This window comes from Amorphus suaedae, from assembly GCF_053629675.1.
The window spans coordinates 1417848-1475160 of record NZ_JBRJIT010000001.1 but is presented as its reverse complement, the minus strand read 5'-3'; the positions used below and the strand labels follow the sequence as shown (position 1 = coordinate 1475160).

The following is a 57313-nucleotide window of genomic DNA, read 5'->3' as shown; positions in this document are numbered from 1 at the left end:
CGCGGCGTCGGCTTCCTCGCGGCTCCGATCAGCGGCAATCCGCACGTGGTGGCCGAGGGCAACTCGATCCTGATGGCCTCCGGCCCGAAGGACGTCTTCGAGGTGGTCCAGCCCTATCTGAATACCATCAGCAAGACGGCGGTCTGGGTGGGCGAGGCCGAGCAGGCCCGCGTCGTGAAGATCTGTCACAACCTCTATCTCGGCCTGATCGTGCAGTCGCTGTCGGAGGTGACGGTGCTTGCCGAGAAGTCCGGCGTGCCGCGCGCGGCCTTCCTGGAGTTCCTGAACTCGACGGTGCTCGGCTCCGACTGGGTGCGCAAGCGCACACCCGACATGCTGTCGCTGGACTGGACGCCGACCTTCACCACCGAGCTCCTGCGCAAGGACTTCAACCTCGGCCTCGACATCGCGCTGAAGGAAGAGGTGGGGATGCCGCTGGCCGCCAGCGTCATGCAGCTGATCCAGGCGGCGATCGGGCGCGGACACCGCGACGACGATTTCCTGTCGCTGTTCCAGGTGCAGGCGGAATCCGCCGGGATGAAACTCTCCCCCGAATGATCGGCTCCCGGGGCCCGCAAGGCGCGGGGCCGGTCCGGTTCATATCCGGACGCCGGCGGGCGTCCGCAGAATTCAGAGTGCCGGTGCCGGGGGCTGAAGACCCCGCGCGCAAGACGGGCGCCGGCCCGATCCAGTCAGTGCAGGAGGAAACCACCCATGTCGCTCCAGAAGTTCGTCCCGACGCCCGAGTTCGAGGACTACAAGGAGGCCTTCAAGGACTTCTTCAGGATGACGCGCCGCGACGACGGCGTGATCCTGGTCGAGGCGCACACCCTCGGCGGGCCGATCCAGCTCAGCGTGCAGAACCATCGCGCGCTCGGTCAGATGCTGAAGGTCGTCGGCTCCGACCCGAAGAACGAGATCATGATCCTCACCGGTTCGGGCGAGGAGTTCATGATGGACTCCGATCCCGAGGGCTTCGCGCTCGAGGAAGAGGACATGGAGTACTGGGCGTACGAGTACGCCTTCAAGGACGGGCGCATCAACGTCAGCTCGCTCATCAACGATCTGGAGATCCCGACCATCGGCATCTTCAACGGCCCCGGCTTCCACTCCGAGATCGTGCTGATGTGCGACATCACCATCGCGGCCGAGGACGCGACAGTGTTCGACCTCCACTACGACATCGGGTCGGTGCCCGCCGACGGCATCCACAACTGCTTCCAGGAATTGCTGGGCGTGAAGCGGGCCGCCTACGCGCTGCTGACGGGCGAGGCCATCACCGCCGAGAAGGCGCTGGAATGGGGCATGGTCAACGAGATCATGCCGCGCGACCAGCTGATCGACCGCGCCTACAAGATCGCCGACCACATCATGACCCAGCCGCGCACCACCCGCCGGCTGACCGCGCAGATCGTCCGCCGGCCCTGGAAGCAGCGCATCGTCAACGATCTCGACCTGGGCTTCGGCACCCAGATGTTCGGCCACGTGGTCAAGAAGAAGGCGATCCATACCCGCCAGGGCATCTCGTCGGTGGTCGACTACGTGCGCAAGGGCAAGAAGAACAACTTCGACTGATCGCACGGCCGCGGCGTGCGCCGCGGCCCTTTTTCGGGCCGGAGCGATGGCCGCTCCGGCCCGCGGGCCCGCCCGGTCACGATTGACCGCGAACGGCACGCGCCACATAGTGGCTAAGCCAATAATTCCGGATGCTGAACCGGATCGCTCAAAGAAAAAGCCAAACGACCACCCAGGGAGGACTGCCCATGTTGATCAACAGACGAACCGCCATGATGGGGATGATCTCGGCCACGGCGCTGCCGATGCTGGGGACGCGCAAGCTCCTGGCGGCCGACACCATCCCGCTGACGATTTCTTCCAGCCACCCGCTGACGATCCCGTGGGTGAAGCCGCTCAAGACCATCGTCGTGGACCGGTCCAACGAACTTCTGAAGGAGATGGGGTCCAGCAACCGCATCGAGTGGACCGAGGCGTTCGGCGGCACCCTCTACAACTTCAACGACACGCTCGAGGCGGTGTCGACCCAGCTCACCGACATGGGCTGGATCGGGTCGCTGTTCGAGCCGTCGGCGCTGCCGCTGCAGAACATCATGTACTCGACGCCGTTCACCACCCAGACGGTGGCCCAGGCGATCAACACCATGAACCGGCTGAACGCCGAGCAGCCGGCGATGAAGGCGGAGTGGGCGCGCAACAACGTCTCCTTCTTCGGGTCGTGCGTGTCCGACGGGTACAGCCTGTTCACCAAGAAGCCGATCGAGAAGCTGTCCGATCTGGAGGGCATGAAGATCCTCGGCGGCACCGTGCTGGCGCCCTGGGTCGAGGCGCTCGGCGCGACGCTGATCGCGACCGGCATCCCGCAGATGTACAGCCAGATGCAGACCGGCGTCGGCGACGGCGTGCTGCTGATCGCCACGGGTGCCTATCCGCTGCGCCTGCACGAGGTCGCTCCGCACGTCACGCGGGTCGAGACCGGCCCGCTCACCTTCGGCGGCTTCGGCGTCAACTCCGACACCTACAAGGGTCTGCCGGAGGACGTGCAGCAGGTGCTCGCCGAACTCGGCGCCGGCTACTCGACCGAAAACGCCCGCCTGATCGTCGAGCGCGAGAAGGAGGTGTTCGAGCTGTTCGAGAAGGAGGGCGCGACGGTTCGCGTCATGCCCGACGAGCAGAAGAAGGAGTGGGTCGAGCGCATGCCGGATCTCGGCGCCGAATGGGTCAAGGCGGTCGAAGGCCCCGACGTGCCAGCCCGCGAGATCATGCGCGCCTTCATGGAGACGGTCGTGGCCGAAGGCGGCGATCCGCTCCGCGACTGGTCGGCCAATCTCTGACGCTTCCGACAATGATGCGCCCCGGCCGGTGTCGGCCGGGGCGAGACCTTGGCGCGATCCGGTCCGTGGCGGTCGCCGCGCCGGTCCGGACCTCCATGCCTGCAGACGCCTTGCGAGACGGAGAAGACCATGAGTGACGAACCGACGGCGGGCAGGGGGCGCAACGACCTCCCGATCGGGTCCGGGCGGGATCCGGCGCGGCTTGCCGATGCGATCCGGCTGCGGGCCCTGCGCATGATCGCGCCGCAGGGGTTCGGCTATCTCGGCCAGGCGCTGTCGTCGGCCGAGCTGGTCGCCGGTCTCTACGTGTCCGCCTACCGCCCGGAGATCGACGACGTGGTCTGCTCGCCGGGGCACTATATCGTCGCCTTCTACGCGGCGGAGGCCGAGGTGGGGCGCCTCGATCCCGAGCGCCTCAGCACCTACGGCCAGAACGATTCCGACCTCGAGGCGATCGGCACCGAGCGGTCGCCGGGCGTGGATCTCACCGGCGGATCGCTGGGGATGGGGCTGTCCGGCGCGATCGGCCTGGCGCTGGCCAACCGGCTGAAGGGCGCGCCCGGCTACACCTTCGCCTTCATCAGCGACGGCGAGCTGCAGGAAGGGCAGGTCTGGGAAGCGGCGATGTTCGCGGCCCACAACGGTCTCAGCCGTCTCGTCGTGCTGCTCGACGCCAACAATTCGCAGGTCGACGGTCCGGTCGACAGCATCACCACCCTCGACCCGATCGCTGACAAGTGGCGGGCGTTCGGCTGGGCCGCCCACGACATCGACGGCCACGACGTGGACGCGGTGGACGGGGCCCTGCGCGCGAGCCTTGAGAGCGACAGGCCGACCGTCATCATCGGCCGGACCTCGACGCGGACGGGCCTCGCCTGCCTGCCCGACGATGCCGACGGACATTTCATCAAGCTTCCGCCGGAGCTCGCCAAGGCGGCTGCCGAAGAGCTGGAGAGCCGCCTTGCGTGATGCCCCCTATCCGACCGAGCTGAAGCCCTACGGCCGCGCCCTGCTGGCGCTGGCGGAGAAGCGCCCCGACATTCTCTGCATCACCGGCGACCTGACCCGCCAGTGCGAGATCGACCTGTTTCAGGAGGCGCTGCCCGAACGGTTCATCCACGCCGGCATGGCGGAGGCGAACATGATGAGCATGGCGGGCGGGCTCGCGCGCCGCGGCTTCATCCCGTTCGTGCACACGTTCGGTGTGTTCGCGACGCGGCGGCCTTACGACCAGATCGTCAACGCGATCGCCTATCCGAAGCTGCCGGTCCGCATCGTCGGCTTCATGCCGGGGGTGAGCACGCCCGGCGGCCCCAGCCATCAGGCGATCGAGGACATCGCCATCATGCGGTCCATCCCGGGCATGACCATCGTCGATGTCGCCGATGCGCGGGAGATCGGCGTCGCGGTCGAAGAGATCGTCGATCTGCCCGGGCCGGTCTATCTCCGCCTGAAGCGCGGCGAGGTGCCTCTGCTCTTCGACGACGACCATAAGTTCCGGTTCGGCAAGGCCGAGGTGATCAGCGGGACGGGCGACGTCGCCATCATCACCTCGGGTATGATGCTGGCCTCCGCCATTCAGGCGGCCGACGCGCTGCGCGATGCGGGCATCTCGGCCGCCCTCGTGCACGTACCGGTCATCAAGCCGCTTGATGTCGACACGCTCCGCGAGGTGATCGGCCAGGCCAAGGCGGTGGTGACGGTGGAGAACCACAACGTGGTGGGAGGCCTCGGCACCGCCGTGGCAGAGCTGATCGCGGAAGAGGGGCTCGGCGTGCGGCTGGCCCGCGTCGGGCTGCAGGACACCTATGCCGAAGGCTCCCTCAACGCGCCGCACCTGTTCCTGAAGTACGGTCTGTCGAGCCAGCACGTGGTGGACGCCGCATGGGCGCTGGCGGGGAAGGCCGGCGTGGCGCCATCGCGGGATGCGCCGCGCGTCGTGTCGGTGCCGGTCCAGGCCGGGGAATACGCGCCGGTCTGACCCGCCACGGCGAGTGGTGGGAAGCAGGGTCCCGCCACTCGTCATCGCACCCTAGTCGTGGTCGATGATGCGCTCGAGCACCGGATAGCGCTGGAAGGTCTGGGTGATCCGCGCGGCCGCCTGGCGCAGCGGCAGCAACCGTTCCTCGACCAGGAAGTCGGCGCTCACCGTGCCGGAGTAGGCGGAGGTGTTGAGCGCGGCGACCGTATGGCCGTCGCGGCCGCGGATCGGCACCGACAGGGCCGTGATGCCGTAGTCGAGCTGGTCGACCGTCACGGCATACTGCTGCTCGCGGACGCGCGCGATGACGGCCCTCAGTTCGTCCTTGTCGGTGATGGTGCGCGGCGTGAGCGAGATGGGCTCCATGCGCGCCAGGAAGTCCTCGAACTCCGCCTCGGGAAGGCCGGCGAGGATCACCTGGCCGAGCGAGGTCGCCTGGGCCGGATAGCGTGCGCCGACCACGGCCGAGGGCCGGCGGGCCCGCTGCTCGGAGTAGTGGGCGATGTAGAGCACCTCCAGCCCGACCAGGGCGGCGACCGACGAGGCGTCGCCGAACTTGCCCACGAAGTGGCGCAGCTCGGGCTGCAGCACCTCGTCGATCCGCGCCGAGAAATAGAGGGCGGAGCCGAGGTTCATCACCTTCGGCCGGAGATAGAAGCGCTTCTCCGTCTGGCCGACATAGCCAAGCGTCTTCAGCGTGATCAGGCTCCGACGGACCGCGGCGGGGGTCAGGTCCACCCGCCGCGAGATCTCCGAGAGGCTCATCTCGGCATGGTCCGCGTCGAAGCACTCCAGGATCGCCAGACCTTTCGCGAGGGCTTCGACGAATTCCGCCGGTCTGTCCTCGTGGTCGGGCGTCGTGGGCATGGAGGGCTTCCTTAGGCCGGGGCGAGAACGAAGTCGTAGGTCACCTGCGCGTCGGGCTTGCGCTCGAGCTTCAGATCGGAGTGGGCGCTCGCGTCGAAGGGCTTGAGCTCCGCGATCAGCGACTTGCGTACGCCGAAGACGGCATCGTTGTCGATGTACTCGGTGTTGGCGAAGAACACCTCGGTGGTGATGCCGCGCATGCCCTCGGCCGAGACGATGTAGTGCAGGTGGGCGGCGCGCCATGCATGGCGCTTGCCGGCGCGCAGCAGCTCGCCGACCGGGCCGTCATAAGGAACCGTGTACGGCTTGGGAAGGACGGTCGTGTACCAGTACCGCCCGTTCTCGTCGGCCTTGAACACGGCCCGGAGGTCGTACTTGTCCTGGCCCACCTCCTGGATCGGATAGGTGCCGGACCCGTCCGCCTGCCAGGTGTCGATGGTGGCGCCGGGCAGCGGGTGGCCGAGGGTGTCGCGAACGATGCCGCTGCACAGCACCGACACGCCCGGGCGTGGCCCGGCGAGGTCGGCGCCCAGCTCCATCCGCGGTGCCTTCTCCAGGTAGAAGGGGCCGAGATTGCTGCCTTCGGTCGCGCCGCCGCGGGTGTTGATCATGTCGACGATCGCCGACAACCCGAGAACGTCCGAGAGCAGGATGAATTCGTGGCGCTCCGGAGTGGAAATCTGCCCACAGTCGTAGAGGAACGTCAGCATCCGCATCCATTCATCGTGGGTGAGGTTCGTCTCGCGCACGTAAGAATGGATGTGGTCGATGAGTTTCTGCAGCAGCAGCTCGAACCGGGAATCGGGCTCCGTGGCGAAGCTTTTCTTCACCGCCTCGGTGATCGTGAACTGATTGACGTCTGCCATGTGACCTTCCCTGGATTTGCCTCTGCGGTTCTCTGCGCAGGCGTTGGTTACGCTTGACGGAACGGTAATCGCAGCCCTATCCTGCGGCAAGAGGAAAAGTTTTCGGTATGCGAAAGGTTCATCCAGAATGCGGATAGGCAAGCAGGACAATGCGTTTACGGCCATCGCCACTTCGGACGAACACAGCATCACCGTGCGCGGAAACGACCTGTGCCGAGACCTCATCGGCAAGATGGATTTCACCTCCTACTTCTGGCTGCTCGTCATCGGCGAGCGCCCGACGGACGTGCAGCGCCGCATCACCGACGCCTGCCTGATCGCGATCGCCGAGCATGGTCTCGTGCCGAGCGTGCAGGCGGCCCGCATGACGCTTGCCGCCGGTCCCGACGCCTGGCAGGGCGCGATCTCGGCCGGACTTCTCGGGATGGGGTCCGTGGTGGCCGGAAGCTCCGAAACCGCCGGCCAGTATCTGGTGGATCTCGTTGAGGAAGTTGCCAGCAGCGGACGCGATGCTGACACGGTCGCCCGCGAAAGCCTGGAGGGGCTCAAGGCGAGGCGGGCGAAGGTGCCTGGCCTCGGCCATCCCCAGCACAGCGCCGGCGATCCGCGCGCCATGGTGCTCCTGGAGATCGCCGAGCAGGAGGGCATCGTCGGCACTCACATCGAGATGCTGCAGACGCTGGGGCGCCACGCCCCCCAGATCATCAACCGCCCGCTGCCGATCAACGTGTCCGGCGCGATCCCCGCGCTCATGCTGGATGCCGGCTGGCCCGCCAAGGCGATGAAGGGCATTCCGCTGCTCGCCCGGACCGCCGGCCTGGTCGCCCATCTCTTCGAAGAGAGCCAGCGTTCCATCGGCTTCATCATGTCGAACCACGCCGACGAAGCGATCACCTATGACGGCGAGCCGTCCGCGCCGGGTTCGAAGCAGGGCTGAAGGGCGGTCACATGACGAAGATCCTCAAGGATTTCCGGGTCGTCGAACTCGGCACCTACATCACCGGGCCGGCCGCCGGCATGCATCTGGCCGACCTCGGCGCCGACGTGATCAAGGTCGAGCGGCCGGGCACCGGCGATCCGTTCCGCTCGTTCAAGGGCGGGCTCTATTCGCCGCACTACCAGACTTACAACCGCAACAAGCGCTCGATCGCCCTCAACACCCGCGATCCCGCCGACCTGAAGGTATTCCACGAACTGGTGGCGACCGCGGACGTGTTCATCCAGAACTTCCGGCCGGGCGTGGCCGAGAAGGTGGGGGCGGGCGAGGCGGACCTGCGCAAGGTCAACCCGACGCTCGTCTATTGCGCCATCACCGGCTTCGGCGCCTCCGGTCCCTACCGCGACCGCCCGGTCTTCGACACGGTGGCCCAGGCCGCGAGCGGCTATCTGCGCCTGCTGACGCCGCCGAACCGGCCGCGCGTCATCGGTCCCGCCATCGCCGATGCGGTCACCGGCCAGTACGCGGCGCTGGGGATCTGCGCGGCGCTGCTGGAGCGCACCAAGACCGGCAAGGGTCGCCGCCTGGACATCTCGATGCTGGAGGCGATGACCCACTTCAACCTCGACAGCTTCACCCACCACTTCAGCGTCGGCCAGGTGATGGGGCCGCTGAGCCGTCCGGAGGTGTCCCAGTCGTACACGTTCGAGTGCAGCGACGGGAAGTGGATCGCCTTCCACCTCTCGTCTCCGACCAAGTTCTGGGACGGGCTGGTGACCGCGCTCGGCCATCCGGAGATCGGCACCGACCCGCGCTTCTCCGAACGGATGGCGCGCATCGAGCATCACGACGCGCTGATCGACGCGATGGAGCCGATCTTCCGCGAACGGACCCGCGACGAATGGTGCGAGCGGCTGCGCGAGAACGAGGTTCCGCATTCGCCGGCCTACGATTCCGACGAGGCGCTGGAGGATCCGCAGGCCCGCCATCTGGGGATCCAGGTCTCGGCCGAGCACGCGGAGATGGGAACGTTCACCACCGTCCGCGCGCCCTACAGCTTCGATGGCGAGCCGGACAAGGACATCCTGCCGCCGCCGACCCTCGACGAGCATGGCGCGGAGATCCGCGCCGAACTGGCCGAACGGGCCAAGCAGGCGGGCTGAAGAAGCGCTTCGCCGTCACCTGAGCATTGAGGTGGCGGCGGAACCGGCATGGGCAAAACGCTCTGGAGGGCGGTTTTCGCGCTCTTCCACAACCTTATCCTGATGCGTTGCGGGATTTACCCGCGGCACCTCGGGCAGCCGGCCAGGGGAGATTCCCCGGGCATCGAGAATTGGGGGGCATGACATGGCTGAGCTGACCGCAATCCCTGCGGCCGACGTGAAGGAAGCCAGCAGGGAAATGCTGCAGAAGCAGCTCTATGCGATCTTCACGTCGCCGACGAACGGCATCGGGCCGATCCTCGAGGGGCTCGGCGAGCATCTGGCCTTCCAGGTCCAGCTGGAGGCGGACGGAATTCTCTACGCGGCCGGTCCCATGTGGACCGACGACGAAGACGCCTGGGAAGGCGATGGACTGGTGGTCATCCGCGCCGCTTCGCGCCAGGAGGCCATCGCAATCGCGGAACGTGACCCGATGCATAAATCGGGCGCGCGGACCTTCAAGGTCCGTCCGTGGATGATCAACGAGGGTAGCGTAACGTTGAGGCTCGATTACTCGAGCCAGACCTTCAAAATACTCTGATCCTAGAGGGAGGAACGACCATGAAACGAATGATGATGGCGCTTTGCCTGGGCGCGATGGCGGTTCCGTCGGCGTCCTATGCGCAGGAGACGATCGATCTCACCGTGGCGTCCAGCCATCCGCTGGTGGTGCCGTGGGTGGGGATGATCAAGTCGCATTTCATGGCCAAGACCGATGAGATCCTGGCCGAGACCGGCAACTACAAGATCGAATGGAACGAGGCCTTCGGCGGCCAGCTCTACAAGGCCAACGCGACGCTGACCTCGGTGGAGGAAGGGATCACCGACATCGGCTGGGTGTTCTCGTTCCTGGAGCCGGCCAAGCTGCCGCTCAGCCAGGCGTCGAGCTACGCGCCCTTCGCCACCGCCAATCCGCCGGTGCAGCTCGCCGTCATGGAAGAGCTGTTCGAGACCAACGAGGCCTTCCGCAAGGAGTGGGAGCAGTACAATCTGAAGGTTCTCGCCTTCACCGGCACCGACATGTACGACATCTACACGAAAGAGCCGCTGAAGGGCATTGCCGACATCAACGGCATGAAGCTCTCCGCGCCGGGCGTGCTCGGCAACTGGCTTCGCGGCACCGGCGCCAACGCCGTCGACGGTTCGCTCACCACCTACTACACCGACATCCAGACCGGCGTCTCCGACGGCACGCTGTCGCTCGCCCTCGGCATCCTGCCGACGAAGGTCTACGAGGTGGCGCCGTACATCAACCGCTTCGACGCGGGCGTCGCCTTCTCCGGTGCGGTGGCCATCAACCGCGACGTCTGGGACGATCTGCCGGAAGAAGTGCAGAACGCCATGATCGAGGCCGGTAAGTACTACACCGAGGCGCACGGCAAGGACCTGCTGGATCGTCATGAGTTCGCGCTCAACAAGATGGTCGAGCTCGGCGCGAACCAGAACCCGCCGGTCGAGATCATCGTCATGCCGCAGGAAGAGCGCCAGAAGTGGGTGGACGCGCTGCCGGACGTCGCCGGCGAGTGGGCCGCCCAGCTTGAGACACAGGGCGTTCCGGCCAAGGCGTTCCTCAACGCCTACATGGACGGCCTGCGCGAGCGCGGCGAAAAGCCGGTTCGCGACTGGGGCGCGGAATAGGTCCCGGACGGCAGTCGGTCCGGACAATGGCCCCTTCCATCCCTGAACAGGAAACCGGCGCCCCCGAGGGAGGGCGCCGGCACCCGGTCGTGCGCGGCTGGAACGGGCTCGTCGACGGGCTCGCCGCGCTCGGCACCGCCCTGATCATCGTGCTCATGGTGATCATCAGCAGCGACGTGGTCGCCCGCAATCTCGTCGGCGGCTCGTTGCCGCTGGTCTCCGAACTCGGCGCGCTGACGCTGGTGATGATCGTCTATCTGCAACTCGGCACCACGGTGCGCCACGACCGGCTGGCGCGGACGGACTTCTTCCTCGGCTCGTTCCGCCGGCGCAGGCCGCGCGCGGGGGCCGTGGTGGTCTTCGTCTTCGACCTGATCGGCGCGGCCGCGGTCGGGACCATGGCGGTGGCGACGCTGCGCATCGTCGGCAAGGATCTTTCGTCCGGGGAATATATCGGCGTGACCGGTCTGTTCACGCTTCCCGTCTGGCCGTTCCGGGTGGTGATCCTCGCGGGGCTCGCGGTGGCCACCGTCCAGTTTCTCGTGCAGTCGCTGCTGGCGCTGCGTGCCGGTTTTCTGCCGCGTGGGGGGACGCGATGAATGTCGAAATCGGCGCGCTGGCGATCGCCGGCCTCGTCATCCTGATCTATTTCGGACTGCCGATCGGCGTCAGCATGCTGCTGGTCTCGTTCTCCGGGGTGGCCTTCATCCGCAACGAGACGGTGGCCATGCGGATGATCGGCCAGGTCGCCAACGACAGCCTGCGGGAATATCTGTTCGCCGTCGTGCCGCTGTTCGTGCTGATGGGGCTGCTCGTCACCGTATCGGGGGTGGGCAAGGATACGTTCGACGTGTTCGAGCGCATGCTGCGCCGCGTGCGGGCGGGGCTGGGGATCGCGACGGTGTTCGCCAACGCGGTGTTCGCCTCCATCACCGGCATCTCGATTGCGTCGGCGTCGGTGTTTTCCCGCGTCGCGGTGCCCGAGATGACGCGGCACGGCTATTCGAAGCGCTTCTCGACGGGCGTGGTGGCGGGCTCCTCCGTGCTGGGCATGCTGATCCCGCCGTCGCTGCTGATGATCGTCTACGCGGTGCTCGCCGAGGAATCCGTCGGGCGCATGTTCCTGGCGGGCATCGGACCGGGCATCCTTCTCTCGCTGATCTTCTGCGTGACGATCCTGGCGCTGGCGACCTGGAAGTCTGATTTCGTCTTCGATCGGGTCGATCACGACGAGATCGCCGAGCCGGTCAGCGTGCTGCGCACCATCCGCATGGCGCTGCCGATCCTGTCGCTGGTGATGCTGGTCCTGGGCGGCCTCTACGGCGGGTTCCTCAACCCGACTGAGGCGGGCGCCGTCGGCGCGCTCGGGGCGCTGGTCATCGCACTGGTGCGCAAGTCGCTGACCGGCAAGGTCTTCTGGAACCTGCTGGTGGAAACGGGACAGATCACGGTGTCCGTGCTGTTCCTGATCATGGCGGCGACCTTCTTCAGCCGGATGCTCGCCATGTCCGGCATGCCGCAGGCGCTGGCCGACACGATCCTGGGCAGTTCCCTCGGCCCCTACGGCTTCCTGATCCTGTTCCTGGTCGTGGTCATCGTGCTGGGCTGCCTGATCGATTCCATTTCGATCATGCTGATCATGCTGCCGATCGCGCTGCCGATCGCCGAGGCCGCCCAGTTCGACCTGATCTGGTTCGGCGTGCTGACGGTGGTGGCGGTCGAGACCGGGCTGCTGACGCCGCCCTTCGGGCTGTCGGTCTACACGATCAAGTCTGCGCTCGGCGACGACGACGTCACGGTCGGCGACATCTTCAAGGGCGCGCTGCCGTTCGTGGGCTCGATGATCGTCGCGCTGGCGATCCTGATCGCGGTCCCGTCCATCTCGACCTGGCTCGCCCGCATGTAGCGGCAGCGCCTGCCGACCTCCACCCGTATGGCGGAGGTCGGCAGGCCTCACATGAGCATCGCCGGCAGTGCGAGCGACAGGGCGGGGATCGCCACGATCAGCGCCAGCCGCACGAGGTCGGCCGCGAGGAACGGCAGGACGCCGGTCGCGACCGTCTCGAAGCGCAGGCCGTCGACCGCGGCGGTGATGACGAAGAGGTTCATCCCGAGCGGTGGCGTGATGAGGCCGATCTCCACCACCGAGACCACCAGCACGCCGAACCAGATCGGGTCGTAGCCAAGGTCCATGATCACCGGGAAGACGATCGGCAGGGTGATCAGCATCATCGACAGGCTGTCGAGGAAGCAGCCCAGGATCAGGTAGATGATCAGGATCATCACCACCACGCCGATGGGCGGGAGGCCCAGGGCCTGGATCCAGTCCACGATCACCTGCGGCAGCGTCGACGTCTCGATGAAGAACTGCAGGACCGACGTGCCGATCAGGATCATGAACAGCATGCCGGTGGTGACCGCCGTCTCCACCAGCGCCTCGCGGGTGACCTCCCAGGTGAGCCGCTTGCGCAGGGCCGCCAGCAGGATAGCTCCGAAGGCGCCGACACCGGCGGCCTCCGTCGGCGAGAAGATGCCGGCGTAGATGCCGCCCATGACGACGATGAACAGCGACAGGATCGGGGCCATCTGGCGGACGGCGGTGAGCCGGCTGCCGCCGGCGCCGCGCGCCATGCGCGGTGCCCACGCCGGCTTGAACGTCGCCACCAGGTAGATCGTCAGCATGTAGAGCGCGGCGGCGAGCAGCCCCGGTATCATCCCCGCCAGGAACATCCGGCCGATCGACTGCTCGGTGAGCAGCGCGTAGATCACCATGATGATCGACGGGGGGATGAGGATGCCCAGCGTCCCGCCGGCGGCGAGCGCGCCCGACGTCAGCCGCCGGTCGTAACCGACCGTCGTCATTTCCGGCATGGCGACGCGCGCCATGGTGGCGGCCGTGGCGAGGCTCGAGCCGCAGACCGATCCGAACAGTGCGCAGGCGCCCACGGTCGCCGACGCGAGGCCGCCGCGCCAGTGGCCGATCAGCGTGTGCAGCGACTGGTAAAGGGATGCCGAGAGCCCGGCGCGCGAGGCGAAGGCGCCCATCATCACGAACAGCGGGATGACGGAGAGAGAGTAGCTCGACGAGGTGACGAAGGGCTGCGAGCCGAGGATGAATCCCAGGCTGAACACGCCGTTCAGGTAGACGCCGCCGCAGATGCCCACGACGCCCATGGCGATGGCCACGGGTACGCGGATGGCGATGAGCGCGAGCAGGGCGACGAGGCCGAGAACGCCGACGAGGGGTGCGGACATCGTGTCAGTCCCGATCCGTCCGGAGGGCGCCGCGAATTGCGAGCAGGAGGTTGATCAGCGCGGCTGCGCCGAGACCGATGAGGAGCGGCAGCCAGTACCAGACCATGGGAATGCCGATCGACTGGCTGCGGTCGCCGTAGGTGTAGGCGGTCATCACCTGGGGGATGGCGTACCAGAACGCGCCGCCGAGGAAGGCGAAGGCGAGCAGGGCGGCGAAGATGCGCAACGCGCGCTGGAGGCGGGCCGGCATGCGGCTGGTGAACACATCGATGGAGACGTGCTGGTCGGTGGCGAAGCCGTAGGGGATGGCGAGCATGGCGCCGATCATCGTGCACAGCGTCACGATGTCGGTCAGGCCATGGACCGTCAGTCCGCTCACCGAGCGCAGGGCGATATCGGTCACGGTCAGGCCGACCGCGACCAGAAAGGCCGCGGTGCCGAGAAGCGCGAGCATCAAGGTGGACCGGGTCAAGGCCTTGCCCCGTTTGCGAGAGGAAAGGGAGGGGCGGCCTTTGCGCCGCCCCCGTTGTCGCAGGTCCGCTCCGCGCCCCTCACGGGAGCGCGGGACGGTTCAGCCTACTCGCAGGCCGTGACGGCGTCGCCCATCGCGGCATAGATGGCCTTGGCCTGGTCCACCGGCAGGTCGGAGTCGTTGGCCAGATAGTTGTCAATCACCGGCTGCAGCCGCTCGCGCCAGGCCTGCCGCTGTTCGTCCGACATCGGGGTGATCTCGTTGCCGGCCGCCTTGGCGGCGTCGATGGCGACCTGGTCGGTCTCGTGCCACCAGCGGCCCCAGTTGGCGAACATCTCCTCGCTGACCTCGTCGATCACCTTCTGGATGTCCTCCGGAAGGCTGTCGAACTTGCGCTGGTTGAAGACGATGTACATCGCGACCGGATTGATGCCGGCATCGAGATGGTACTTCAGCACTTCCTGGAGCTTGAACGCACCGACGGGGCCCCACGGCATGATGTTGCCGTCGATCACGCCGCGCTCGACGCTCTCGTAGATCTCCGTGGGCGGCATGCCGACGGGGGTGGCACCGATTTCTTCCAGCATCGCGGTGATGGCCGGGGTGGGGGTGCGGATCCGCATTCCCTTCAGGTCGTCGAGCGTCTCGATCTTCTTGGTCGTGTGGGCCGCGCTCGGCTCCGTCACGGTCAGATAGAGGATCTTGGTGCCGGGATAGTCTTCCTTCACCTGGTCCTTCACCTTCATGAGCGCACAGGTGCCGATGGTGGCGTCCGGAACCGTGAAGGGGAGCTCGACCAGCACGGAGCGCGGATGGCGTCCGCGCGGGATGGCCGGGATGCCGACCGACACGTCGACCACGCCGGCGCGGGCCTGATCGAACTGCTTCGTCGCGTCGCCCAGCGCGGAACCCGCGGAAAAGACGGTGAAGTGGACGCGCCCGTCGGTGCGCTTCTCGATCTCCTCCGCCCACGGCACCATCCCCATGGTGACGATGAAGTGGGTCGACGGGAACATCGAGGAGAGCTTGAGCTCGTACTCGGCAGCCCGTGCCTGGCCCGACAGGGCCGTCACGGCCGCAAGGCCCAGGATCGCTGTCATTTTCTTCATTGGAGTCCTCCCTCTTTGGTCAGTCTTCTTCTCCGGCCGGGGCGTGTGTCAGGTCGCCTCGGCAAAGTCGATCAGCTTCGATTTGTATTCGCTGCGCGGCAAACTCCCGGCGGTCACGAGGTCGATGCGGGTGGTCACCACCAGCTTGTCCCGCAGGCGCTGGCGAATGCCGTCGGCGAGGCCTTCGCTCGCCTCGGTGCCCTCGGTCAGTTCCACCAGCACCTTGAGGGGCGGGCTCTGCTTCACGCCCTTGCTGCCGGGGCGGACCGAGATGACGCCGGTGACGGCCGGCGCAAACTCGTTGACCACCTCGCGGATGGCCGACGGGAACACGTTGACGCCGCGGACGATCAGCATGTCGTCGGTGCGGCCGATGCAGCGCACCCGCGGCGACGTGCGCCCGCACCGGCATGTCTCGGTGTGCACCATCACGTGGTCGCGGGAGCGGAAGCGCAGCATGGGGGCGGCGCGATGCGCAAGGTGTGTGTAGACCAGTTCGCCCGTCGCCCCGTCTTCCATCGGGACAACGGCGCCGGTTTCCGGGTCGATCAGCTCGATGTGGACGAAGTCGCGGGCGCAGAAGTGCATGCCCTGCTGGGCTTCGCATTCGCCCCACAGCGACGCGCCGATATCGCCGATGCCCATGGCCTCGGTCACCTGCGCGCCCCAGACCTCCTGCAGCCGGGCGCGCATCGCCGCCTCGCCGCCGCCGGGCTCGCCGGCCACAAGGATGCGCTTCACGGAACTGCCCGGCAGATCCATTCCGCGCGCACTGCCCCATTCGGCGAGGTGCAGCGCGTAGGAGGGCGTGCAGACCAGCGCCTGCGGCTTCAGCATCTCGACCGCCGCCATCAGCCGCTCGGTGTTGCCGGTGCCGACGGGGATGTGGCAGAGGCCGAGCCGGTTGAAGGAGTCCAGCGCCGAGCCGGCGACGAACGGGCCGGCGTTATAGGTGCTGATGATGCGCTCGCCTGGCGCGATGCCGGACGCCGCGTAGCTGCGCGAGGAGGTGCGCACCCAGTTTTCAAGGTCGCCGGCCGTCAGCGGAATGTAGCTCGGCGTGCCGGTGGTGCCGCTGGTGGAGTAGATCCGGGCGAGATCCTCCATCGGCGCTGCGAGCTGGGTGCCGATCGGATCGGCGGCGCTGCGCGTGGCGCGCAACTCGTCCTTCTCGGTCATCGGAAGCGCGGCGATGTCGTCCAGGCCGCCGATCTTCTCCGGCGTGTCGAAGCCGGCCGCTCCGAGCTTCGCCTGATAGAAGCGCGAATGGGCGAGGAGATAGGCGACCTGCGAGCGGAAGCGCGCATCGTCGAGGCGCTGTTGCTCCGGCCAGGGGCGGGTCTCGATGTCGGGTTCGTGGATCATCTAACGCGGCCTACTCGTGGCTGGATTCGTAGGAGATCGCCTCTTCGGCATGGGAGGCCATCAGGAAGCCGATCTGGCTCTTCTGTTCCTCGGCCAGATGGGCGAGGAGGCCGCCCGTGCGCGCGAGGAGCGGAATGGCCTTGATCATCGCGGCGGGAAAGCCGAGGTCGAGCATCACCGCCGCCATTGGCATCGACACGTTCATGGGCAGGGGCTTGCCCCAGGCCTCGGCGACCGCTGCCTCGAAGGCGCGTGCCAAGGCCACGAACTTTCCGTCGACGCCGCGCTCTGCCGCCAGCATCAGGATGCGCTGGGTGCGCGGATCGACGGGCCGGTGGAGGGGATGTCCGAAGCCGGGCATCTTGCCGCCGGCCTTGCGCGTTTCGGTGGCGATGGCGCGGGTCACGTCCGCGACGGCCTCACCGGCGTCGACGCGGGCCTGGGCCTCCGTCAGCAGCTTGCCGCAGAGTTCGGAGGTGCCCAGCACGATCGGTCCGCAGCCGAGAATGCCGGCGGCGATGGCCGACTGCATGGATTGGGGATCGGCGTCGTAGGTCATGCGGGCGGCGACGGCGGTGGGCGTCAGCCCATGCTCCGCGATCGCGATCAGCAGGAGGTCGAGGAAATCGCGCTGGTCCGCCGTCGGCTCGCGGCCGGTGACGAGCAGGTAGAAATACTCGGTGAACGTCAGCCGGCCCATCAGGTCGCCGCACAGGTCGCGGTCGCGGATGGTGATGCTGTCGGCGTCCGCGGTGCAGATGCCGGACACGGCCTTGACGTGCTTGCCGATAAGCACTCTGGCGTCTCCCCGAATGGGCTCAGGCTGCGGTGGAACAAGCGTTCCCGCACCTCTTGCCGAGCCTTGCGTTTCCTCGTGCCGATCATGCGCGGTGGGCGCCATCGGTCTGTTCTGTCGGCCATTATTGTAGGACAATCTTGTTGTCGTCAACCTTGCTTTCGGGCTTGGATGGCGGCTAAGTCGATCGGATGGTCACGGATGGGACTGCGATGGCGGACGAGATTGCGGCAACCGAATCGGCGCGCGGCGGCACGGTGGATCGCCTCGTGCTGGGCCTGCGCGACGGCATTCTCAACAGTCGATACGCGCCCGGGCAGCGGCTGATCGAAGCCGATCTCACGCGCGATTTCGGGGTCAGCCGCGGACCGCTGCGCGAGGCGTTCCGGCGCCTCTCGGCCGAGGGGCTGCTGGAGATCGTGCCGAACCGGGGCGCGCTCGTCCGCAAGCTCTCCTACAAGGAAACCATCGAGCTGTTCCAGATCCGCACCGCGCTGGAGGCGCTTGCGGTGCGGCTCGCGGCGGAGGCGATCGGAAGGGGCGACAACCGTGCCCGCTTCGAGGCGGACATCGCGCCGATCTGGGACCAGTCCACCCGCCTGTCGGGCGCCGCCTACCACCAGGAGAACTGGCGCTTTCACCAGGCGATCCTGACCGTCTGCGACAACGAACAGCTGGCGTCCCTCAGCCGACAGCTTCAACTGCCGCTGATCATGCTCCAGCTCAGCGGCGCGATGACGCCGGCGATGTACGAGGATTCGGTCGCCGAGCACCGGCGGATCGCTTCCGCCATTCTCGAAGGCAACCCCGACGCGGCCGAGCAGGCCCTTCGCGACCATCTGGGCCGGGCGCACGAAATCGCGTCAGCCATGCCGAAATCGGTTTTCAGAAGCTGATTGGCATCGGCATTTCGCATCGGGTGGGTGGACGGGGCGCCGTCCTTGCCTCACTTTCCCACCAAAATCTCAACGGAGGAAATTTTCATGACCGAGATCAACACGCTGCTTCCGACCTCGCTGGTGGGGTCCTACACGCAGCCGGAATGGCTCATCGACCGCGCGAAGCTCGGTGGGCGGTTTCCTCCGCGGGTGCGGGCGAACGAGCTGTGGCGGATCGCGCCCGAGTGGCTCGAGGAAGCCCAGAACGACGCGACGCTCATCGCCATCCGCGACCAGGAGCGCGCCGGGCTGGACATCATCACCGACGGTGAGGTGCGCCGCGAGAGCTATTCCAACCGCTTCGCCACCGCGCTCGAGGGCGTCGACATCGACAATCCCGGCACCGCGCTCGACCGCAGCGGTCACCCGAACCCGGTTCCGCGCGTGGTGGGCAAGATCCGCCGCATGCACCCGGTCGAGGTGGACGACGTGAAGTTCCTGCGCGCCAATACCGATCGCCGTATCAAGATCACCGTGCCTGGTCCGTTCACCATGGCCCAGCAGGCCCAGAACGACTTCTACGAGAGCGAGCGCGAGATGGCGCTCGATTACGCCGCGGCGGTGAATGAGGAAATCCGCGACCTCTTCGCGGCCGGCGCCGACGTGGTGCAGGTGGACGAGCCCTACATGCAGGCCCGGCACGAGAAGGCGAAGGAGTACGGCGTCGAGGTGCTGGACCGTGCCCTCGATGGCATCGACGGCGAGACGGCGGTGCACATCTGCTTCGGCTATGCCGCCATCATCCACGCGCGGCCGGAAGGCTATTCGTTCCTGCCGGAACTCTCCGGGTCGGCGGTGCGGCAGGTCTCCATCGAGACCGCCCAGTCGTCGCTGGACTGCAAGATCCTCGAGAGCCTCGACGACAAGAAGATCATCCTCGGCGTCCTCGATCTCTCCACCAACGAGATCGAAAGCCCGGAAACGGTTGCCGAGCGCATCCGGCGCGCGCTGCCGTTCGTGGCGGCGGAGCGGATCACGGTCGCGCCCGACTGCGGCCTCAAGTACCTGCCGCGCGATGTCGCCTTCAACAAGATGAAGGCGATGGTCGACGGCGCGGCGATCGTCCGCAAGTCGCTCGCCTGACCAGGCTCACCCGCCTCAAGGTGGGATGACGCGTTTAAGAGGGTGTCGGTCGGTTCGACCGGCGCCCTTTTTGCTGGCGGGCGCTAGCCGTTCGCCTGCGCCAGATGGGAGGAGGGCGCCTTGCCGATGGCGGCCGCGATGAAGCGGGCCGTGTCGGTCAGGGCCGCAAGGTCGATGCCCGTCCGGATGCCCATGCCGTCCAGCATGTAGACGAGATCCTCGGTGGCGACGTTGCCGGTGGCGCCCTTTGCGTAGGGGCAGCCGCCCAACCCGCCGACGGCGGAATCCAGCACCGACACGCCGAGGCCCAGGCAGGCATAGATGTTGGCCAGCGCCTGGCCGTAGGTGTCGTGGAAGTGCAGCGCGATCTTCCCGGTCGGCACGTCCTGCATGACGGCCTCCACCATGCGGACCGCCTTCAAGGGCGTGCCCACGCCGATCGTGTCGCCGAGCGAGATCTCGTAGCAGCCCATCTCCAGCAGGCGGCGCGAGACCATTGCGACGTCGGCGAGCGGCACCTCGCCCTGGTAGGGGCAGCCGAGCACGCACGACACGTAGCCCCGCACCTTCAGGCCGCGGCGCGCGGTCTCCTCCATCACCGGCTGGAAGCGCTCGAGGCTCTCGGCGATGGAGCAGTTGATGTTGCGCTGGGAGAAGGCTTCGGAGGCGGCGGCGAACACCGCGACCTCCTCCACGCCGCTGGCGATTGCGGCCTCGAGGCCCTTCATGTTGGGCACCAGCACCGGGTAGTCGACGCCCGGCTTGCGGTGGATCAGCGACAGCACCTCGGCGGTGTCGGCCATCTGGGGCACCCACTTGGGCGACACGAAGCTGCCCGCCTCGATGGTTCGTGCCCCGGCCGCGGCGAGGCGGTCGATGAGCTCCGCCTTCACCGTCGCCGGGACGATCCCGGCCTCGTTCTGCAGCCCGTCGCGGGGACCGACTTCGACGATGCGGACTTCGGAGGGGAAAGCCATGCTCATGGGATCTGCTCGGTGCTTCTGAAGGTGACGTGTCAGGGGGAAATGGCGCGCGACAGGAAGTCGAGGAGCTTCGGGTCGGCGCCGTAGGCGACGTTGACGCGGATGGCGGCGGGCCGCGCGGCGCTGCGGTTGGGGCGGAAGACGCTTCCCGGCGCCAGGAAGATGCTTTCGTCCGCCGCGGCGCGGCACAGCTCGAACTCGTCGATGTGATCGGGCAGTTCGGCCCAGAGATAGAAGCCCGGCGTCTTGCTGGCGCTGAGGCGCAGGCCGATGCGCTCCAGTTCGCCGACCGCCTTGCGGTGCGCGGTCTCGACCCGGGACCTGAGGCGGCGAATGTGGCGCAGATACTGGCCGCCCTGGATCAGGTTGAAGATGAAGCGCTCCACGTAGTCGGAGGTCGCCACCATGGTCAGGATCTTCAGGTCCGCCAGCGCGCCCACGAGTGACGGATGGCCGGCCACGAAGCCGCAGCGCAGGCTCGCCGAGAGCGTCTTGGAGAAGGTGCCGACATAGAGCACCCGGTTCAACTGGTCGAGCGCCGCGAGCCGGGGCAGGGTGGGCGGCAGGATGTCGGCGAAGGCGTCGTTCTCCACCACCAGGACGCCCCAACGTTCGGCCGCCTGGAGAAGGCCGAAGGCGACAGGCGGGGACAGCGAGCTGCCGGTCGGGTTGTGGGCCTGGGACTGGGTGAAGAACACCTTCGGCCGCAGGGTGGCGAACTTGGTGGTGAGGTCTTCCAGGTCCGGTCCGTCGGGATTGCGCTTCACCCCGACGATGTTTGCCTTGGCCAGGGTGAGCTTGGCGAACAGCGGATAGTAGCCGGGATCGTCGACGAGCACCGTGTCGCCGGGCTCCAGCAGATGGCGGACGATGAGATCGAGGGCGTGGTTGGCGCCATAGGTCAGCAGCAGGCCGTCCGGCTCCACCGAGATCGACCGGTCGAGCAGCATCAGCCGAAGCCGATCGCGCAGGGGCTCGAAGCCGCGCGAACTGCCGTAGCCGAAGTCGATGGTGTCGGGGCCGGATGTCTTGAAGCCGGCGAAGTGCCGGCGCAGCTCCGATCCCTCCATCCACGAAGCCGGCGGACGTCCGTCGCCGGGGCGCACTTCGTAGCTTCGGTCCAGCTGCTCGCGCAGCAGCGAGACCAGGTCGACGGCCGCCGCCACATGCGGCGGCGGCGCGGTCGTGCTCGGAAGTTCCAGGTGCGAGACGTAGAAGCCGGAGCCCGGACGCGCTTCCAGCATTCCCTGCGCGACCAGCCGGTCGTAGGCCTCCGCCATGGTGTTCTTGGACACCCCGTAGTCCTGCGCGGCCTGCCGGACGGACGGCAGCCGCTCGCCGACCTTGTAGGCCCCCTTCGCAAGCCGCTCGGAGACCAGCGCAACGATGGCCCCGACACGGGTTCCGGTTCGCATCATGGAAATTGTGCCAGGATTTTGACTGGTACAGTCACGGCGCGATTGATCCAAACTGTCCCTTGATTGTCCCGTCCATCCTAGGACAATTCCGCCCGGCATCCAAGCAAGATGCTGGTTTGAATGTGGGTGGAAACGAATATGGCTGCTACGCCGAGCACCGTGAATTCGCGTCTCGAGGGCTATCGGAACAAGACGCCGCAGCAGCGCCTGGAGATGCTATCGCAGGCCGTCGGGCTGGGCGCCGAAGACGCCGCGACGATCGGCGACCCGGGTGCGCTCGATGTCTCCCGCGCCAACGGCATGATCGAGAACGTCGTCGGCACCTTCCAGCTGCCGATGGGCATCGCCACCAACTTCACGATCAACGGCCGTGACTACCTTATTCCCATGGTTGTCGAGGAGCCGTCGGTGGTGGCGGCCGCCTCCTACATGGCGCGGATCGCCCGCGATCACGGCGGCTTCGAAACCTCCTCCACCGATCCCGTGATGCGCGCGCAGGTGCAGGTGCTCGGCATCACCGACCCCTACGGTGCCCGGCTGAAGCTGCTGGCGGCGCGCGACCGGATCCTGGAGATCGCCAACAGCCGCGACGCATTCCTGGTCAAGCTCGGCGGCGGCTGCAAGGACATCGAGGTGCATGTCTTCCCGGCGACCGCCCGCGGCCCGATGGTGGTACTGCACCTCGTCGTCGACGTGCGCGACGCCATGGGCGCCAACGCCGTCAACACCATGGCCGAGGCGGTCGCGCCGACGGTCGAGGAACTGACGGGCGGCCGGGTGCGCCTGCGCATCCTCTCCAATCTCGCCGACCGTCGGCTGGCCCGGGCGCGGGTGCGCGTGCCGGAAGCGGCTCTCGCCACCAAGGAATTCTCGGGCCGCCGGATGATCGACGGCATTCTCGATGGCCATGAGCTGGCGGTGATCGACCCGTACCGGGCGGCGACCCATAACAAGGGCATCATGAACGGCATCGATCCGGTCATCGTCGCCACCGGCAACGACTGGCGGGCGATCGAGGCCGGCGCCCACGCCTACGCCGCCCGCAACGGCGTCTATACGTCGCTCTCCACGTGGGAGGTCGACACCGAAGGCTGCCTCGTCGGAACGCTGGAAATGCCGATGGCCGTCGGCCTCGTGGGCGGCGCCACCAAGACCCATCCGGTGGCGCAGACGGCGCTGAAGATCCTCGGCGTCGAGACGGCGCAGGAGCTGGCCGAGATCACGGTTGCCGTCGGCCTCGCCCAGAACATGGCGGCGCTCAGGGCGCTGGCCACCGAAGGCATCCAGCGCGGCCACATGGCACTGCACGCCCGCAACATCGCCATCGTCGCCGGCGCCGTCGGCAACGAGATCGAGATCGTGGCCGGCAAGCTGGCCGAGGCCCACGACGTGCGCACCGACCGCGCGCGCGAACTGATCGCCGAACTTCGCGGGGCCGACTGACGGCATCCGCACTGCCTTTCGCACCGCGCAGCGGGCGGAAACAAGAACAACAACGATCCGGAAACTGAAGGAGAAACACCCATGACCAGGCATATTTCCCGCCGCACGACGCTTCAGGTGACGGCCGCGGCCTTCGCGTTCGCCGCCTTCGCCGCCCCCGCGCTGGCCCAGGACGGCGAGCCGGTGAAATGGCGCATGCAGGCGCTCTGGGACGGCGGCACGACGCCGCAGAAGTTCGAGCAGATGTACGTCGACCGCGTCGCCGAGCTGACCGACGGCAAGTTTCAGATCGAGCTTTTCTCGGCCGGTCAGATCGTTCCGCCGGCCCAGGCCTTCGACGCGGTCCGCGGCGGCGCCTTCCAGCTGATGAAGACCTTCGACGGCTACGAGGCCGGCAAGATCCCGGCGCTCGCCTTCACCAGCACCATCCCGTTCGGCTACCCGGAATCCAGCCAGTATTCGGACTGGTTCTACAAGCACGGCGGCATCGAGTTCGCGCAGGAGGCCTATGCTCCGGCCGGTCTCCAGTACATCGCGCCGATGGTCTACGATCAGGAGCCGATCCACTCGAAGGTGAAGATCGAGACGATCGAGGAGTTCAACGGCAAGAAGGGCCGCTTTGTCGGTCTCGCCTCGTCGGTCATGACCGACTTCGGCGTTGCCGTGTCGCCGCTGCCGACCAGCGAGGTCTACTCTGCCCTCGACAAGGGCCTGATCGACATCGCCGACCGTGGCGACCTGCAGGCGAACCTCGACGCCGGCCTCGGCGAGGTGGCGAAGTTCATCATCCTGCCGGGCGTGCACCAGCCGACCACCGCCACGTCCTACGTCGCCAACAAGGCGGCCTACGACAAGCTTCCGGACGCCTACAAGGACGCGCTGGCGACGGCCGCCAAGGAGGTCTCCGATGCCTATCAGGCGGCGAAGACGAAGAGCGACAAGAGCGCGCTCGAGGCCTTCAAGGAGCAGGGCGTCGAGGTGATCGAGCTCAAGGAAGACGACGTCAACGCCGCCCGCGTGAAGGCGGTGGAGTCCTGGCGCAAGGCGACCAAGGGCAACGACCTCGCCACCCGCATCCTCGACTCCCAGATCGCGCAGATGCAGGAGCTGGGTCTCATCAAGTAGGCGTCCCTCGCCGACGAGGAAGCGTCCAGTGGGCGCGTCCGTGCCGGCCCGGTTGACGTCACCGGACCGGAGGGGATTGCTTCACGAACCCGGCGCCTGACCATGTTCCGTCCGGATCCCGGTGATCCGGACGGGATTTGTGCCTGGATCCCCGCCCGGCGCATCGCACCCGAGGAACACTGTCATGCCCCGCCCGATCGGCGCCGTCGTGCGCTGGATTACAGCTTTCAACCACCTGCTCTACCGGCTGGCGAGCCTGCTGATGTTCATCATCGTGCCGGTGATGCTGTACGCCGTGACGGCGCGCTATCTCTTCAACTCTCCGTCGAGCTGGGGTCTTGAGCTCGCCACGCTTCTGTTCGGGCCGTTCTTCCTCCTCGGTGGCCCCTATCTCCTGCACACCGGCGGCCACGTGAACCTGGACCTCGTGCGCCAGTCGGTCTCGCCCCGGGTGAACCGCTTCTTCGACCTCGTGAATTTCCCGATCATCGGCGCCTACGCCGTGATCCTCTTCTATTACGCCTGGCCGTTCGCGGTGCAGTCGTACGATCTCGGCGAGACCTCCTACACCTCCTGGAACCCGATCATCTGGCCGGTGAAGTTCGTCATCCCGGTCGCGCTCGCGCTGCTACTGCTGCAGGCCTTCGCCGAGTGGATGCGGGTGATCTTCAATGATCCGGCGCCGCCCGTCTCCGACGAGTTCGGAGAGGTCGTATGAGCTCCACCGGCATTCTCATCCTGATGTTCGGCGGGTTGACGGTCTTCCTGCTGACCGGCCTGCCCGTCGCCTTCGTCCTAGGCGGCCTCTCGGTCCTGTTCACCGTCGTGTTCTGGGATCCGAACGCGCTCATCATCCTGATCCTGCAGATCTTCGACACCATGCGGTCGGAGGCGCTGCTGGCCATTCCGCTCTACATCTTCATGGCGGTGGTGCTGCAGCGCTCGGGCGTCATCGAGGACCTCTACCGGGCCATGGAGCTGTGGTTCGGCCGGCTCAAGGGCGGGCTGGCGATCGGTACCGTCATCATCTGCGTGGTGATGGCGGCCATGACCGGCGTGGTCGGCGCGGCGGTCACCGCGATGGGCATCCTGGCGCTGCCGGAAATGCTGAGGCGGGGCTACGACGCGCGGCTGGCCACCGGTACCATCTGCGCCTCCGGCACGCTGGGCATCCTGATCCCGCCTTCGGTGCTGACAATCGTCTATTCGGTCACGGCCCAGGTCTCGATCGGCAAGATGCTGATCGCCGGCATCGTCCCCGGGATCCTGCTGGCGGCGCTCTACATCGCCTACATCATGATCGCGTCTTGGGTGAAGCCGGACCTCGCGCCGAACGTCTCCGACGTGCCGCGCGCCAGCCTGCGCGAGCGCCTGGCGTCGCTGAAAACGCTGGTCCTGCCGACGCTGATCATCGTGATGGTGCTGGGCTCGATCTTCTTCGGCATCGCCACGCCCACCGAGGCGGCGGCGGTCGGCGTCCTCGGCGCGTGTGTGGCGGCCGCCATGCGGCGCAATCTCACCCTGTCGATGCTGACCCAGAGTTCAGGCGTCACCCTGAAGTCGACGGCGATGATCCTGTGGATCACCATCGGCGCGAAGGCCTACGTGGCGATCTTCACCGGTCTCGGCGGCGCCGATGCGCTGCTGGGCTCGATCCAGGCGCTCGAGGTGAGCCCCTATCTCGTGCTCGCGGTGATGATGCTGATCCTGGTATTCTTGGGCACGGTGCTCGACGAGATCGGCATCATCCTGCTCACCGTGCCGGTATTCCTGCCGGTGGTCCGCTTTCTCGGCTTCGACGAGATCTGGTTCGGCGTGCTCTACGCCCTGACCATCCAGATGGGCTACATCAGCCCGCCGTTCGGCTACACGCTCTTCTACATCAAGAGCACGCTGCCGAAGGATGTCGGGATGGGAACGGTCTACCAGGGGATCCTGCCGTTCTTCCTCCTGCAGCTCTTAGGACTGCTGATCTGCGTCGCCTTCCCGCAGCTCGTCACCTTCCTGCCGACCCTGATGGGTCGATGACGGCGGCAGGCGTACCCGGGAGCGCGGCGCCTACGCCTCGCTCTTCACGCCGATCTTGACCTCCATGCCGACGAACTTGCCGTCGCCCGAGAAGCTGCCGCTGAGGGGCTGGGCCTGCGCGGACGAGCGGGTTGCCGCCACGCGGACCAGCTCGTGGCCGGCGACGATCTCGTTGGTCGGGTCGAACTCGACCCACCCAACGCCCGGAATGAAGACGTCCGCCCATGCGTGGGTGGCGCCGCCGCCGGTGAGGATGTCGCCGTCGTCGGTTGCCGCGTCGTAGAGGTAGCCGGTGACGAAGCGGGCCGCGAAGCCGAGATCGCGGGCGGCTTCCATGAAGAGCACCGCGAAATCGCGGCAGGTGCCGCTTGCCGTCTCGATGGTCTGGGCGGGCGTCTGCACGCCCTCCTCGTCGCGGCGGCGGTACTCGAAGTTGCCGTGAATGGCGCTCGACAGCTGGTCCAGGACCTGCAGCGTCCCGTCCGGCAGCGTCGGCATGACGGTTTCGAGCCATTTGGAAACCGTCGGACGATCCTCCGGGAACTCGATCATCATCACCGGCGCCAGGTCGATGCGGTCGTCGGAATCGTAGGAGAACGGATAGGTCCCGCTGTGCGGCTCGAAGGTGCGCACCGCCTCGTCCAGTCCGTAGCGCTCCAGATGCAGTTCCGCTTCGATCACGAGCTGGTCGGCCGGTTCGGAGAAGGTCAGGAATGCCACGGAATTGCCGAACGTGTCATATGCCCAGCGAACCTCTGCGGGCGGAGACACCACCAGGTTTGAGCCCAGGATGCGCATGTCGTGGCCGTCGCGCGGACGCACCATCAGCCTGTGTGTGCCGAACGTCACCGGCTTGTCGTAGAGGTAGCGGGTGTTGTGGCTGATATGCAGTTTCTTCATCGGATGGCGCCGTGGGTCCTGGGAAATGCCCGTGCGCATCCGGCATGGAAGGCGTGAGGGCAGGGAACAACTGTCTTGAGCCTGATTGGTTGCGTCGCCGCATCCACGATTTGCCGGGCGGGTCGGCTTGATTGCCCCGGTCAGCCGCGCCTAATAGGGGCGCCACCGCGCTGAAGCTTCGAGAACCCCTTCAAAGTGATTCCTTCGCCCATGCGTTTTCGACCGATCGAAGCCCTCGTCGTGGCTGTCGTTCTTGTGGCGGGTCTGGCTGTTCTCTACGGCCCCGCGCTGCGGGAGGGGCTGCCGAGGGTCAGCGGTGACGTCTTCGACGGGCGCATCTTCATCGCGGTCCTGGAACACTGGTACGGTGTCGTCCTGGGGCTGAACGCGCCGCTGTCCCCGAACCACTTCTACCCCTTTCCGTACACGCTGAGCTATGGCGACGGCCTGATGTTCGGCGGGCTGGTCTACGCGATCCCGCGCTCGCTCGGCTTCGACCCGTTCGTGAGCCAGGAGATCACCAACGCGGTCGTCTGCGCCATCGGCTTCATCGCGACCTATCTCGTCGCGCGACGATTGCTCGGCGTGTCGGTCGTGCTGGCGCTGTTTGCCGCGCTTGTCGAGCTGCTGGCCAATTCGCTGGCCATCCGGGCCCTTCATGCGCAGTTGCTCTACGCCGCCTTCTTCCCCGTGGGCATCCTGCTGGTGTGGCCGCTTTTCCTCGCGCTGACCCGATCAGGCGACCGGTCGCCGTCCGGAGCCGGCCCCGTTCTGCAGGCGCTGGCGATCATCGCGTTGTTCTACGTCTGGGCGATGACGTCGTTCTATTCGCTGTTCGCGTTCACGCTGTTCACGGTGGTCGTGCTCGCGGCGGCGATGCTGCTCGACGTGCCGTTGCGCGCACGGGCCTGGGCCGCGGTGCGACGGCCGCAGCCGGCGCTGATCGTGCTGGCGGTGGGGCTCGCCATCGCGGCAGTGGCGGTCTTCGCGCTCTACAGCCAGTCCGGCCACGGGGGGCACAGCGTCTCCAGCATGAAGGCCGGCACGCGCACCTTCGTGGAGCTCTTCAACGTCGGCGCGTCGAACTGGATCTGGGGGTGGCTGATGCCGCCGCTGATGCGCCTGTTCTCCGGAAACCCGAACGATCCCTACGGGCTGTCGCCGGTGTTTCTGCTCGCGTTCGCCGTCTCTCTGGTGTGGCTTGTGTCGCTGGTCCGTCGCCACCGCAGGCTCGCGGGCAACCGGCCGGCCAGCGACGTGGACCGGGTGACCTTCGCCTGTGCGCTTGGCATTGGGGCCGTCGTGCTCGGGATCTTCGCCTTCCGCGTCGGGCCGGTGGCGCTGTTCCAGCCGGTCTTCGTCCTGATGCCGGGGGCCTCGGCAATCCGGCTGCCGGTGCGCTTCCTCCTGTTCATCGTGCCGGTTGTGGCGCTCGTGACCGCCTGCGCCCTCGACCTGTTCGCGCGCCGGGGCAGGGCGCCCGCCGTCGCCGTGGCGGTCGTGGCCTTGTTCATCCTGGCCGAACAGGGCCACAGCGAGAGCGCGTTCCGGCTCGACCGCCACGAGGAGCAGGCTTTCCTGGACGAGGTGGGCCCGCCGCCGGACGCCTGCCGGAGCTTCTATGTCTTCGATCCGAGACGCGGTCCGAGCGGGGACGATGCCACCGACCGCTATTACACCCACGGCGTGGACGCGATGATGGTCGCCGCCTACGTGAAGCTGCCGACGGTCAACGGAATGGCCACCTTCTGGCCGAACGACTGGGCGCTCACCGCGCCGTTCGAGCCGGATTATCTGGCCCGCGTCGCCGAGTATGCGGAGCGGAAGGGCATCACCGAGGGGCTGTGCGGCCTCGATCTCGGGGAGCGCCGCTGGGTGGTCGGCATGCCCGACGGTTTTGCGCCGCGGAACTGACCGCCGGGATAGGCTGACACGCTCGCGTCGGATGCTTGCCTCGGCAAGGCTGCGCCGCTAAGGCATTGGACGACGTTTCACGAGCCGGGACGATGACCATGGTCGATTTTGCCGCCCTCCGCAGCCGGATGGTCGAGAACCAGCTGCGGACCTTCGACATCACGGATCGCCGCATCCAGGATGCGATGAGGCTCATCCCCCGCGAGGTCTTCCTGCCGGCCAGCCGACGCCCGCTGGCCTATCTCGATGAGCCCATTGCGCTGGTCGAGCCGGAGCCGGGCAAGCTCGGCCGCTATCTGACCCGTCCCGCCGTTTTCGCCAAGATGCTGCAGAAGGCCGAGATCGAGCGTACCGACGTGGTGCTCGTGGTCGGCGCGGGGACTGGCTATCCGTGCGCCGTGGTCGGCCAGCTCGCCGATTCCGTCGTCGGGCTGGAGTGCGACGAGGAGCTCGGCAATCAGGCGAGCGACAAACTGGCGCAGCTCGGCATCGAGAATGCGGCCGTCGTGGTCGGGCCACTTGAGGCCGGCTGGGCGCCGGAGGCCCCGTACGACGTGATCGTCGTGGACGGTGCCGTCGAGACGCCGGTCGACGCGCTCACCGCTCAGCTCAAGGATGGCGGACGCCTGGTCGTCGTCGATGGTCGCGGCCTGTCGGCCATGGTGAGCGTCTATCGCCGCAGCGGCGATACGGTCGGAAGCTGGCCCTCTTTCAATGCGGCCGCGCCACTTCTCCCCGGCTTTGAAAAGCCGAAGGAATTTGTCTTCTGAACGGCTGAATATCCAGCAATTCCCAGACGTTAGCTTAGCAATCTAAGCGTTTGCGCTGTTGCCGAATTGCCGCATCGGCGCGGCGAATGCCCGTTTCTGCCGGCTAGCGGATTTTCGTTCGGAAAAATCGAGGCTACACCTTTGTTAATGGTCCGTTAATACCATTTCCAGCGGGGCCACCGTCGCCGCTGCAAAGGGGGCTTTGTTGCGTACAGGATCGTCCAAAAGCACGGGGCTCTTCGCTCCGCTGGCCGTCACTGCGTTGGCCTGTCTTCTGGGAGCGGCACCCGCCGCGGCCCAGACGATGAAGGATTCGCTGGCGTCGGCCTATTCGAACAACCCGACACTCAACCAGGCGCGAGCGCAGCTGCGCTCCGTCGACGAAGGCGTGCCGCTGGCCAAGTCCGGCATCCGCCCGCAGATCTTCGGCACGTTTTCCGCGTCATCCCAGTACACCGGCCTGCATGGCGTCTATTCGCCGCTGACCAGCCAGAAGTTCAACGCCAGCGGCGCGAACAATCCGATCGGGGTGGGGCTCAATTTCACCCAGCCGATCTTTCAGGGTTTCCAGACCAAGAACTCGGTGCTGCAGGCCAAGGCCGCGGTCCGTGCCCAGCGCGAACTGCTGCGCAACTCCGAGCAGTCGGTGCTGCTCGACGCCGCCACCTCCTTCGAGGACGTCATCCAGAACACGTCGATCGTCGGCCTGCGCCAGAGCGACGTCACCTTCCTGAACGAACAGGTGAAGGCCTCGAACGATCGCCTCGACGTGGGTGAGGGGACGCGCACGGACGTCAGCCAGTCCCAGGCGCGCTATGCACAGGCGCAGTCCGACCTCAACTTCGCCGAGGCGAACCTGGCGTCCAGCAAGGCGACGTTCCGGCAGGTGACCGGCCTGGATGCCCGCAACCTCGTCGACAACCTGAACCTGTCCGCGAAGCTGCCGCCCTCGCTCGACCGGGCCCTCGCCATCGGCCAGGACAATCATCCGGCCATCCAGTCGGCCATCCACAACGTCGACGTCGCCCAGTACAACGTGAAGACCCTCGAGGGTCAGTTCATGCCGGACGTGTCCCTCAACGGATCGGTCGGCCGGACCTACGACAACGGGTCGGCAGACTATTCCGATTCCGCCCAGGTCACGCTGAACGTCAACATCCCGATCTACCAGGGTGGCCGCGTCTCCTCCCAGGTCCGTCAGGCGAAGGAGGATCTCGGCTACGCCCGCATCCAGGTCGACATCCTGCGCGATCAGGTCCGTCAGGCTATCGTCCAGGCCTGGGCCGACTATCAGGCCTCGGTCGCGTCGATCCAGGCGGCGCGCACCGGCGTGTTCGCGCAGCAGCTGGCCCTTCAGGGCGTGATCGAGGAGCAGAAGGTCGGTCAGCGCACCACCCTCGACGTCCTCGACTCCCAGCGCGACCTCGTCGACGCCCAGGTGACGCTCGTGCAGGCCGAACGCAACAAGGTGGTGGCGGCCTATTCGCTGCTGTCGACCACCGGACAGCTCGGCGTCGAGATGCTCGACCTTCGCGTCGCGCGCTACCAGCCGGACTCGCACTACAAGGCGGTCAAGGACAAGTGGATCGGCATGCGGACGCCCGACGGCCGCTGATCGCCATCCCGCGCGGAGCCCGCGGGCTCCGCGCCTGTCCCTGAAGTCAGCTCCGCGGGCGAACTTTTCCACCACGCACCATCCCTCCGGCCCAGCCATCCAGCAAAGTTGGGGGACACGCGTTCGTCGGGCGGGTGGTGGCTGCTATCATGGTTAACACGATGTGATTCGTGGCGCGCCGATCCGGCCGCGCCCGATGGCAGGGGGTTCGGGGAGAACGATGGCGACGGCCCAGCCGAAATACGATCCGTCGATGGAGGAGCTCCTGGCGTCGATCCGGCGGATCATTTCCGAGGACGACCAGCCGGCTGCACAAGACCCGTCCCCCGCGCCCGACTACGGATTCTCCGACGCGTTCGAGCAGGAGATGGCGTCGCATGACGAGTTTGCGGGCCTGGATCCTGCAACGCTTCCCGACCTGATCGAGAAGAGCATTCGAGATGCCTTTCCGATTGGCGACGCGCATGCATCGGGCGACGCCTACGGGAGCGGGTGGGGCGCGCCCGACATGGAGGCGTTCTCGGCCGCGCTTGAGCAGGGCGTGCTCGACGACGATGACGCCGGCTATGACGAACGGTCGCCGGCCGAGACGTTCGACCACTGGGGCGATGCGTCGCAGACACGTTCCCAGGAGCCTCACAGCTTCGAGCCATTATCCCGCCCCGTCGACGACGGGTTCGACTTCAGGGATGCCTGGGAACCGCAGGCCGCCGCCGACGCCTTTTCGCCCGACGCTGAGGAGATCCGCCGTCTCCTTTCCGGTCGCAGCGACGAAGCGGTCGGGTCCTCGTTCGACACGCTGGCCCGCTCGGTCGACGCTCCGGCGAGCCGCGGTCTCGAAGAGGTGGTGCAGGACTGCCTGCGCCCCATGCTTCGGGCGTGGCTGGACGAGAACCTTCCGCCCATCGTCGAACGGCTGGTGCAGCAGGAAATTGCCCGCGCGTCGCGTCGGAGGTAGGGCAGCCGGCCGCCCGGCCTCGGGCTCGTAGCCGCACCGACCTCGCGGTCCCGTCCACATGGCTGCCGAATGTGCGGCGCGTGGCGCATGCGCGCCCGCGATGCTACTCTCAACAATCCGCGCCGATGTTGACGGCGCCTGCCGGTTTGGGCTTTACGAACCGTTCGTTCGCCCCCAACGGCCATCCCGGATTTGCATCCTATGCTCGACAAGACCTTTGACGCCGCGGCCGCAGAACCGCGCATTGCCAAATTGTGGGAAGAGGCCGGCGCCTTTCGGGCGGGTGCGGGCGCGCGGGACGGCGCCGAGCCGTTCACCATCGTCATCCCGCCGCCCAACGTCACCGGCTCGCTGCACATGGGCCATGCCCTCAACAACACGCTCCAGGACGTTCTCGTCCGCTTCGAGCGCATGCGCGGCCGCGACGTTCTCTGGCAGCCCGGCACCGACCATGCCGGCATCGCCACCCAGATGGTGGTCGAGCGCCAGCTCGCCGAGCGTCAGGAGCCGGACCGCCGCGCGCTGGGCCGCGAGGCGTTCGTCGAGCGCATCTGGACGTGGAAGGCCGAATCCGGCGGCACCATTCAGAACCAGCTGCACCGGCTCGGCGCGTCCTGCGACTGGAGCCGCGAGCGCTTCACCATGGACGAGGGGCTGTCGGCCGCGGTCCTGGAAGTGTTCGTCGCGCTTCACCGGGACGGGCTGATCTATCGCGACAAGCGGCTGGTGAACTGGGATCCGCGCTTCCTGACCGCGATCTCCGACCTCGAGGTCCAGCAGGTCGAGGTGAAGGGCAGCCTCTGGCACTTCCGCTACCCGATCGAGGGCGGCCACACGTATGAAGCGCCGGTCGCCTGGGACGAGGAGAGCGGCGAGCCGACCGAGTACGAGACCCGCGACTACATCGTCGTCGCCACCACGCGGCCGGAGACCATGCTGGGCGATACCGCGGTTGCGGTCCACCCCGACGATCCGCGCTATGCGGGGCTGATCGGCAAGCACGTGGTGCTGCCGCTCGTCGGTCGCCGCATCCCGATCGTCGCCGACGACTACGCCGATCCGGAGACCGGTTCCGGCGCGGTGAAGATCACGCCCGCCCACGACTTCAACGACTTCGAGGTGGGCCGGCGCCACGGGCTGCGGATGATCAACATCCTCGACGAGGAAGCGCGGATCGCGGTGCGCGACAACGAGGATTTCCTGGACGGCGTCGGCGACGACGCGGACTTTGCCGACGTCATGGCGCTGAATGGCGTCGACCGGTTCCAGGCACGCGAGGCCGTCGTGGCGCTGATGGAACAACGCGGGCTGCTCGCCGAGATCGAGCCCCACGTCCACACCGTTCCGCACGGCGACCGGTCGGGCGTGGTCATCGAGCCGTTCCTCACCGACCAGTGGTACGTCGACGCCGCCACCATGGCGAAGCCGGCGATCGAGGCCGTCCGCCGCGGCGACACCACCTTCGTTCCGGGCAACTGGGAGAAGGTCTATTTCGAGTGGATGGAGAACATCCAGCCCTGGTGCGTCTCGCGCCAGCTGTGGTGGGGCCATCAGATCCCGGCCTGGTACGGCCCGGACGGCAGCATCTTCGTCGCGAAGTCCGAGGCTGAGGCGCTGCAGGCGGCCGCCGACATGCTGGGCCGCCCCGCTACCGTGATGAGCAAGGCCGAGGCGGTGGCCGCCTGGGAAAACCCGTCGGCGGACACGGTCGCGCTCTACCGCGACGAGGACGTCCTCGACACCTGGTTCTCTTCAGGGCTGTGGCCGTTCTCGACGCTCGGCTGGCCGGACAAGACGCCGGAACTCGCCCGCTACTATCCGACCAGCGTGCTGGTCACGGGCTTCGACATCATCTTCTTCTGGGTCGCCCGGATGATGATGATGGGCCTGCACTTCACCGACCAGGCGCCCTTCAGTACCGTCTACATCCACGCCCTCGTCCGCGACGAGAAGGGCGCCAAGATGTCGAAGTCGAAGGGCAACGTGATCGATCCGATCGATCTCATCGACCAGTTCGGCGCCGACGCCCTGCGCTTCACGCTTGCCGCGATGGCGGCCCAGGGGCGCGACATCAAGCTCGCGCCGGCCCGCGTCCAGGGCTACCGAAACTTCACCACCAAGCTGTGGAATGCCGCGCGCTTCGCCGAGATGAACGGCTGCAAGCCGCTGGCGGATTTCGATCCGTCGACGGTCCGCGAGACGCTTTCCCAGTGGATCGTCGTGGAGACGGCCCGCACGGCCGCCGCCGTCACCGAGGCGATCGAGACCTACCGGTTCAACGACGCCGCCGGCGCGGTCTACTCCTTCACCTGGCACTCGTTCTGCGACTGGTTCCTGGAGCTCTCCAAGCCGATCCTCCAGGGCGACGAGAGCCCGGCCCGGACCGAACTGCAGGCCGTGACCGCCTGGGTCATCGACGAGATCGTCAAGCTCCTGCATCCGTTCATGCCGTTCCTGACCGAGGAGCTGTGGGCGCGGACGGCCGAGGAGGCGGGCTTCTCGCGCCCGAACGTCCTGGCGCTCACGTCGTGGCCGGAGCTTTCGGTCGCCGACAACGCGGCGGCGCGCGAGATCAACTGGCTCGTCGAGCTGATCAGCCAGATCCGTTCGGTGCGGTCGGAGGTGAACGTTCCGGCCGGCGCCCAGATCCCCATCGTCCTCGTCGGTGCGAGCGCGCTGGAACGGGGCTGGATCGCCACCCATGAGGCCGCCATCAAGCGGCTTGCGCGCGTCGAGGCGATATCCGAGGCGGACGCGCCGCCGCCGCAGTCGGCCCAGGTCATCCTCGGCGACGTGGCGGTCTGCCTGCCGCTGTCGGGGGTCGTCGATCTCGATGCCGAACGGGGGCGGCTGCGCAAGGAGCTCGACCGTCTCGCCGGCGAGATCAAGAAGATCGACGCCAAGCTCTCCAACCCGTCCTTCGTGGAGCGGGCGCCGGAAGAAGTGGTGGAAGAGCAGCGCGAGCGCCGCGAGGAGGCTGAGAGCCGCCGCGCCAAGGTTCAGGAAGCCCTCGGGCGGCTCTGATCCTCAGTAAGGTAAGGGCCCGCTTGGCATCCGGCGGGCTCTCCGGGCAAGGCGGCGCGCGCGCCGCCAAGGCGCTCAGGCCGGCTCGAGCGACAGGTGGCCTTCGAGCGCCTGTTTCGTCTCGGCGAGCTTGTCGGCAATGAACGTCTGCGACACCACGAACCGGTGCGTGGGCACCGGAACGGAAATCGCCAGCTCGTTGCCCAGCGTGTCGCGAAAGGCAATGCCGGCCGCGCAGATGCCGACGGCGTGCTCCTCCATGTCGAAGGCAACCCCGGACTGGCGGACCCGCGCCAGCTCGTCCAGGAGATCCTCGACGTCGGTCAGGGTGTGGTCGGTCCGCGCCTCGAGCCGCTTGCCGATCAGCGCGACCACCTGCGCGTCGCTCAGGGTCGCCAGATAGGCCTTGCCGTTGGCCGTGCAGTAGAGCGGAAACGCTTCGCCGACGGCCGACACCGTCCGGAGCCGCTGGGGCCCGACGACCTGGTCGACGAACACCAGGTGGTCCTTCTTCACCGCCGCCAGATCCACCGTTTCGTGCAGTTCGTGCGACAGCCGCAGCAGATAGGGGCGGATGATCGCGGTGAAGTCCGTCCGCACGGAGTCCGCCAGCCGCAGGATCAGCGGGCCGAGGCGCACCCGCCCCGTGGGCGATGCCGCGATGACGAGCTTCTCCGATTCAAGCGCACCGACGATCCGCTGGACGGTCGAGCGGGCGAGATCGACGCGCTGGGCGATCTGGCCGAGGCTCAGCCCCTGTGGCTGTTCCTCCAGCGCGCGCAGGATCGCGGCCGCGCGGGCAATCACCTGAACCGAACTCTTTTCCATTCCGGGAGCTGACGTCATTGGGCCTTTCCAGGTCGATCTGCGTCGAATCGTGCGCCGATCCTGCACAATAACCCCGATCTCCTTCGTTTTCGGAGGCGTCCGGGGGACGGCTATCCGGCCGCTTCGTGTCGCACAGGTGGGGTCGATCCCGCAGCGGCAATCGCAGGCAACCGTGATCGGCTTGCAGGCCTGCTCACCAAGTGGTACACCTGTTCCATAATGCGATATACGTAAAAAATCGCAGCGATAGGGAAGCAGGCGTCGGAACGGCGTCTGACGAAGGGGAGGAGAGAACGTGCCGATCAATCGGATTCCGTTTGCCGTCGCGCTTGCGGCGGGGGCCGTCTGGCTCGGGGGTATCGTGGCGACGACGCTGCCGGCTCATGCCGCCACCGAGCTCAAGGCCTGCCATTTCCTGCCGCCGAACCACACGGTTCAGAAAGCGCTGACGGCGTGGTCGGAGGACCTCGAGCAGAAGTCGAACGGCGAGCTCAAGCTGACGATCTATCCCGCCGGCCAGCTCGGCGGCGGGGCGAACCGCCAGTTCGACGCCGCCCGCAACGGCATCTGCGACATTTCCTTCACGCTGCACGGCGCCACGCCCGGCCGCTACGCGACCACAGAGCTGGCGAGCCTTCCGTTCGTGGCTCCTTCGGGCGAGGTCACCAGCGCGGCGATGTCGCGCCGCCTGACGGAACTCGCGCCGGAGTATCTCGCGGATGAACACCAGGGCCTGAAGATCCTCTGGATGGCGGTGACGCCGCGGCTGATGTTCTTCTCCAAGGAGCCGATCCGTTCCGTGGAGGGCTTCAACGGCCTGAAGGTCCGCTACGCCGGTGTCCAGTTCAAGAACCTGATCGACGCGCTGGGCGCGGTTCCGCTCCCGGTGCCGCCGCCGGAGACGACCGACGCCATGTCGAAGGGCATCATCGATGCCGCCACGTTCCCGTTCGAGGGCGCTTCTAGCTTCGATCTCGGCACGGTCGCCAAGTACGCGCTGCAGCCCGGTGTGGCGTCGGCCACCTTCGCGCTCGTCATGAATCCCAACAGCTACGACCGGCTCTCCGACGATCTGAAGAAGCTGATCGACGCCTCGACGGGGCCGGATGCGGCCGAGGCCTACGGCGCGAGCTGGGATGCGGCCGAGGTCGAGGGCAAGGACAAGCTGCTCGCCAAGGGCGTCGAGCTGATCCAGCTGCCCGACGCTGAGCTCGCCAAGGTGAAGGCGACCGCCGAGGGCCAGGTCGAGAGCGCCGTGAAGGCGGTCGACGATGCCGGCAAGCCCGGCAAGGCCTTCCTCGACGCCTACACGAAGTAGGGACGCTTCAAGGCTCCCGGACACCCCGCGGCCGGGCCGCGGGGTGTCGATCCTTCGGCGGGACGCGATTGCCCGCCGGCGCGTAGATCCCGAGCTGCGGCGTGAAGCATGACAGGGTCCGATTCCACCACCTCACCGCCTGCGCCAAGGCCGCCGCGGTCCACTTTCGTGGCTGCCGTGGCGCGCCTGCAGAGCGCCCAGCTCCGGCTCGCCTCGACCGCGCTCATCGTCATGATGCTGGTGACGGTGGCCGACGTCACGCTGCGCTATCTCTTCAACAGTCCGATCCGCGGGTCGTACGACCTCGTCGAGGTGATGCTCGTGGTGTTCGTGTTCCACGGTATGGCGGCTGTGTTCTTCCGCCGCCAGAACATCGCGATCGACCTGATCGACAGTTTCGTCTCGCGCCGCTTCGTCGCGGTTCTGACCCGGTTCGCCGACATCGTCTCCGTCGCCGCCCTCTGCCTGCTGTTCTGGGCGATGACCGGCCCTGCCTGGCAGGTCTATGAATACGGCGACCGCAAGATCGACCTAGATCTGCCGATCTACCTTCTCTGGATCGCGGCTCTGGTCGGCATGGTCGGCGTCATCCTGGCGGCCATCGCGGCGCTCGTCGTCGCTCCCGACCCGGACAACCATCCGCGGAGTTCAGCCGAGTGAGCGCCCCCGCGATCGGCGCGTTCGGCGTCCTCATCCTGTTCGTCTTCCTGTTCCTGCGCGTGCCCGTCTGGGTGGTCCTGATGGTCGTCGGCTTCTTCGGAAGCTACGTCATGTCGGGTCCGCAGGCGGCATTGGCGATCGCCGGAACGACGCCGTTCGACATGGCGTCCGCCTACAACCTGTCGGTCATCCCGCTGTTCGTGCTGATGGGCGAGGTCGCCTCGGGGACGCGGCTGTCGGCCGAATTGTTCAGCGCCGCCCGGATCATGCTGTCGGGGGTCCGAGGCGGGCTCGCGGTCGCGACGCTTGCGGCGTCGGCGTGCTTCGGGGCGGTCTGCGGCTCGTCGGTGGCGACCGCCGCGACGATGACGCGCATCGCCCTGCCGGAACTCCGCAAGGCCGGATACGACGACGGCCTGTCCACCGGCTCGCTTGCCGCCGGCGGCAGCCTCGGCATCCTCATCCCGCCGTCGATCATCCTGGTCATCTACGCGGCGATCGCCGAGCAGTCGGTGCCACGTTTGTTCGCCGCCGCCCTGATCCCGGGCCTGCTGCTGACCGGGCTCTACATCCTCGTGGCGATCACCGTGGCGCACCTGCGGCCCCAGAGCGCGCCGGCATCCGAGAAGGTCTCGGCCCGCGAACGCTTCGCCGCCCTCCGGCAGCCGTGGCAGTTCCTGCTTCTCTTCATCGGCACCATCGGCGGCATCTACGCCGGCGTGTTCAGCCCCACCGAGGCCGCCGCAGTCGGTGCGTTCGGGGCGATCGTGCTGGGCATCATCGGACGGCGCGTCACCCTGGCGACGATCGGCCGGGCCATCGAGAACTCGGTGGTGGTGAGTTGCGTGCTGTTCGCCATCATCATCGGCGCCAGCCTGTTCTCCTTTTTCATCGTCCAGACCCAGCTGCCCTCGATGCTGGCGGGCTGGGCCGAGGCGCTCAACCTGCCGGGCACCGCGCTGCTGCTGCTGATCATCCTCGCCTACATCGTGATGGGATGCTTCCTCGAAGGCATCGGCATGATCCTGATCACCGTGCCGGTCTTCCTGCCGCTCGTCGTCGGCTATGGCTACGATCCGGTCTGGTTCGCGATCATCGTGGTGATCGTCGTGGAGGTGGGGCTCATCCATCCGCCGGTGGGCATGAACCTGTTCGTGATCCAGGCGCAGGCGGGCGACATCGACATCAAGGCGATCTATCGCGGCATCCTGCCGTTCCTGATCGCCCCGCTTCTTCTCATCATCCTGCTGATGCTGTTCCCGGGACTGGCCCTCTGGCTTCCCGCGCAGCTCTACGGCTGACCGCGATGACGTCCGACATCCGCCTCGTCTGCCGGCGCCCGTCCGGGCCGGCCCGGAACCAGGCATTGCGACAGTCCGGCGCGCCGGCATCGACCCGGGGGAGTGATCGACTGCCATGACCACATCCGTGCTGATCCTCGACACCTACGCCGACATGTACGTGGACGAACTCCGGCGCACCTTCCCGGAGCTCACGCTGCACGGCGCCAGAACGGCCGCCGACATTGCCATCGACCCGGCCGAGGCAGACGTGCTTGTGGCCTTCGGGATCGCCATCACCGATGATCTCATGCGGCGCGCCACCGGCCTGTCCTGGATCCAGTCGCTGGCCACCGGCGTCGACCATTTCCTGAACTCGCCGCACCTGCGCAAGGAGACGCGGCTCACCTCGGCGCGCGGCATTCACGGTCCGGCGATGCGCGAGACCGTTGCCTTCCTGATGCTCAACCAGAGCCACCAGGTTGGCCGGCTCGCCCGCAACCAGACCGACCACGTCTGGCAGCGCAATCCGTGGACGCTGCTGGCCGGAAAGACCGCCGCCATCGTGGGCGTGGGCCTGGCGAGTTCGGCCATCGCCGAACTCCTCCGGGCCTTCGGCATGCGGGTGATCGGCGTCAGCGGGACGCCGCGCGCCGCGGACGGGTTCGACCAGGTCGTCGGCCTCGAGGCGCTTCTGGAGACGGCGGCAGCGGCCGACTACCTGATCAGCGTCCTGCCGGGGAGCGCCGCCAATCGGCACCGGATCAATCGGGCGGTGTTCGCCGCGATGAAGCCGTCGGCCCACTTCATCAGCGTCGGACGCGGCGAGACCGTCGACGAGGCGGCCCTCATCGAGGCCCTGTCCGGGGGCCGGATCGCCGGGGCGGGCCTCGATGTGTTCGAGCGCGAGCCGCTTCCCGCCGACAGCCCGCTCTGGGATATGCCCAACGTCGTGGTCTGCCCGCACATCGGCGGCTACTTCACCGAGTACGAGGCGTATGTCCTGCCGCTGATCGTCGACAACATGCGGCTCTACCTCGCCGGCCGCCCGGCCGAAATGCGCAATCTCATCGACCATTGACGGTGGTCCGCCCACCGAAATCCCGAGGCCTCGCCATGTCGACCGCCGATCGCATCACCACCCGCATCTCGACCGCCGAGCTGGAGCGTCGCTGGGCGCTCGTCCGCGCCGCGATGGCTGCGCGCGGCATCGACGCGCTGGTCATGCAGAATGCCAGCGACTGGCTCGGCGGCTATGTGAAGTGGTTCACCGACGTGCCGGCCAACAACGGCTATCCGCGCAGCGTCATCTTCTACGCCGACGGGCCGATGACCGTGGTGGAGATGGGCGTGTTCGACGGCCACCGGGATCTCGGCGGGCATGACGACGTCCATCGCGGCGTCGGCACGATCCTGACGACGCCATCGTTCTTCTCCATCGATTACACCCATCGCTACGACGGCGATCTGGTCGTGTCGGACCTGAAGCGGCGCGGCGTGAGGACCATCGGGCTCCTGGGTCCGGGGGCGCTTCCGACGGGCCTCGTGACCGCCCTCTACGACGCCTTCACCGGGATTGCGGAGATCGTCGACACAACCGCACTGGTCGACGCGATCAAGGCGATCAAGAGCGACGAGGAGATCGCTCTCATCCGGCGGGCCACCGCGCTGCAGGACACGGTGTTCTCCCGCGTGCTGGAGCATATCCGGCCAGGACTGCGCGACATCGACGTCACCTCGTTCGCCCAGGCGGAGGGGCAGCGGCTCGGCAGCGAGCAGGGCATCCATCTCGGCGCTTCCGCGCCCCTCGGCACCCGCTCGCCCTTCATGCCGCGCTACCTGCAGGGCCGCACGCTCGAGGCCGGCGATCACCTCTCGCTGCTGATAGAGGTGAACGGACCCGGCGGGTTCTACACCGAGATCGCCCGCACCATTGTGCTCGGCAAGGCCACCACCGCGCTCGTAGATGCCTTCGCGGCGGTCCGGGAGGCGCAGGAGCACACGCTTTCGCTTCTGAAGCCGGGGACGCCGGCGCGAGACGTCGCCGCCGCCCACGACCGCTACATGACCGCCCGGGGCCTTCCGCCGGAGATCCGGCTGTACGCCCATGGCCAGGGCTACGACATGGTGGAGCGGCCGCTCATCCGGGCCGACGAGACGATGACCGTGGAGGAGGGCATGTGTCTGGCCGTTCATCCCGGCTACGAGACCGACGCGCTCTTCGCGGTGATCTGCGACAACTACATGATCGAGGCGGACGGGCCGGGGGCCTGCCTCCACGCCACCGACAAACGGATCTTCGAGGTCTGAGAATTCGAACCCGCGACGCGGGGACAGCCAGGGAAGGGATCGCCGAATGAAGAAGATTGCGCTCGAGGAGCATTTCCTCGCACCCGGCATCGAGGAATACTGGGGCGCCACCGTCGCCAACGTGCCGGCCGAACTTCGCAATGCGATCTACGCGAAGCTGAACGATTTCGGCGACGGACGTCTAGGCTCCATGGATGCGGCCGGGATCGAGCGCGCGGTGCTGTCGGCCGCCGGCCCCGGTGTGCAGGCGGAGCCGGACACCGCCGTCGCCTGCCGAAAGGCCATCGAGGCGAACGACTTCCTCGCCGGAGTGGTCGCACGGCGACCCGACCGCTACTCGGGCTTCGGCCACATCGCACTGCAGGATCCTGAGGCCGCCGCGGCCGAAGTGCGCCGCTGCATGGACGACCTGAAGTTCGCCGGCGTCATGATCAACGGTCACACCAACGGCCGCTATCTCGACGCGCCGGAGTTCGCGCCGTTCTGGGAGGCGGCGGAGGAGACGGGGGCGCTCGTCTATCTGCATCCCGCCGACCCGGTCTCCATGTTCTCCGCTCTCGAGGGATACCCGGCGCTGCGTCGCGCCACGTGGGAGTGGACGCTGGAAACCGGCAGCCATGCGCTGCGGCTGGTCTTCGGCGGCCTGTTCGACCGGTTCCCGAAGGCCCGCCTGGGTCTCGGCCATCTCGGCGAGACGCTCCCCTATCTGCTGTGGCGCCTCGACAGCCGCGCCAGGCTGTACGGCGTCGAGCTGCAGCGGAACCCGTCCGACTACATCCGCGACAACATCATCGTCACCACGTCGGGCATGTCGTCGGCCGAGCCGTTCACCTGCGCGCTCAGCGCGCTCGGCAGCCAGAGCGTGCTGTTTGCGGCCGACTATCCGTTCGAGGAGGCCGAAGAGGCGGGCGAGTTCCTCGACACAGTGCCGCTCGACGAGAGCGTTCGCAGGGCGGTGGCTTTCGAGAACGCCGAGCGCCTTCTGCGGCTCTGACCCACGGCCGGAAATCGTCGCGCGGCAGGCCCGAAGCCTGTAGACCATGCGCAGGTTCGGGTCTTTTAAGGACGGTTCGGGATGGCGGAAGCGCAGGACTGGTCGGCGGAGCGCTACGTGCGCGACGCGGGGTTCGTGGCGACGTTGGGCGCTGGTGTGGCCGAATGGCTGGCTCCGAAGCCGGGCGAGCGGATCCTCGATCTCGGCTGCGGCGACGGGGCGCTGACCGTCGACATCGCCGCCTCCGGCGCCACCGTCGTCGGGGTCGATGCCAGCGCCGACATGGTCGCGGCGGCAAAGGGGCGCGGCCTCGATGCGCACCGGGCCGACGGCGAGGCGCTCGCGTTCGGTCCGGAGTTCGATGCGGTGTTCTCCAATGCGGCCCTCCACTGGATGCCGGATGCCGACGCGGTTGCGAACGGCGTCTTCCGCGCGCTGAAGCCCGGGGGGCGGTTCGTCGCGGAGTTCGGCGGCTTCGCCAACTGTGCCGCGATCGTCACCGCGTTCCAGTCGATCGCGCGTGATCGGGGCCTTGCCGCCGATCTCGCCAAGCCCTGGTATTTTCCGACCGAGGCCGCCTATTCGAAGGTGCTGGAGAGGGCCGGATTCAAGGTCGAGCGGGTGCTCCGCTTTCCGCGTCCGACGCCGGTTCCGGCCGGCATGCGGGCCTGGATCGAGGTCTTCCGGGCCCCGTTGTTCGATGCCTGCGGCGACGAGCGGGAGGCGGCACTCGACGAGGTCGTCGCGCTGCTGCAGCCTTCGCTCCGCGACGAGGAGGGCAACTGGGAGGCCGACTACGTGCGTCTCAGGGTGGAAGCGACGAAGCCCGCCTGAGGCCGTGCGGGTACCCGGCGGGCACTGGTCGCGGAGACGTTGCCGCAACCGGCCTTTTCCCCCTGCCGGTCAAGTGGTAAGCAGTTTCCCGTTCAGGTGCGACGGCCCGTGGCGGCCGTCTGGAAACGAGCCAAGAGGTCTGCCTCCATCATGGTGTTGAGCGTACGGAACATCGTCGGTGGAGCCGCCCTGGCACTGGCGGTGACGATGGCCGCGAGTGGAGTGCGGGCCGAGCCGATCGATAATCCGGTCGCGCGGTTTTCCGGTCTCGACAAGATCACCGGCCGGATCATTTCCTTCGACGTCTATGTCGGCGAGACCGTCCAGTTCGGCGCGCTGCGCGTCACCCCGCGTGCCTGCCACACCCAGCCGCCCAGCGAGGAGCCGAAGACCACGGCGTTCGTCGAGGTCGACGAAATCACCCTCGACAACAAGATCCAGCGCATCTTCACGGGCTGGATGCTGGCCTCCAGCCCCGGCCTCAACGCCGTCGACCACGCCGTCTACGACGTCTGGCTGACCGACTGCACGGTGACATCCGAGGTGCCGCCGCCGGAAGGCTTCGACACCTCGAAGTACGCCCAGGACTCCATGGGGCTGATCCAGCGGCCCGAGGGCTGGTTCCCGCTGCCGCGGCCGCGTCCGACCACCGAAACCTACCAGGAGCCCGACCCGTCAGAGGTCGAGGACTGACAGCGCGTCGGCGCCGCTGGCGGTCCGGTCGAGGGCAAAGAAGTCCGCGGTCTGCGCCAGCGCGACCTCCAGCTGCGCCTGGTAGGCGTGCCGGTTGATCTCGATCGCCCCGAAGCGGGCGAGATGCTCGGTGAGGAACTGCGAGTCCAGCAGGGTGAAGCCGCCCGCCCGCAGCCGCGCGACGAGATGGACGAGCGCCACCTTCGACGCATCGCGAACGCCGGTGAACATGCTCTCCCCGAAGAATGCGCCGCCCAGGCGGACCCCGTAGAGTCCCCCGACCAGCGCGTCCCCCTTCCAGGCCTCCACGCTATGGCAATGGCCGAGCCGATGGAGGTCGGAGTAGAGGCGGTGGATGCGCCCGTTGATCCAGGTGCGCCGGCGGTTCTCGCCGGGCGCCGCGCAGCCCTCGATCACCGCGTCGAAGGCGGTGTCGATGCGGATGGTGAACTTGTCCTGGCGGACGGTTCGCTGCAGGCGGCGGGGAACGTGGAAGTCGTCCAGCGGCAGGATCCCGCGGCGCTCGGGCTCGATCCAGTAGATGCCTGGGTCGTCGGCCGATTCCGCCATCGGGAAGATCCCGCAGGCATAGGCCTTCAGAAGCACCTCGGGGGTGATTTCGAACAGGACGTCCTGGGGTTCCGCCATTCGGGCTTCGGCTCCGGGTTCAACGCGCGTGGGGCCGACCGGAAGACGCGCGTCCAAGGGGACGCGGCCAGCCCGGCCTCCTCACAGCGTGGCGCCGTCAGCTCGTTTCGGCAAGGTAGCCTTCCAGCCAGTGAATGTCGTAGCGGCCGTCGGCGATGTCGGGGTGGTCCACCAGCGCCCGGAACAGCGGGATCGTCGTGTTGATGCCGTCCACCACGAACTCGTCGAGGCAGCGCCGGAGGCGCATCAGGCATTCGACACGGTTGCGGCCGTGCACGATGAGCTTGCCGATCAGGCTGTCGTAGTAGGGCGGGATCACGTAGCCCTGATACACGCCCGAATCGACGCGGACGCCCAGACCGCCCGGCGTGTGGAAGTGGGTGATCCGGCCGGGCGACGGCATGAAGGTGCGCGCGTCCTCGGCGTTGATCCGGCACTCGATCGCGTGGCCGTCGAAGTGCACGTCCTTCTGGCTGAAGGACAGCGAGGCGCCGGCGGCGATCCGGATCTGCTCGTTGACGATGTCGATGCCGGTGATCATCTCCGTCACCGGATGCTCCACCTGCAGGCGGGTGTTCATCTCGATGAAGTAGAACTCGCCGTTCTCGTACAGGAACTCGACGGTTCCGGCGCCCGAGTATTCGAGCTTGCGCATGGCCGCGGCGACGGTCTCGCCGATCTGCTCGCGCTGGTCGGCGTTGAGTGCGGGGGAGAGCGCCTCCTCCCAGACCTTCTGGTGCCGGCGCTGCAGCGAACAGTCGCGCTCGCCGAGATGGACCGCGTTGCCCTTGCCGTCGCCAAGAACCTGGATCTCGATGTGGCGGGGCGTGGAGAGATATTTCTCGAGGTAGACCGAGGCGTCGCCGAAGGCCGACTGGGCCTCCGCGCGGGCGTTGGCGAGCGCGTTCAGCAGCTCGTCGGGTCGCCGCGCCACCTTCATGCCGCGTCCGCCGCCGCCGGCAGCGGCCTTCACCAGGACCGGATATCCGATCTCCTCGGCGACGCGGATGGCTTCCTGCTCGTCCTCGATGCCGCCGTCGGAGCCGGGCACCACGGGAATTCCGAGTTCGATCGCGGTCCGCTTGGCCTCGATCTTGTCGCCCATGATGCGGATGTGCTCGGGCTTGGGACCGATGAAGGCAATCCCGTGCGCCTCGAGGATTTCCGCGAAGCGGGCGTTTTCCGACAGGAAGCCGTAGCCGGGATGGACGGCCTCGGCGCCGGTGATCTCGCAGGCGGCGACCAGGGCGGGGATGTGGAGATAGCTGTCGCGCGCCGACGGCGGTCCGATGCAGACGCTTTCGTCGGCGAGGCGCACGTGCATGGCGTCCGCGTCGGCGGTCGAGTGGACCGCGACGGTCTGGATGCCGAGTTCCTTGCACGCGCGCTGGATGCGCAGCGCGATTTCACCGCGGTTGGCGATCAGGACCTTCGAGAACATGTCGCTGCCCGCTATTCGATGGCCACCAGGGGCTCGCCGTATTCGACCGGCTGGCCGTCCTCGACGAAGATCGCGGTGATCTTGCCGCCGCGGGGTGCCGGGATCTGGTTCATGGTCTTCATGGCCTCGACGATCATGATCGTCTGGCCTTCCTGAACGGTGTCACCGACCTCGACATAAGGGCGCGCACCGGGCTCCGGGGACATGTAAGCGGTGCCGACCATGGGCGACTTCACGGCACCGACGTCGCTGGCGGGCGCGGAAGCGGGCCGCGACGACGCGGCCTCGGCGGCCGGCTCGCTGCGCGCGGCGGGCGGCGCGGACGCCACCATGGTCGCGGCCGGGGCGCTGCGGGAGACCCGCACGCGCAGCCCTTCCTGGTCGACCTCGATTTCGGTCAGGTCGGTTTCGTGGAGCAGCGCGGCGAGCGCGCGAATGAGATCCTGGTCGATCGACGATTTTGACTTGGACATGTCCGCTGGCGGTTGTCGTTGCGGGAAGAGCTTCTTCATTGTCGGACCAACTGCGTTCGGAAGGACAAAGTGGACTGGATCCCCACCCGTCCGGCCGAAACCGGCCCGTGATCCGGCGAAAGACTGAGAGGCGCAGGCGATAACCGCACGCTTGTCATGGCGTACATGCTGCGCCCGGCCACTTCAACGTTCGGTAAACGCGATCGTTTCCGAGCTGCCATTCCAAAAGGGAAATGGCTGTATGCCGGCCGTCTGCCGTCCCGCCTGCTCTAGAACCGATGCGTCGCGTCTCGCGCCCCGTGTGCGGGGCATCGCGCCGAAAGGCACCGTCTCCGACCATGCGGGACGGGGGTCTTATAGGATGTCGCGGCGCGGAGAGAAAGGGCGGAGAGCCGATCGCGGAACGGTCCGGCGGCTGCCTGTGCGATGAAAACGGCCCGGGAGGCGGATGCCACCCGGGCCGGAACGTGCGGCGCTTCGCGGATCACGCGCGGCCCGTGGTCGCGCGCGAGGTCCTTTCTTGCGCAGACGTCAGGTGGGTCTCAGCAGGTCGCCTCGCCGCAGGTGAGCTTGTTCACCTGGCCCTGCAGCGTGTCGTAACCGACGGCGCCCACGTAGACGGCATCGCCAACGACGTAGGAAGGGGTGCCGGTGAGGCTGAGGGTGTTGGCGAGGCCGTAGACCTCCTCGATGGTCGCCTGGACCACGTCGCTGTCCATGGCCTTCTCCACCGCGGCGCGATCGATGCCGAGCTTGTCGACGAGGGCGAGCGCGGCCTTGCCGTCGACGCGCCCCTCGGAGCCCAGCAGGGCGTCGTGGAACTCACCGTAGCGCTCGGGAGCGACCTCGTTCACGGCGATGCCTACCTGGGCCGCCTCGACCGACGGGGGCCCGAGAACCGGGAACTCCTTCAGCACGACCCTGAGCTTCGGATTGTTGGAGATCAGCTTGTCCAGATCCTCGGCGGCCTGACGGCAGTAGCCGCAGTTGTAGTCGAAGAACTCGACCAGCGTGACGTCGCCGTCCGGATTGCCGAGGACGACCTGCCGCGGCGAGTTGACGAGGGCCTCCTTGTTCTTGGCGACCGCATCGCGCTGGGCGACGCTCTCCGCCTCGCGACGCCGCTCCTGAAGCGCGCTGAAGGCTTCCTCCAGGACTTCGGGGTTGGCGAGCAGATAGGTTCGGACGATCGATTCGATCTCCGTCTTCTGGCTGTCGCTGAACTCGGCGGCGGATGCGGGGATGGCGAGAAACGCCAGGGACGCTGCAAGACAGGCGGTCAGAAGCCGCATGGGCTGAACTCCATCGGGCGCGGTGCGCCGGTCTGTGTATCGCCGCCGGCCATCCGGAAGCGCGGGTCGGGTGAGGGCGGAGACGGCGTCCTCGTGATCGATGTGCGCACCCTAGCGGGTTCGCATGTTGGGTGGGCTATACGCCAGGATATCGTCCGCCTGAAGCCACCCGGGGGTTCCTCGCTTCAATTTCGCTTGAGCGCGGTTGGCGTAGCGCTTCGCTTCCTCGAACTGGCCCTGCATCATCATCGACCGCGCGGTGGCCACGTCGGCAAGGCCGATGTCGCCGCGCCGGGCATAGGCAATGGCCAGCTGACGGTAGCCGAGCCCCGAATCCGGCTCCGCCTTGAGACCGAGTTCCAGCTGCTGGATGGCCTCGCCAAGGAGTTTGGGGTCGTTGGCGGCGACGAGCGCCTGGCCCAGCATGATACGCATCAGGCCCGGCGCCGGGGCGAGCGAAACCGACTTGCGGAGCGGCTCGATCGCCTGCTTCGGATTGCCGGACTCGATCCAGGCCTGGCCCTTCAGCTCCCAGAAATACGGGTTCGACGGTTCCGTGCGGATCAGCGCGTCGATGACCTGCTGCGCCTCGCGTGGCTTGCCGGTGCGATAGGCGATGATGGCGCGCGCATACTGGGCAGGCTGACTGTTGTCCGACCGGGGATAGGCCTGCAGCACCCGGTTTGGGTGCTTGGTGAACGCCATCAGTTTGGCGCGCACCATGTCATGGCGGTGCTGGAGCGCGGGCGAATCGGTCGCGTTCCAGTAGGGGCTCTTCTTGGCGGTCTCTTCCAGCTGGGCGATGCGGTCGCGTGCGATCGGGTGGGACTGGGCATAGGGATCGGCAAAGCGCGACGAGAAGAGCTGCTGGTCGGCGATGTCGCTGAGCGTCTTCAGAAGCCCCTTCGCGGACTGCTTGGTGCGCTCCAGATAGGTTAGCGCCGCCCGGTCGGCGGTCAGTTCCTCGGTGCGCTGGTAGGAGAACAGCGAGCGCTCCGCCGCCCCCATGCCGCCACCGATGATGGCGGCGCCGCCGGCGCCCGCGCTGGAGCTTCCGGTCGCCGCACCGGCGGCAATCGCGCCGACACCGGCGACGGTGGCGAGCGCCGCCATCACCTGGGCGCGGGCGATCGCGTCGCGCAGGCGGATCAGGTGCCCGCCGGCCATGTGGCCGGTCTCGTGGGCCAGCACGCCGATGACCTCGTTCGGCGTGTCGGAGCGCGAGAACACGCCGGTGTTCACGAACATCCGTCGGGGCGTTGCCACGAATGCGTTGAAGGAATCGTCGTTGTTCAGAATGATCTCGGGGTTCGTGCTGGCCAGCCCGGCCGCGCGGAAGATCGGCGCGGTGTAGTCGCGCAGCAACTGTTCGGTCTCCGCGTCGCGCACGATGGACAGGCTGCGGCCCTGCGCGGCGGCCGGCACCGGCGCGAGCGCCAGATGGGCGGCGGCAAGTGCGGCGAGCGTGACCGGCAGAACGGGGACGCGGCGGCCGCGGCGCGAAGGCGCGGCTTCGAAACCGGTCGGTTCGGGGCAGCGACCGGCGGTCTGCTGCGACGAATGGTGCGGATCAACCATTTGGGTCCCAATGATCGGATGCGGTACGTCTGGATTACCTGGACCGAGCAACGGTACCAGGAAGCGAAAGACTACTCGAACGGACGAACACAGCCCAGCCGGCGGTTGCCAAGCTGCCCGATGGAGCCGCCTGTCCCGACAGGTTTCGGCAGGCCCTCCGACACGCTGTGATGGCCATTAGCACGGCATGGGATCAACCCACCGTCGAATTGGGGCGACAACTGGGCAGCGCCGTCCTCACGGGACGCAGACGCTGTCAACGGCGCGTGAGCGGCATCCCGACCGGGGGCCCGCGCGTGCCGGATCGGCGAACAGGAAGGACGTGGATCTTTGAGACCAGGACCATCAGCGCGCAGCGACGTCGACGCCTTTCTGGCCATGGACGTGCTCGCGGAGGCGACGCGGCTGGAGGCATCGGGGCGCTCGATCATTCACATGGAGGTCGGCCAGCCCGGGGCTCCGGCCCCGTCCGCCGTGCTCGCGGCGGCCCGCGCCGCGCTCGAGGGCTCGCTCGGCTACACGGAGGCGCTGGGCCGCGGCGCCCTGCGCGCCCGGATCGCCCGGCACTATCACGAGACGTATGGCGTCGAGGTCGCGCCGGAGAATGTCGTCGTCACCACCGGTTCCTCGGCGGGCTTCGTACTGACCTTCCTGGCGGGCTTCGACGCCGGAGCGCGCATCGCGCTGCCGTCGCCCGGCTATCCGGCCTATCGCAACATCCTGAAGGCGCTCGATCTCGTTCCCGTCGAGATCGAAACCACGGCCGAAACGCGCTGGGCCCTGACGCCGGACCACCTCGACCGCGCCGCGGCCGACGGTCCGCTCGCCGGCGTCCTGGTGGCAAGCCCCGCCAACCCCACCGGAACCATGATGGAGCCCGAGGCGCTCGCGGCGCTCGTCCGGCGGTCGGAAGACCTCGGGATGTGGTTCGTCTCCGACGAGATCTATCACGGGCTCGCTTACGACGGCCGCCGCGCGGCGAGCGCGCTGGAGACCTCGACCGACGCCATCGTGGTCAACTCGTTCTCCAAATACTACTGCATGACCGGCTGGCGGATCGGCTGGATGGTGGTGCCCGACCGGCTGGTGCGGCCGATCGAGCGGCTGGCCCAGAACCTGTTCATCTCGGTTCCCGATCTCTCCCAGCGCGCGGCGCTCGCCGCCTTCGAGGCGAAGGACGAGCTCGAGCGCGTCCGCGAGGTCTATGCCGAGAACCGCGCGCTCCTGCTCGACCGCCTGCCGAAGCTCGGATTCCAGACCATCCTGCCCGCCGACGGGGCCTTCTACCTCTATGCGGACATCACGCCGTTCGCCGACGATTCCGTCGTCTTCGCCAGCGATCTGCTGCGGCAGGCCGGGGTGGCGGTGACGCCTGGCCCGGACTTCGATCGCACCAACGGCCACCGCTTCGTGCGATTCTCGCTCGCCGGGCCACACGCCGACATGGTCGAGGGCATGGAACGCCTCGCCCGCTTCCTGGCGGAGCGCGCCTGAGGTCCGGCGCCGCGGCTCGGGAGTCCCATCGGGACATGGGGTCTGGCGTGAGACGCAACTGAGACGTGCCAGATGTGCGGTTCCGGTGCGAACGACGCGGGGAGGCGGCGTGCCGGAGCGTCCCGCCAGCGGGCGCTGGCTGGAGCGGAAACGAAAAAGGCCCGGCGCAGTGAGCGCCGGGCCTTTCCTGATATCGAGCGGTTGGCCGGGGCTGCCTCAGAAGAAGCTGCGCCGCTGCCACCATCCGCGCTTGGAGCGCGACTTGCTCTCGTCGCTTTCGTCCTCGTCGGCCGCGCTCGCCGCCTCGGTCTCCGGCGTCGGGGTGCCGTGGATCCGGTGCCGGCTGCTCTTGCGGACCTGCTCGTCCGGTTCGGCCGCGGGGCTTTCCGTCTTCGCGGTCTCGGGAGCCACTGCTTCCGCCTCGGCCTCTTCGGCAGGAGCGTCCTGCTCGGTGGGACCCTGGTCGTTGTCCGCGGTCAGGATCGCCTCATCCACCGCGACTTCGGCGGCAGCAGGCGCTTCATCGGCGTCGGCCACCGGTGCCTCGGCGGTCGGCTCGGCCGCTTCCACCGGGGGCTCGGAAGGCTGCTCGATGGCGCCCGCGTCCTCGGAAACCCTGGGGGCTTCCGACCCGGCGGACGCATCGGAGGCGTTGTCGTCGGACTGGGACGTCTCGCCGTTCTCGCCCTCTCCCTCGCCACGCTCGCGCCGGTTGCGGCGGCCACCGCGGCGGCCACGCCGGCGGCGCGGACGGTTTTCGTCGTCGCCGGCCTGGGTCGCTTCGGAGTCGGAATCGGACTGCTCGTCGGTCTCGTCGCCGGCCTCGGAAGCCGACGCCTCCGGCTTGGCGTCATCGCGCGACCCGGCAGCCGCCGGCTCGCTGTCAGAGCCGCTGCGGCGACCGCGCCGACGACGCTTGCGACGCCGCTGCCCGCCTTCACCGTCGCCATCGCTCGAGCCCGTCTTGGCGCGGGTATCGGTCTCGGCCTCGTCGTCGCTCTCGTCTTCCTCGGTGACGTCGTCGGGCTCGTCCGGCTCTTCCGGGTGGATCATGATGACGGCCTGGGGCGGTTCCACGCCCTCCGGCCGCTCGACCAGTTCCCGGTTGTCGATTTCCATGTGCTTGGTGCCGAGACCGTCGTCGGCCGTGATCGAGATGCTCAGGCCGAACCGGGTCTCCAGATCCGCCAGGTGCTGGCGCTTCTGGTTCAGGATGTAGAGCGCCACCTCGACGGGCGCGCGCACGTTCAGATGATGCGTCGCGTTGCGCAGGAGGTGGTCTTCCAGGGTGCGCAGGACGAACAGCGCCACCGAGTCGGTCGACCGCACGATGCCCGTGCCGTGGCAGTGGGTGCACAGCGTCGTCGAGCTCTCCACCACGCCCTGGCGGATGCGCTGGCGCGACATCTCCATCAGGCCGAAATGCGAGATCCGCCCGACCTGGATCCGGGCCCGGTCGACCTTCAGGCATTCCTTGAGCTTGCGCTCCACCGACCGGTTGTTGCGGTTCTCCTCCATGTCGATGAAGTCGATCACGACCAGGCCGGCCAGGTCGCGCAGGCGCAGCTGCCGCGCGATTTCCTCGGACGCCTCGAGGTTGGTCTGAAGCGCCGTTGCCTCGATGTTGTGCTCGCGCGTCGCCCGCCCGGAGTTGACGTCGATGGACACCAGCGCCTCGGTCGGACTGAGGACGATGTAACCGCCGGACGGCAGCGTCACCTGCGGCGAGAACATCGCGTCGAGCTGTGCTTCGATGCCGAAGCGCGTGAAGATCGGAGTGATCTCGCGGTAGGGCTTCACGTTCTTCGCATGGCTCGGCATGATCATGCGCATGAAGTCTTTGGCCTCCTTGTATGCGGCTTCACCGCACACGAGGACCTCGTCGATGTCCTTGTTGTAGAGGTCGCGGATCGAGCGCTTGATCAGGCTGCCTTCCTCGTAGACGAGGTTCGGCGCCACCGACTTCAGCGTCAGGTCGCGGACGTTCTCCCACAGCCGCAGCAGGTACTCGAAGTCGCGCCGGATCTCCGGCTTGGTGCGGCTTGCACCGGCCGTGCGCAGGATGACGCCCATTCCCTCGGGCACCTCCAGCTCGCCGGCGATCTCCTTCAGGCGCTTGCGGTCCTGCGGGCTGGTGATCTTGCGGGAAATCCCGCCGCCACGCGCCGTGTTGGGCATCAGCACCGAGTAGCGGCCGGCCAGCGACAGGTAGGTGGTGAGCGCCGCGCCCTTGTTGCCGCGCTCTTCCTTGACGACCTGCACCAGCAGGATCTGGCGCCGCTTGATGACTTCCTGAATCTTGTAGGACTTGCGCTGGGGCCGGCTGCGCCGGTCCTGCACCTCGTCCATGGCGTCTTCGGCGCCAACCGACTCGACGCTGTCCTCGTCCCCGCCGTCACCATTGTCGCTCGACTGGGCCTTGTCGTTGCCGTCGCCGTGCGCCTTGTGGGCGGCATCGTCATGGCGCCGCTGCTCGGCGGCTTCCTCGGCCTCTTCGGCCAGGAGCGCCGCGCGGTCGGCGTGCGGGATCTGGTAGTAGTCGGGGTGGATCTCGTTGAAGGCGAGGAAGCCGTGGCGGTTTCCGCCGTAATCGACGAACGCGGCCTGAAGGGACGGTTCGACCCGGGTTACCTTCGCCAGGTAGATGTTGCCACGGAGCGGCTTGCGGGCGGCAGCTTCGAAATCGAAATCTTCGACGCGATTACCGCGGACGACGACAACACGGGTTTCTTCCGGGTGGGCTGCGTCGACGAGCATTTTGTTGGCCATAGGGCGCAAACTCCTTGCCTCCGGGCCGGTGCAACGGCGGCGGTCCTGCGCGCGCCAGAAGCCGGACGGAGACGATTTGTGTCGATTGGACGATGATGGGGGTACAAGCGCGGCGGCGTGCCCCGACGCACAGGGCGGCTCGGTCCGTGCGGACCGGCTTAGCCTCGTAAGTGCTCGTGGACAGGGACTGCATCGATCACGCGCTCAAGCAAACTCAATGGATAGGCCATGACGTGACTGACGCCATGGGCGGATGTGCCGATCATCTCGTGTTCGGCAGGACACTGCTGCGCCCCGAAGCCCACGTCCGCCGAGACCGTATCGTTTGTACGGCCGCAGGAGGAACGGGTCCGGCGCAAGCAGCGCTTCCCAGTCCGGCTTGCCCGCCATCCGATAGACAGCTGACGGCGCGGGTAGTTCCCGCCATGACCGTCGCCCGAATAAGGGGGGAGGGGCTGCGCCTCTCTCTTCACACGGAACAGCGAGGCTCGGACAAAGGAAATCATCCGCAGTCCAGATATTTACGGGTGTCGCAGGCAATTGGCAAGCAATTGATCGGTGCACGTCCGTTGGGCAATCGGCATCAAGCCCCGGTTAACGGCGGTCCGCTAATCGGCTATAGGCACCGGCGGTGGGCTGCAGGAGACGAGGTGTAACTTTGAGCCGTTCAACCGTGGCCGTGGCGACGATCGCGGGCCTTTTCTGCCTGCTTGCCGCGGGGCTTGCCGGGTCGGCTGCCGCTGCTGCGCCCGACGGCGACGGCAAGGTCGTCGTCGCGTCCGGCGCAAAGGTCAGCGGCGATGCGGAGCGGACCCGCTTCGTCATCGAGCTGGGCGAAAGCGTCGAGTTCGGCACGTTCGTCCTGCCGGATCCGAATCGCGTCATCATCGATCTCGCAAACGTGACGTTCGATCTGCCGCCCGAGGCCGGCGGCAACGCGGGCGGGATGATCAGCGCCTGGCGCTACGGCCAGTTCGCGGCGGGTCAGGCGCGCGTCGTTCTCGACGTCGACCGTCCGGTGGCGGTCGAGCATGCCTTTTTCCTTCCCCCGGTCGCCGACCAGCCAGGCCGGCTGATCGTCGACATGGTGTCCACCAGCGCGGCGGAGTTCGCCGAGGCGGTCAAGACCAGTCGTGGCAAGCGGGCGGGTGCCGAGCCGGCGCTGGCGGAGAAGAGCGAGCCGGTCACCGGAAATCGGCCTGTCGTCGTCATCGATCCCGGCCACGGCGGCGTCGATCCGGGCGCGGTCGGCAAGGGCGGGGTGTTCGAGAAGGACGTGGTGCTGTCGTTCGCCCGCAAGCTCCGGGACGATCTGATGGCGTCGGGCGAGGTCGACGTGCGCCTGACGCGCGACGACGACCGTTTCCTGTCGCTGCGTCAGCGCGTCGAGGTGGCGCGTGGGTACGGAGCCGACCTGTTCGTCTCCATCCATGCCGATTCGGCGCCGCAGAACTACGTGCGCGGCGCGACGGTCTACACGCTCTCCGAACGTCCCTCCGACGCCCAGGCGGCGGCGATCGCGGCGCGGGAAAACCGTTCCGACGTGCTCGCCGGCATCGAGGCGGACGAAGCGACGGACGAGGTGACCGACATCCTGATCGATCTGGCGCGGCGCGAGACCAAGGTCTTCTCCCACCACTTCGCGGAGGAGGTCATCGACGAGCTCGGCACCGCCGTTCAACTGCACAAGAACCCGCACCGTTCGGCGCGTTTCCGGGTGCTGAAGGCGCATGACATCCCGTCGGTGCTGATCGAGCTCGGCTATCTGTCGAACATCCACGACGAGCAGCTGCTCACCGACGCGGAGTGGCGCGACCGGGCCGCCGAGGCGCTGAGGGAGGCGGTTGACCGCTTCTTCGCCCCCCGTATCGCCCGGCAAAAAACCGAACGCACCACGCAGTGAATGCCGCGATGACACCACTTTTCAGACGCATTGTCTGGCGGCGAAGTGATGGGCGATGCGTCGTTATGTCTTGCGAGCCGATGGGCGCGGGCGGTATGGCTCACCCATCGCGATGAATTGACGTGCGCCGCCGGCGGAGGCGGGCTATCGGCAGGCTGGACCGGCGTGATGCCGGATCTCGCGTGCATCTGACACGGCGAATGGATGGGTGCCGGCGTTCGGGGGACGCGCCGGACAACAGATTTCCAGTTCGACACTGGGTGGAGTTGAGACGGCACGATGCGCTTCCTACTGAACACCTTCGGCTACCTGTTCGGCATCGGCGTGGTGCTCGGCCTGATCGCGGCTGGCGCCGTCGGCTTCTACATCTCCAAGATGTCGGAGGACCTGCCGGAATACACCCAGCTGCGCAATTACGAGCCCCCGGTGATGACGCGCATCCACGCGTCGAACGGCAGCCTCGTGGCCGAGTACGCCACCGAGCGGCGCCTGTTCCTGCCGATCCAGGCGATCCCGTCGATCATCAAGGAAGCGTTCCTCTCCGCCGAGGACAAGAACTTCTACTCCCACAACGGCGTCGACGTCGGCGGCGTGTTCCGCGCCGCCGTGACCAACTTCCGCAACCGCGGCTCGGGCCGTCGCCCCGTCGGCGCGTCGACGATCACCCAGCAGGTCGCCAAGAACTTCCTGCTGACCAACGAGGTCTCCATCGAGCGCAAGATCAAGGAAGCGATCCTGGCGCTGCGCATGGAGCAGGCCTACACCAAGGACCGGATCCTCGAGCTCTATCTCAACGAGATCTATCTCGGCATGGGCGCCTACGGCGTCGCCGCGGCGGCGCTGGTCTACTTCGACAAGTCCGTCCACGAGCTGACGATCGCCGAGGTGGCGTACCTCGCCGCGCTGCCCAAGGCGCCGAACAACTACAACCCGTTCCGCGAGCCGGCCCGCGCGATCGAGCGCCGCAACTGGGTGCTGGACCGGATGCTGGAGAACGGCTTCATCACCGAGGCCCAGGCCCAGGAAGCCAAGAACGAGCCGCTGCGGGTGACCCCGCGCGACACCGGTTCGCACCTGCTGGCCTCGGAGTATTTCGCCGAGGAAGTGCGCCGCCAGCTCGCCTCCATGTATGGCGAGAAGGGCCTCTATCAGGGCGGCCTCTCGGTCCGCACGACGCTCGACCCCGCCTATCAGGTGATGGCGCGCGACGCCCTCATGAACGGGCTGATCGACTTCGACATCAAGCGCACCGGCTGGCGCGG

At 67.4% G+C, this 57313-nt stretch carries 50 protein-coding genes (2 of these 50 only partly in view); 33 read left to right on the top strand and 17 right to left on the bottom strand.

Going from position 1 to position 57313, the window contains the following annotated elements:
- From AB7M35_RS06600 to AB7M35_RS06580, 5 genes are all read left to right on the top strand, one after another.
- Nucleotides 1-558, top strand: partial view of an NAD(P)-dependent oxidoreductase gene (locus AB7M35_RS06600; protein ID WP_453958226.1) — the 3' portion only. Its footprint begins 402 nt before the window's first position; the window shows 558 of its 960 coding nt (coding positions 403-960); its start codon lies beyond the left edge, outside the window; its stop codon occupies nt 556-558.
- A gap of 156 nt (nt 559-714) precedes the next feature.
- Nucleotides 715-1575: an enoyl-CoA hydratase/isomerase family protein gene (locus AB7M35_RS06595; RefSeq protein WP_453958224.1), complete on the top strand. Its 861-nt coding sequence runs from the start codon at nt 715-717 to the stop codon at nt 1573-1575.
- A 188-nt stretch (nt 1576-1763) separates the two neighbouring features.
- Nucleotides 1764-2849: a C4-dicarboxylate TRAP transporter substrate-binding protein gene (locus tag AB7M35_RS06590; RefSeq protein ID WP_453958223.1), complete on the top strand. Its 1086-nt coding sequence runs from the start codon at nt 1764-1766 to the stop codon at nt 2847-2849.
- Nucleotides 2850-2978: 129 nt separating this feature from the next.
- On the top strand, nt 2979-3818 hold the full coding sequence (locus AB7M35_RS06585) for a 1-deoxy-D-xylulose-5-phosphate synthase N-terminal domain-containing protein (protein WP_453958220.1): 840 nt from the start codon (nt 2979-2981) through the stop codon (nt 3816-3818).
- Nucleotides 3811-4830, top strand: coding sequence for a transketolase family protein (locus tag AB7M35_RS06580; protein ID WP_453958218.1), 1020 nt, complete (start codon nt 3811-3813; stop codon nt 4828-4830). The genes AB7M35_RS06585 and AB7M35_RS06580 overlap by 8 nt, the downstream gene beginning before the upstream one ends.
- 51 nt (nt 4831-4881) lie before the next feature.
- Here the strand turns inward: AB7M35_RS06580 and AB7M35_RS06575 are convergent, their stop codons facing one another.
- Nucleotides 4882-5697, bottom strand: a complete 816-nt coding sequence (locus AB7M35_RS06575) for an IclR family transcriptional regulator domain-containing protein (protein WP_453958216.1) — start codon at nt 5695-5697, stop codon at nt 4882-4884.
- 11 nt (nt 5698-5708) lie between these two features.
- Nucleotides 5709-6563: a dioxygenase family protein gene (locus AB7M35_RS06570; protein ID WP_453958214.1), complete on the bottom strand. Its 855-nt coding sequence runs from the start codon at nt 6561-6563 to the stop codon at nt 5709-5711.
- A gap of 127 nt (nt 6564-6690) precedes the next feature.
- On the opposite strand from AB7M35_RS06570, the gene AB7M35_RS06565 reads away from it, so the two are divergent.
- From AB7M35_RS06565 to AB7M35_RS06540, 6 genes are all read left to right on the top strand, one after another.
- Entirely contained in the window at nt 6691-7500 is an 810-nt protein-coding gene (locus tag AB7M35_RS06565) for a citryl-CoA lyase (protein WP_453958213.1), read from the top strand.
- Nucleotides 7501-7511: 11 nt separating this feature from the next.
- Nucleotides 7512-8663 carry a CaiB/BaiF CoA transferase family protein gene (locus AB7M35_RS06560; RefSeq protein WP_453958211.1) on the top strand — a complete coding sequence of 384 codons (1152 nt, stop codon included), beginning with the start codon at nt 7512-7514 and terminating at the stop codon, nt 8661-8663.
- A gap of 184 nt (nt 8664-8847) precedes the next feature.
- On the top strand, nt 8848-9243 hold the full coding sequence (locus tag AB7M35_RS06555; RefSeq protein ID WP_453958209.1) for a YciI family protein: 396 nt from the start codon (nt 8848-8850) through the stop codon (nt 9241-9243).
- Between the two features lie 20 nt (nt 9244-9263).
- On the top strand, nt 9264-10340 hold the full coding sequence (locus AB7M35_RS06550; RefSeq protein WP_453958208.1) for a C4-dicarboxylate TRAP transporter substrate-binding protein: 1077 nt from the start codon (nt 9264-9266) through the stop codon (nt 10338-10340).
- A 26-nt stretch (nt 10341-10366) separates the two neighbouring features.
- On the top strand, nt 10367-10939 hold the full coding sequence (locus tag AB7M35_RS06545) for a TRAP transporter small permease subunit (protein ID WP_453958206.1): 573 nt from the start codon (nt 10367-10369) through the stop codon (nt 10937-10939).
- Nucleotides 10936-12246, top strand: coding sequence for a TRAP transporter large permease (locus tag AB7M35_RS06540; protein ID WP_453958203.1), 1311 nt, complete (start codon nt 10936-10938; stop codon nt 12244-12246). Before AB7M35_RS06545 ends, AB7M35_RS06540 begins: the two co-directional genes overlap by 4 nt.
- A gap of 47 nt (nt 12247-12293) precedes the next feature.
- Here AB7M35_RS06540 and AB7M35_RS06535 read toward each other — a convergent pair whose 3' ends face one another.
- From AB7M35_RS06535 to AB7M35_RS06515, 5 genes are all read right to left on the bottom strand, one after another.
- On the bottom strand, nt 12294-13595 hold the full coding sequence (locus tag AB7M35_RS06535) for a TRAP transporter large permease (protein ID WP_453958202.1): 1302 nt from the start codon (nt 13593-13595) through the stop codon (nt 12294-12296).
- A gap of 4 nt (nt 13596-13599) precedes the next feature.
- A complete protein-coding gene (locus tag AB7M35_RS06530) occupies nt 13600-14049 on the bottom strand; it encodes a TRAP transporter small permease (protein ID WP_453958199.1) in 450 nt (149 codons plus the stop codon).
- Between the two features lie 122 nt (nt 14050-14171).
- Nucleotides 14172-15176, bottom strand: coding sequence for a TRAP transporter substrate-binding protein (locus AB7M35_RS06525; RefSeq protein ID WP_453958197.1), 1005 nt, complete (start codon nt 15174-15176; stop codon nt 14172-14174).
- A gap of 48 nt (nt 15177-15224) precedes the next feature.
- Nucleotides 15225-16541 (bottom strand): phenylacetate--CoA ligase family protein, encoded by a 1317-nt coding sequence (locus AB7M35_RS06520; protein ID WP_453958195.1) that lies wholly within the window; start codon nt 16539-16541, stop codon nt 15225-15227.
- A 10-nt stretch (nt 16542-16551) separates the two neighbouring features.
- On the bottom strand, nt 16552-17337 hold the full coding sequence (locus tag AB7M35_RS06515; protein WP_453958193.1) for a citryl-CoA lyase: 786 nt from the start codon (nt 17335-17337) through the stop codon (nt 16552-16554).
- 212 nt (nt 17338-17549) lie between these two features.
- Here AB7M35_RS06515 and AB7M35_RS06510 point away from each other — a divergent pair, with 212 nt between their 5' ends.
- Both AB7M35_RS06510 and AB7M35_RS06505 read left to right on the top strand, forming a co-directional pair.
- The gene (locus AB7M35_RS06510) at nt 17550-18233 is read left to right on the top strand and encodes a GntR family transcriptional regulator (RefSeq protein ID WP_453958191.1); all 684 of its coding nucleotides are present in this window, start codon (nt 17550-17552) and stop codon (nt 18231-18233) included.
- Between the two features lie 87 nt (nt 18234-18320).
- Nucleotides 18321-19358 carry a uroporphyrinogen decarboxylase family protein gene (locus AB7M35_RS06505; RefSeq protein WP_453958189.1) on the top strand — a complete coding sequence of 346 codons (1038 nt, stop codon included), beginning with the start codon at nt 18321-18323 and terminating at the stop codon, nt 19356-19358.
- Between the two features lie 83 nt (nt 19359-19441).
- Here the strand turns inward: AB7M35_RS06505 and AB7M35_RS06500 are convergent, their stop codons facing one another.
- Nucleotides 19442-20335: a hydroxymethylglutaryl-CoA lyase gene (locus AB7M35_RS06500; protein WP_453960642.1), complete on the bottom strand. Its 894-nt coding sequence runs from the start codon at nt 20333-20335 to the stop codon at nt 19442-19444.
- A gap of 38 nt (nt 20336-20373) precedes the next feature.
- Nucleotides 20374-21759 (bottom strand): aminotransferase-like domain-containing protein, encoded by a 1386-nt coding sequence (locus AB7M35_RS06495; protein WP_453958188.1) that lies wholly within the window; start codon nt 21757-21759, stop codon nt 20374-20376.
- A gap of 138 nt (nt 21760-21897) precedes the next feature.
- Here AB7M35_RS06495 and AB7M35_RS06490 point away from each other — a divergent pair, with 138 nt between their 5' ends.
- The 4 genes from AB7M35_RS06490 (at nt 21898) to AB7M35_RS06475 (ending at nt 26355) form a co-directional block, all read left to right on the top strand.
- Nucleotides 21898-23202, top strand: a complete 1305-nt coding sequence (locus AB7M35_RS06490; RefSeq protein ID WP_453958186.1) for a hydroxymethylglutaryl-CoA reductase, degradative — start codon at nt 21898-21900, stop codon at nt 23200-23202.
- A gap of 81 nt (nt 23203-23283) precedes the next feature.
- Nucleotides 23284-24327, top strand: a complete 1044-nt coding sequence (dctP, locus tag AB7M35_RS06485; RefSeq protein ID WP_453958184.1) for a TRAP transporter substrate-binding protein DctP — start codon at nt 23284-23286, stop codon at nt 24325-24327.
- A gap of 184 nt (nt 24328-24511) precedes the next feature.
- Nucleotides 24512-25045: a TRAP transporter small permease subunit gene (locus AB7M35_RS06480; RefSeq protein WP_453958182.1), complete on the top strand. Its 534-nt coding sequence runs from the start codon at nt 24512-24514 to the stop codon at nt 25043-25045.
- Nucleotides 25042-26355, top strand: coding sequence for a TRAP transporter large permease (locus tag AB7M35_RS06475; protein WP_453958181.1), 1314 nt, complete (start codon nt 25042-25044; stop codon nt 26353-26355). Before AB7M35_RS06480 ends, AB7M35_RS06475 begins: the two co-directional genes overlap by 4 nt.
- Before the next feature lie 30 nt (nt 26356-26385).
- Here the strand turns inward: AB7M35_RS06475 and AB7M35_RS06470 are convergent, their stop codons facing one another.
- Complete coding sequence (locus AB7M35_RS06470; RefSeq protein WP_453958179.1) at nt 26386-27255, bottom strand: transglutaminase family protein; 870 nt, start codon at nt 27253-27255, stop codon at nt 26386-26388.
- Between the two features lie 240 nt (nt 27256-27495).
- Here AB7M35_RS06470 and AB7M35_RS06465 point away from each other — a divergent pair, with 240 nt between their 5' ends.
- The 5 genes from AB7M35_RS06465 (at nt 27496) to AB7M35_RS06445 (ending at nt 35536) form a co-directional block, all read left to right on the top strand.
- On the top strand, nt 27496-29169 hold the full coding sequence (locus AB7M35_RS06465) for a hypothetical protein (RefSeq protein WP_453958177.1): 1674 nt from the start codon (nt 27496-27498) through the stop codon (nt 29167-29169).
- A 92-nt stretch (nt 29170-29261) separates the two neighbouring features.
- Nucleotides 29262-29939 (top strand): protein-L-isoaspartate O-methyltransferase family protein, encoded by a 678-nt coding sequence (locus tag AB7M35_RS06460; RefSeq protein ID WP_453958176.1) that lies wholly within the window; start codon nt 29262-29264, stop codon nt 29937-29939.
- A 304-nt stretch (nt 29940-30243) separates the two neighbouring features.
- Nucleotides 30244-31554, top strand: coding sequence for a TolC family outer membrane protein (locus AB7M35_RS06455; protein ID WP_453958174.1), 1311 nt, complete (start codon nt 30244-30246; stop codon nt 31552-31554).
- 220 nt (nt 31555-31774) lie between these two features.
- Nucleotides 31775-32512, top strand: a complete 738-nt coding sequence (locus AB7M35_RS06450) for a DUF2497 domain-containing protein (RefSeq protein WP_453958173.1) — start codon at nt 31775-31777, stop codon at nt 32510-32512.
- A 201-nt stretch (nt 32513-32713) separates the two neighbouring features.
- The gene (locus tag AB7M35_RS06445; RefSeq protein ID WP_453958172.1) at nt 32714-35536 is read left to right on the top strand and encodes a valine--tRNA ligase; all 2823 of its coding nucleotides are present in this window, start codon (nt 32714-32716) and stop codon (nt 35534-35536) included.
- Between the two features lie 75 nt (nt 35537-35611).
- Here the strand turns inward: AB7M35_RS06445 and AB7M35_RS06440 are convergent, their stop codons facing one another.
- A complete protein-coding gene (locus tag AB7M35_RS06440; protein WP_453958170.1) occupies nt 35612-36382 on the bottom strand; it encodes an IclR family transcriptional regulator in 771 nt (256 codons plus the stop codon).
- A gap of 277 nt (nt 36383-36659) precedes the next feature.
- On the opposite strand from AB7M35_RS06440, the gene AB7M35_RS06435 reads away from it, so the two are divergent.
- The 8 genes from AB7M35_RS06435 to AB7M35_RS06400 all read left to right on the top strand — a co-directional run bounded on the left by AB7M35_RS06435 (nt 36660) and on the right by AB7M35_RS06400 (nt 44453).
- Nucleotides 36660-37682: a TRAP transporter substrate-binding protein gene (locus tag AB7M35_RS06435; RefSeq protein ID WP_453958169.1), complete on the top strand. Its 1023-nt coding sequence runs from the start codon at nt 36660-36662 to the stop codon at nt 37680-37682.
- 168 nt (nt 37683-37850) lie between these two features.
- Nucleotides 37851-38342, top strand: coding sequence for a TRAP transporter small permease (locus AB7M35_RS06430; RefSeq protein ID WP_453958168.1), 492 nt, complete (start codon nt 37851-37853; stop codon nt 38340-38342).
- Entirely contained in the window at nt 38339-39643 is a 1305-nt protein-coding gene (locus AB7M35_RS06425) for a TRAP transporter large permease (RefSeq protein ID WP_453958167.1), read from the top strand. Before AB7M35_RS06430 ends, AB7M35_RS06425 begins: the two co-directional genes overlap by 4 nt.
- Before the next feature lie 115 nt (nt 39644-39758).
- Entirely contained in the window at nt 39759-40703 is a 945-nt protein-coding gene (locus tag AB7M35_RS06420) for a D-2-hydroxyacid dehydrogenase (protein ID WP_453958165.1), read from the top strand.
- A gap of 35 nt (nt 40704-40738) precedes the next feature.
- Entirely contained in the window at nt 40739-41932 is a 1194-nt protein-coding gene (locus tag AB7M35_RS06415; protein WP_453958163.1) for a M24 family metallopeptidase, read from the top strand.
- Between the two features lie 46 nt (nt 41933-41978).
- Complete coding sequence (locus AB7M35_RS06410) at nt 41979-42926, top strand: amidohydrolase family protein (protein ID WP_453958161.1); 948 nt, start codon at nt 41979-41981, stop codon at nt 42924-42926.
- Nucleotides 42927-43007: 81 nt separating this feature from the next.
- Entirely contained in the window at nt 43008-43760 is a 753-nt protein-coding gene (locus AB7M35_RS06405; RefSeq protein WP_453958160.1) for a class I SAM-dependent methyltransferase, read from the top strand.
- Between the two features lie 207 nt (nt 43761-43967).
- Nucleotides 43968-44453: a DUF2155 domain-containing protein gene (locus tag AB7M35_RS06400; protein ID WP_453960641.1), complete on the top strand. Its 486-nt coding sequence runs from the start codon at nt 43968-43970 to the stop codon at nt 44451-44453.
- Here AB7M35_RS06400 and aat read toward each other — a convergent pair.
- The 5 genes from aat to AB7M35_RS06375 form a co-directional block, all read right to left on the bottom strand.
- Nucleotides 44436-45101: a leucyl/phenylalanyl-tRNA--protein transferase gene (gene aat / locus AB7M35_RS06395; RefSeq protein ID WP_453958159.1), complete on the bottom strand. Its 666-nt coding sequence runs from the start codon at nt 45099-45101 to the stop codon at nt 44436-44438. The genes AB7M35_RS06400 and aat overlap by 18 nt on opposite strands.
- Nucleotides 45102-45198: 97 nt before the next feature.
- A complete protein-coding gene (accC, locus tag AB7M35_RS06390) occupies nt 45199-46542 on the bottom strand; it encodes an acetyl-CoA carboxylase biotin carboxylase subunit (RefSeq protein WP_453958157.1) in 1344 nt (447 codons plus the stop codon).
- A gap of 11 nt (nt 46543-46553) precedes the next feature.
- Complete coding sequence (accB, locus tag AB7M35_RS06385; RefSeq protein WP_453960638.1) at nt 46554-47015, bottom strand: acetyl-CoA carboxylase biotin carboxyl carrier protein; 462 nt, start codon at nt 47013-47015, stop codon at nt 46554-46556.
- Between the two features lie 542 nt (nt 47016-47557).
- Complete coding sequence (locus AB7M35_RS06380) at nt 47558-48307, bottom strand: DsbA family protein (protein ID WP_453958156.1); 750 nt, start codon at nt 48305-48307, stop codon at nt 47558-47560.
- Between the two features lie 111 nt (nt 48308-48418).
- The gene (locus AB7M35_RS06375) at nt 48419-49885 is read right to left on the bottom strand and encodes a M48 family metalloprotease (protein ID WP_453958155.1); all 1467 of its coding nucleotides are present in this window, start codon (nt 49883-49885) and stop codon (nt 48419-48421) included.
- Nucleotides 49886-50263: 378 nt separating this feature from the next.
- Between AB7M35_RS06375 and AB7M35_RS06370 the strand changes: the two genes are divergently transcribed.
- The gene (locus AB7M35_RS06370; protein WP_453960636.1) at nt 50264-51379 is read left to right on the top strand and encodes a pyridoxal phosphate-dependent aminotransferase; all 1116 of its coding nucleotides are present in this window, start codon (nt 50264-50266) and stop codon (nt 51377-51379) included.
- Nucleotides 51380-51595: 216 nt separating this feature from the next.
- Here the strand turns inward: AB7M35_RS06370 and AB7M35_RS06365 are convergent, their stop codons facing one another.
- Nucleotides 51596-54148 carry an Rne/Rng family ribonuclease gene (locus AB7M35_RS06365; protein WP_453958153.1) on the bottom strand — a complete coding sequence of 851 codons (2553 nt, stop codon included), beginning with the start codon at nt 54146-54148 and terminating at the stop codon, nt 51596-51598.
- A 658-nt stretch (nt 54149-54806) separates the two neighbouring features.
- On the opposite strand from AB7M35_RS06365, the gene AB7M35_RS06360 reads away from it, so the two are divergent.
- Nucleotides 54807-56051: an N-acetylmuramoyl-L-alanine amidase gene (locus AB7M35_RS06360; protein WP_453958151.1), complete on the top strand. Its 1245-nt coding sequence runs from the start codon at nt 54807-54809 to the stop codon at nt 56049-56051.
- Between the two features lie 279 nt (nt 56052-56330).
- Nucleotides 56331-57313, top strand: partial view of a penicillin-binding protein 1A gene (locus AB7M35_RS06355; RefSeq protein ID WP_453958149.1) — the start only. It continues 1522 nt past the right edge of the window; only the first 983 of its 2505 coding nucleotides appear in the window; the start codon lies at nt 56331-56333; its stop codon lies beyond the right edge, outside the window.

Bases quoted from the DNA above. Each gene is read 5' to 3' on its own strand.
- AB7M35_RS06595 (WP_453958224.1), top strand. From the start codon at position 715: ATGTCGCTCCAGAAGTTCGTCCCGACGCCCGAGTTCGAGGACTACAAG.
- AB7M35_RS06590 (WP_453958223.1), top strand. From the start codon at position 1,764: ATGTTGATCAACAGACGAACCGCCATGATGGGGATGATCTCGGCCACG.
- AB7M35_RS06585 (WP_453958220.1), top strand. From the start codon at position 2,979: ATGAGTGACGAACCGACGGCGGGCAGGGGGCGCAACGACCTCCCGATC.
- AB7M35_RS06575 (WP_453958216.1), bottom strand. From the start codon at position 5,697: ATGCCCACGACGCCCGACCACGAGGACAGACCGGCGGAATTCGTCGAA.
- AB7M35_RS06570 (WP_453958214.1), bottom strand. From the start codon at position 6,563: ATGGCAGACGTCAATCAGTTCACGATCACCGAGGCGGTGAAGAAAAGC.
- AB7M35_RS06565 (WP_453958213.1), top strand. From the start codon at position 6,691: ATGCGGATAGGCAAGCAGGACAATGCGTTTACGGCCATCGCCACTTCG.
- AB7M35_RS06560 (WP_453958211.1), top strand. From the start codon at position 7,512: ATGACGAAGATCCTCAAGGATTTCCGGGTCGTCGAACTCGGCACCTAC.
- AB7M35_RS06555 (WP_453958209.1), top strand. From the start codon at position 8,848: ATGGCTGAGCTGACCGCAATCCCTGCGGCCGACGTGAAGGAAGCCAGC.
- AB7M35_RS06550 (WP_453958208.1), top strand. From the start codon at position 9,264: ATGAAACGAATGATGATGGCGCTTTGCCTGGGCGCGATGGCGGTTCCG.
- AB7M35_RS06545 (WP_453958206.1), top strand. From the start codon at position 10,367: ATGGCCCCTTCCATCCCTGAACAGGAAACCGGCGCCCCCGAGGGAGGG.
- AB7M35_RS06540 (WP_453958203.1), top strand. From the start codon at position 10,936: ATGAATGTCGAAATCGGCGCGCTGGCGATCGCCGGCCTCGTCATCCTG.
- AB7M35_RS06535 (WP_453958202.1), bottom strand. From the start codon at position 13,595: ATGTCCGCACCCCTCGTCGGCGTTCTCGGCCTCGTCGCCCTGCTCGCG.
- AB7M35_RS06530 (WP_453958199.1), bottom strand. From the start codon at position 14,049: ATGCTCGCGCTTCTCGGCACCGCGGCCTTTCTGGTCGCGGTCGGCCTG.
- AB7M35_RS06525 (WP_453958197.1), bottom strand. From the start codon at position 15,176: ATGAAGAAAATGACAGCGATCCTGGGCCTTGCGGCCGTGACGGCCCTG.
- AB7M35_RS06520 (WP_453958195.1), bottom strand. From the start codon at position 16,541: ATGATCCACGAACCCGACATCGAGACCCGCCCCTGGCCGGAGCAACAG.
- AB7M35_RS06510 (WP_453958191.1), top strand. From the start codon at position 17,550: ATGGCGGACGAGATTGCGGCAACCGAATCGGCGCGCGGCGGCACGGTG.
- AB7M35_RS06505 (WP_453958189.1), top strand. From the start codon at position 18,321: ATGACCGAGATCAACACGCTGCTTCCGACCTCGCTGGTGGGGTCCTAC.
- AB7M35_RS06500 (WP_453960642.1), bottom strand. From the start codon at position 20,335: ATGGCTTTCCCCTCCGAAGTCCGCATCGTCGAAGTCGGTCCCCGCGAC.
- AB7M35_RS06495 (WP_453958188.1), bottom strand. From the start codon at position 21,759: ATGATGCGAACCGGAACCCGTGTCGGGGCCATCGTTGCGCTGGTCTCC.
- AB7M35_RS06490 (WP_453958186.1), top strand. From the start codon at position 21,898: ATGGCTGCTACGCCGAGCACCGTGAATTCGCGTCTCGAGGGCTATCGG.
- dctP (WP_453958184.1), top strand. From the start codon at position 23,284: ATGACCAGGCATATTTCCCGCCGCACGACGCTTCAGGTGACGGCCGCG.
- AB7M35_RS06480 (WP_453958182.1), top strand. From the start codon at position 24,512: ATGCCCCGCCCGATCGGCGCCGTCGTGCGCTGGATTACAGCTTTCAAC.
- AB7M35_RS06475 (WP_453958181.1), top strand. From the start codon at position 25,042: ATGAGCTCCACCGGCATTCTCATCCTGATGTTCGGCGGGTTGACGGTC.
- AB7M35_RS06470 (WP_453958179.1), bottom strand. From the start codon at position 27,255: ATGAAGAAACTGCATATCAGCCACAACACCCGCTACCTCTACGACAAG.
- AB7M35_RS06460 (WP_453958176.1), top strand. From the start codon at position 29,262: ATGACCATGGTCGATTTTGCCGCCCTCCGCAGCCGGATGGTCGAGAAC.
- AB7M35_RS06455 (WP_453958174.1), top strand. From the start codon at position 30,244: ATGAAGGATTCGCTGGCGTCGGCCTATTCGAACAACCCGACACTCAAC.
- AB7M35_RS06450 (WP_453958173.1), top strand. From the start codon at position 31,775: ATGGCGACGGCCCAGCCGAAATACGATCCGTCGATGGAGGAGCTCCTG.
- AB7M35_RS06445 (WP_453958172.1), top strand. From the start codon at position 32,714: ATGCTCGACAAGACCTTTGACGCCGCGGCCGCAGAACCGCGCATTGCC.
- AB7M35_RS06440 (WP_453958170.1), bottom strand. From the start codon at position 36,382: ATGACGTCAGCTCCCGGAATGGAAAAGAGTTCGGTTCAGGTGATTGCC.
- AB7M35_RS06420 (WP_453958165.1), top strand. From the start codon at position 39,759: ATGACCACATCCGTGCTGATCCTCGACACCTACGCCGACATGTACGTG.
- AB7M35_RS06415 (WP_453958163.1), top strand. From the start codon at position 40,739: ATGTCGACCGCCGATCGCATCACCACCCGCATCTCGACCGCCGAGCTG.
- AB7M35_RS06410 (WP_453958161.1), top strand. From the start codon at position 41,979: ATGAAGAAGATTGCGCTCGAGGAGCATTTCCTCGCACCCGGCATCGAG.
- AB7M35_RS06405 (WP_453958160.1), top strand. From the start codon at position 43,008: ATGGCGGAAGCGCAGGACTGGTCGGCGGAGCGCTACGTGCGCGACGCG.
- AB7M35_RS06400 (WP_453960641.1), top strand. From the start codon at position 43,968: ATGGCCGCGAGTGGAGTGCGGGCCGAGCCGATCGATAATCCGGTCGCG.
- aat (WP_453958159.1), bottom strand. From the start codon at position 45,101: ATGGCGGAACCCCAGGACGTCCTGTTCGAAATCACCCCCGAGGTGCTT.
- accC (WP_453958157.1), bottom strand. From the start codon at position 46,542: ATGTTCTCGAAGGTCCTGATCGCCAACCGCGGTGAAATCGCGCTGCGC.
- accB (WP_453960638.1), bottom strand. From the start codon at position 47,015: ATGTCCAAGTCAAAATCGTCGATCGACCAGGATCTCATTCGCGCGCTC.
- AB7M35_RS06380 (WP_453958156.1), bottom strand. From the start codon at position 48,307: ATGCGGCTTCTGACCGCCTGTCTTGCAGCGTCCCTGGCGTTTCTCGCC.
- AB7M35_RS06375 (WP_453958155.1), bottom strand. From the start codon at position 49,885: ATGGTTGATCCGCACCATTCGTCGCAGCAGACCGCCGGTCGCTGCCCC.
- AB7M35_RS06370 (WP_453960636.1), top strand. From the start codon at position 50,264: ATGGACGTGCTCGCGGAGGCGACGCGGCTGGAGGCATCGGGGCGCTCG.
- AB7M35_RS06365 (WP_453958153.1), bottom strand. From the start codon at position 54,148: ATGGCCAACAAAATGCTCGTCGACGCAGCCCACCCGGAAGAAACCCGT.